Raw genomic sequence first — 57,671 nt, forward strand, 5'->3', positions numbered from 1 at the left:
CTATTGGTTCGTGGTTCGACAGGCTCACCATGAGGGAGATGGGTGGATGCAATGCTAATCACCAACATTGCAGAACTTGGCTCCCTTACATCACCCCTCTCCTCATCCTGAGCCTGTCGAAGGGCCTCATGGTGAGCTTGTCGAACCACGAACCCCATCATTGCAGATATAAATCTAAGACTAACTCCGATCCCTGAACCTGTTGGTAATCGGATAACGCCGGTCACGACCGAAATTCTTGCGTGTCACCTTCACACCCGGCGCGGACTGGCGACGCTTATATTCGGCGAGATAAAGCAGATGTTCGATCCGCTCGACCGTCTTGCGCTCATGTCCGCGCTCGACGATTTCATCCACGCCCATCTCGTTCTCAACCAGACATTCGAGAATATCATCGAGCACCGGATAGGGCGGCAGCGAATCCTGATCCGTCTGGTTTTCACGCAGTTCGGCTGAAGGGGCTTTGCTGATGATGTTTTCCGGGATCACCACGCCGGAAGGGCCAAGACCACCCGCCGGAACGTTTTTGTTGCGCCATTCTGACATGGCGTAGACCTGCATCTTGTAGATATCCTTGATCGGATTGTAGCCGCCGTTCATGTCGCCATAGAGGGTGGCATAGCCCACCGACATTTCCGACTTGTTGCCGGTGGTTACAACCATGGAGCCGAACTTGTTGGAGATGGCCATCAGGATCGTGCCACGCGCGCGGCTTTGCAGGTTTTCCTCGGTAATGCCTTGTTTGGTGCCCTCGAATGTTGGCCCAAGCGCTTTCAAAAAGCCCTCGACAGGCTCGAAAATCGGCACGATATCGTAGCGGCAGCCAAGCGCCTTGGCGCAATCTTCCGCATCCTTCAGCGAATCCTTCGACGTATAGGTGTAGGGCATCATGACGGCACGTAAGCGCTCTTCACCCAGCGCATCGACGGCCAGAGCCGCGCAGATCGCCGAGTCGATACCGCCGGAAAGGCCGAGCACCACATCCTTGAAGCCGTTCTTGTTGACATAATCGCGCAGCCCCAGCAGGCAGGCGCGATACTGCGCTTCCTCACCTTCAGGGATTTTCGACATGGGGCCTTCCGAGCAGGACCATCCGCCCTCGCCCCGCCGCCATGTGGTGACGATCAGCTGTTCCTCGAACTGCGACATCTGGAAAGCGATGCTCTTGTCCGCATTGAAGGCAAAGGATGCGCCATCGAAAATCAGATCGTCCTGACCGCCCAGCTGATTGGCGAAAATCAACGGCAGACCGGTCTCGATCACCTGACGCAGCACAACCTGATGGCGCACATCCACCTTGCCATTGTAATAGGGGGAGCCATTGGGAACGCACAGGATTTCCGCCCCGCTCTCGGCCAGCGTCTCGCAGACACCGAGATCGCCCCAGATATCCTCGCAGATCGGAATGCCGATGCGGATACCGCGGAAATTCACGGGTCCCGGCATTGGCCCCTGCTGAAACACGCGCTTTTCATCAAATTCGCCGTAATTTGGCAAATCAACCTTGAAGCGCTCCGCGATCACCTTGCCACCATCCAGCAGCAGAGCGGAATTGTGCAGCCCGCTTTCGCGCCGCAGCGGTGTGCCGATGATGACACCCGGCCCGCCATCTGATGTGTCAGCCGCGAATTCCTTGACGGCCTTTTCGCAGGCCTCGATGAATGCTGCCTTCAGCACGAGATCTTCAGGCGGATAGCCCGAAATGAACAGTTCTGTGAACAGGACAAGATCAGCACCCTGCCGCGCGGCATCTGCGCGGGCTTCGCGGGCTTTGGCCAGATTGCCCCTGATATCACCCAGAACAGGATTGAGCTGGGCGATGGCGATGCGGAGAATATCGGGAGTCACAGGATTTTTGCTCATACTGAACATATATCGTTTCGCTGGATGTTAAACAAGAGCCCGGAGCAAATTTGCCGCAGAGACAAAAGCTGCTCCGGCGACTCGGCTTCAGGCAATAAACACGGTCCACACCGTATAGAACCAGACGGTTGCCACAAGAACAACCGAGATCAATACGGCAAGTGAGCCGCAATCCTTGGCGATCTGGATGTCCCGCTGGAAATCCCGCGATACGGCGTTACAGGCGGCTTCAATGCCGGTATTGAGCACCTCAATCATGATCAGGAACAGCATCGAACCTGTCAGCGCCAGAAAGGAAAGCAGCGAGGGGGCAATGGCTGCGGCAACAGGAACTGAAAGGATAAAAAGGATCAGTTCCTGCTGAACTGCCTTTTCATGCACCGCCAGATGCCTGAGCGCGCGCATGGAATTGACGAATGCCAATAATAGCCGCTGCATGGTCCGCTCTCGTCCTTCCCGTAAACGGCAGCTATAAGGCCAGATCAGGCGGCGTCAATCCTTCAGATGTAATCGGGTAGTCATTCCCCAGCGACCACAACACCGCCGCCACTCGCCACATATTTCGGCAAGCCGTCATGAATGTCGTAATAGTCGCCCTTGTCACCAACGAAGATATGCACTTCGCCTTGCAGATTTGTCGGCTTGTCGAACGACCCTGCCATCACCGAGATGTAATCGAGATCATGATGTTTCCAGAACATCACCGAGCCGCAATTCTTGCAGAAACCGCGCGCCGCATATTCGCTGGCCGCGTACCATTTGATGTGTTCTTCACCTGTAATGGTAATGGCGTCATTTTGAACATTGGTTGCCGCGTAGAAATGGCCTGACTGTTTGCGGCACTGCGAGCAATGGCAATAAACAATCCCGCGCAGTTCACCGCGCGTCTTGAAGCGGATAGCGCCACACAGACATGATCCACTATGCAATTCCGACATCAGGACGGCCTCCCGTTCAACGCAGCAACATTGTAGGTCCGCGCCCGTGTCTCGCCTTTCGCGATCACGCCTTTGGCGACCGCGTCAACGACATGCGCAGAAGCGCAGCGCCAACAACGGCGGAAAGCAGCGACCCGAGCAGCACGCCCAGCTTTGTTTCATCCTGCAACAATGGCGAATTTGCGTATGCCAGAAGACCGATGAACAGGCTCATGGTGAAACCGATGCCGCAGAGGATCGAAACGCCATAAATCTGGAACCAGCTTGCCCCGGCGGGCCGTTCCGCCAGCTTGAGCTTGATGGCAAGGAACGCAAAGGCAAAAACGCCAATCTGCTTGCCGATGAAAAGACCGGCTGCCACGCCAAGCGGCACGGGATCAGCAAGATTGGACAGTGATACGCCGCTGAAGGAAACACCGGCATTGGCAAAACCGAAGATTGGCACGATGGCAAAGCCAACCCATGGCTGAATGGCATGCTCCAGCTTGAGAAGTGGCGATTCGACCGCCCCACTCTCATCTTTGGCGCCGCGCATTGGAATGGTCAGGGCGAGGAGCACACCGGCAATCGTCGCGTGAATGCCTGATTTGAACACCAGAATCCACAGAATGACGCCCAGAACGAGATAGGCCCAGAGCCGCACCATGCCCATACGATTCATCGCCATCAGAATGATGAACACAGCCGCCGCGCCTGCGACAGCGGCAATATTCAACCCACCCGAATAGAACAGCGCAATGATGATGACAGCACCGAGATCGTCGATAATGGCCAGCGCCGTCAGAAAAACCTTGAGCGACAGGGGAACGCGCGAGCCAAGCAGCGAGAGAACGCCAAGCGAAAAGGCGATATCGGTAGCCGAGGGAATGGCCCAGCCGCGTGCCGTTTCACCGCCACTGTTGAAGGCAAGAAAGATCAGTGCCGGAACAACCATGCCGCCGACCGCCGCAAAACCCGGCAATGCGCGGCGTGACCAGTTGGAAAGCTGGCCACTGATCATTTCACGTTTGATTTCGAGCCCCACCAGCAGGAAGAACACGGCCATTAGCGCATCATTCACCCAATGGAGAATGCTCAAACCGCCAATATAGGTCTTCAGAAGACCAAAATAGCCATCACTGAGGGGTGAGTTGGCAATGATCAGCGCCAATGCCGCCACCACCATCAGAATGATGCCACCAGAGGCCTCGCTCTCAATGAAGGAACGGAAAGACGATGTCAGGCGGATTCGGCGCGAAGGATTTGTGGTCATAAACCCTTGATAGAATCCATAGACACAAAATTCCAGCCAAAACGGGCGGATGTTCTGACAGATGTGTGATCTGCCCAAAGTTGTTACCCGCAAAACAAAGGGCGACCCGAAAGGCCGCCCTTTTATTTATCGATAGTGTCAGCGTATCAGCCGTTGACAGCGATCTTCTGTGGATGAGCGTTGCGTTCCTTCTTGAGAAGTTCTGCAACGAGGAATGCCAGTTCCAGTGCCTGATCGGCATTGAGACGTGGATCGCAATGGGTGTGGTAACGGTCCGACAGGTCTTCTGCCGAAATCGCCCGCGCACCGCCGGTGCATTCCGTGACGTTCTTGCCGGTCATTTCGATGTGGATGCCACCGGGATAGGTGCCTTCCGCGTGATGAACTGCAAAAAATCCTTCAACTTCCTTCAGGATACGGTCGAAAGGCCGTGTCTTGTAGCCATTGGCCGTGATCGTGTTGCCATGCATCGGATCACAGGACCAGACCACATCGCGGCCTTCCTTCTGTACCGCACGGATGAGCTTGGGCAGATGATCGCCAATCTTGTCATGGCCAAAACGGGCAATGAGGGTCAGACGGCCAGCTTCGTTCTCCGGATTAAGCACATCGATCAGCTTGATGAGATCATCAGGCTCCAGTGAAGGACCACACTTGAGGCCAAGCGGGTTCTTGATGCCACGGCAATATTCCACATGGGCATGATCAGCCTGACGTGTGCGGTCGCCGATCCAGATCATGTGGCCAGACGTGCCGTACCAGTCGCCAGAGGTTGAATCCACGCGGGTCAGCGCTTCTTCATAGCCAAGCAGCAAGCCTTCATGGCTGGTGTAGAAATCCGTCTCACGCAGCGTGTGGTTGGTTTCCGAAGTAATGCCAACGGCGCGCATGAAATCCATCGTGTCGGAAATCGTGCGGGCCAAGGATTCATAACGTTCGCCCTGCGGGCTATCCGAAACGAAGCCAAGCATCCACTGGTGCACGTTTTCAAGGTTGGCATAACCACCCTGAGCGAAAGCGCGCAACAGGTTCAGCGTTGCCGCTGACTGGCGGTAAACCATTTCCTGACGGCTTGGATCGGGGATGCGGGCAGCTTCGGTGAATTCCGTGCCATTGATGATGTCACCGCGATATACAGGCAACTCAATACCACCAATGGTTTCCGTATCCGCCGAGCGTGGCTTGGCGAACTGGCCAGCAATACGGCCAATCTTCACAACGGGCTGCGACGCACCAAAAGTCAGCACGACAGCCATTTGCAGAAACACGCGGAAAAAGTCGCGGATATTGTCCGCGCCATGCTCGGCAAAGCTCTCGGCGCAATCGCCGCCCTGCAGAAGAAAGCCCTGCCCTTTGGAGACGGCTGCGAGCTGGCGCTTCAGCTTTCGCGCCTCACCTGCAAAAACGAGTGGCGGATAAGTGCGAAGACGGGCCTCGACATCGCTCACAGCTTGAGCGTCCGGATAGAAAGGAGCCTGTTTGATCGGCTTGTTTCTCCAGGAAGTCGGTGTCCAGTTCTTCGTCATTATTGCACCTGTTTTCGATTGTCCGCACTGGTTAGTGATGGTTTGCGATTTCCGGTTGCTCCGGAAGGCGCTCATATAGTGGAAATATCCCCAATATACCAGTCCTATACCAATCCCGTTAAGGTTTGAGGCTGGAACGCGAAATCGAGATTGTCGCAAGCGCCATTTTGATTTACGTTAACGTTAAAGTCAAAGTTGGAGCGACCAATGCGCGATATCGCTTTTGAAGCCTCGGATGGCTTTCCTCTGCATGGCACCATGTTTGAAGGCAAGGGTGATGGTCCTGCGGTTCTGATCTCGTCTGCGGCGGCCGTTCCCAATACATTTTACCGCCACTTTGCCGGTGAATTGCTCGCCTCAGGTGCTTCAAAAGTGCTGACTTACGACTATCGCGGCGTGACAAAATCCAAGACGCCGAAGGGTTGGACGTCGCGCTTGGGTATGAAAGACTGGGGCGTGCTGGATTTCCCGGCGGCTATTGATGTGCTGAAGCAGGCTGCAAATGGCAAACCGCTTGTTGGCATAGGCCATTCCTATGGTGGTCTTGCCCTTGGTCTCAGCAATCGCTCTGCGGATTTTGTGCGCTATACGTCGATGGCATCGCTCAACGGCTATTACCGCAACACGGCCGTACCCTTTTCCGTCTTTGCCAAGATGAACCTTATTGCCCTGCCATTGGCGCTTTCGCTCGGACGCCTGCCGAAATGGAGCGGTATTGGCGAAGAACTTCCCGGTAGCGTGTTTCAGGACTGGGCGCGCTGGTGCCGCAGTCCGAACTTCCTCTTCGGCGATGCGAGAACGCCGGAGTCAAAGTACTTTCAGTCGGTCCGCATCCCCCTGCTCGCGGTCGGCATCACCGACGATCCTTGGGGAACGCCCAAAGCGGTTGACCACCTGCTGGCTCACTATGCCAATGCACCGACAACGCAGTTGTGGCTCTCGCCGGAACAATCCACGGGCGGCGCGGTGGGTCATCTCGGTTTCTTCCGCAAAAATCATGTGGCCACCCTATGGCCGCCGGTCATTGACTGGCTGTTGCATGAAACAATCCCGCAAGGGGCAATTCAGCGCGAAGAAAAGCGCGTCGCCTAGGTTAGTAGAACCTTTCAACTTCTCGCTCTGCCATTCAGGCGCCGGTCGCGGATTGTCCCTTCCGGATGGCCACCGTCAGCGTGGAGGCATTCGGCAATCAAAATAGAATCGACTTCAATGTGCAGGATGATACCCTCACGACAAAACAATCGATGATTAGCCAGATGACAGGAGGAAAAGATGACCAAGCCGACCGAATCGCTGGCAAAAAATCTTCAGACAATCGCCTCCTATGAGGACTATGCGGAACAGTACAATACAATTGTGGGAGAGCTTCCGAACGCCAATGGTATAGAAGGCCTAAGGCGCGTTGCCGCAATCGCCGGTGCAGGTGGCCATATACTTGAAATCGGATCCGGACCGGGCCGCGATGCGGACTTCCTTGAGACTCTCGGCGCTCAGATCAGGCGTACCGACGCGACGCAGCGGTTTCTCGACCTGCAGGCGGCGCGCGGCAAGAAGGGTGATCTTCTCAACGTCATCACCGACGATCTTGGCGGCCCCTATGATGCGGTTGTGGCCCTGTGTGTGCTCATTCATGTGGCGCGCGATCAGATCGATCCGGTTCTTGCAAAGATAATGCGGTCACTGCGGCCGGGAGGTGCCTTCCTTGTATCAATGCGCGATGGTCACGGCGAGAAGAATGGCAATTACCATACGGTGTACTGGACGAAAGACGATTTCGCGGCACGCATTGAAAGCGCCAGAATGAGCATTGTCTGGGACAAGTTCAATATTGGCGGTGATGGCGACGGGTGGAACACATTTCTGGCGGTGAAGCCATCATAACCGGCGCTGGGTGCTTGCACAGCCATAACCGACACAGGCGGCCATATCCGGCCGCCTGACAACTGTCCGGCATCAGTCGATCCGCGCGCCATCCACGACGCGGTATGTGGGTTTGTACATGGTCACCAGTTCCTCAGCCGCTGTCGGATGGACGGCCATGGTGCGGTCAAAGTCTTCCTTGGTACAGCCGGCTTTCATGGGAATAGCCAGAAGCTGCGCCATTTCACCCGCATCGGGTCCAAGAATATGTGCGCCAATGACTTTCCGGCTGGCCGCATCGACAATCAGCTTGATCAGCATCTTTTCTTTGCTACCGGAAAGCGTATTGCGCATCGGGCGGAACACCGCGCGATAAACCTCGATCTCCTTGAATTTCTGCGCCGCATCCTGCTCGGTCAGACCGACCGTGCCAATTTCAGGCTGCGAGAAAACAGCTGTGGCGATCAGTTCATGATCCGGCTTCGTCGGATTGTTCTTGAAGACAGTCTCAAGGAAACACATGGCTTCGTGGATCGCGACGGGAGTCAATTGTACCCGGTTGGTAACATCACCAACGGCCCAGATATTGTCCTTACTGGTACGCGAATATTCATCCACCTTGATTGCACCCTGCTCATCGACGGCGACACCGGCAGCTTCAAGACCAAGGGATTTTGTATTCGGCACACGCCCGATAGCCAGCATGACCTGATCGGCGGGGATGACGTCACCACCGGACAGGTGCACGCGCTTGCGTCCATCATCGCCGCGCTCGACCTTGGTAATGATCTCCGTGACGCGAATGTGGATGCCCTTCTCGACCATGGCCGCATGCAGCATATGGCGCAAATCCTGATCGAAGCGCGAGAGTATCTCCTTGCCGCGATAGACAAGTGTCGTCTCGACCCCGAGACCATGGAAAATATTGGCAAACTCCACCGCGATATAACCGCCACCCTCGATCACAATGGATTTGGGCAACAGGTCGAGATGAAACGTTTCATTGGAGCTGATGCAGAGTTCATTACCCGGCAATGAGGGATGCGGGCTTGGATGACCGCCGGTGGCAAGCAGGATGTGGTCGGCGGTTACCCGCTTGCCGGAGTTCAAAATCTCGACCGTGTGATCGTCGATCAACACAGCACGGCTTTCAAAAATCTCCACTTCGGAGTTCTCAAGCCCCTTGCGATAGAGCCCTTCCAGACGCGCAATTTCGCGGTCCTTGTTGGCGATCAGCGTTGGCCAATCGAACTTGGTTTCGCCGACAGTCCAGCCATAGCCTACAGCGGCATCGAAATGTTCCTGAAACTGCGACGCATAGACAAAGAGCTTCTTGGGCACGCAACCGCGGATAACACACGTACCGCCCATACGATACTCTTCGGCCAGCCCGACCCGTTTGCCCATGGCGCCCGCCAGACGTCCGGCACGTACCCCACCGGAGCCGCCGCCGATGACAAAGAGGTCATAGTCATAGGTCGCCATTCAAAACACTCCGAATCCGTTCAATTACTGATCACCATATATGGGTTCTATAGCGCGGCTTTAAAAGAACAAAGCCCGGCTGTTACACCGGGCTTTGCAATTCTTCAGAAAGGTAAAGTTTATGGCTTCGGCTTGGCCGGTGCAGCTGGCTTGGCAGGTGCCTTTGCCGGTGCCTTGGCGGGAGCCGCCGGGGCTTCCGGCGCTAGGGGCGTTTCTGCGGCAGCAGGTGCCGGTGTTACCGGAGCAGTCGCAGCGGCCGCGGCAACAATCTTCTCGGCGACCGCCTGTGCGAGATCCCGCGCGATGCCATTGCGCCAGATGCTGGCTGCCTTCATGACTTCGCGGGTTGCAATCGGGCCTTCCGACAAGAGCTTCTTGCCAGCAGGTGAATTGTAGAAGCCGGTAATGGCATTCAGCTCTTCTTCGCTAAACGAAACCGCATAGGCACGGGCCGCTTCGTTTTCAAGATCAACGCGGCGCGCAGCCAAGGCCAAAGCCTGTTCGTCAACAGCGGCACTGATGATGGATTCGAGATTCGGGTCCTTCTCGATCAACTGGGCCTTTAGAGCCTGCGCGGCATCCGGCAAGATCCCGTCGAATGCATCCGTTGCCTTGATCGCCGAAATTGCAGCGCGTGCGGCGGAAAGATGCGATGGGGTAATTTCCTGCGCCTGTGCGGTATAAAGACTGCCCAGCATGATTACGACAGACAGAGGTGCAATCAAACGGCGAAAGCCAGTTGCTCGGTTCATGGATTTATTGCTCCGTTTTCTCTCAAGACTTTGCCCTTTAGGGCTGTGTTCGTGTTCGTATACCGTCTGCACCGGCTAAAATAGCCACGCGCGCCAGCCCCAGAAATAGTCCGTGCTCCACAACACCAGGTATGGCGTGCAGAGCGTTTGATAACGCTCTTGTATCCGGAATGCGGCCAAAAGATGCATCCAGGATCAAATGCCCGCCGTCTGTAACAAATGCTTCGCCTCCCGTCATCCTCAATGTAAGGGAACCGGAAAGATCGAGGTCAGAAGCAGCCTTTTCTATCGCAATTTTCGTTGCGGCAAGTCCAAATCGATTGACTTCAATCGGCAACGGGAACTTGCCAAGCGTCTCGACATTCTTCGACTCGTCCGCAATCACCACCATCTGGGCCGATGCCGCAGCGACAATCTTCTCGCGCAACAACGCACCGCCGCCGCCTTTGATCAAGGCTAATTCGGGACCGATCTCGTCAGCGCCATCAATCGTCAAATCGAGGACAGGCGTTTCTTCCAGCGTCGTCAGCTTTACACCAAGCTCCAGGCAAAGAGCTGCCGTGCGCTCGGACGTCGGGACACCGATGATATCAAGGCCCGCAGCAACCTTTTCCGCCAGAAGCCTGACAAACTCCTCGGCGGTCGAGCCAGTGCCTATTCCCAGACGCATACCATCCTTGACATAGGTCAGCGCTTCGGCCGCTGCCTTGATCTTCAATGTCCTGGGGTCCATCCGGGTGCCTCTCCTCGCTTTGACTTGACACTTGGCTCCCTAACACGTCAGACACCCGGGTCAAGGCTCGATACTTGATTTCGTCAGATAGTTATGTGCGAGTGTCAGTTCCGGCGGAGGGCGCCACGCCGGAAACACATAAATCCCAAGTCTCAATCCTAACGTTAGATATAGGTCTGCAAATGTCCAAACCCATTGTTGTTTTCGACCTTGATGGCACCCTGGTCGATACCGCGCCTGACTTGCTTGATAGTTTGAATCACTGCCTGCATGAAGCCGGAATGAAAAAAATCGATCCCGTGGCGTTGCGTCGCTACGTCGGACAAGGCGGGCGCGTGATGATCGAACGCGCTTTTGAGGCGCAGCAGAAAATGCTCAGCCCCGAACAGCTTGATTGGCTGGTGGGTCTGTTTCTCGAACATTACAGCAAGAATATGCCCGGCCATTCGGCCCTTTATGAAGGCGTCGAAGCCGTCATGGACGATCTCTCGCAGGCCGGTTATCTCCTTGCAGTCTGCACGAACAAGTTCGAAGGACTTTCCGTCAGCCTGTTGACCGCACTTGGCCAGACATCCCGCTTTGCCGCCATTTGCGGTTCAGACACGTTTGCATTTCGCAAGCCTGACCCGCGCCACCTCTTTGAGACCATAGCAAAAGCCGGTGGAGATCGGGATCGCGCCTTGATGGTTGGCGACAGCCACACCGATATCGCCACGGCCAAGGCCGCTGGAATCCCCGTTATCGCCGTGGACTTCGGTTATTCAGACCTGCCCGTATCGACCTATGAACCAAGCAAGGTCATTTCACACTATCGTGAATTGAATATTCAACTTGCCGAACGCTTGATCAACGCCGTCAACGCCTGATTTTGCTGGTTCTACTGGCTTTCAGCTTCCTCCTGCATCCCCCTGTCGGGATGGGAATGGTGGAACAATTACTGCAATCATGCGTTGCAGTTTTTGATCGATACTATGCCGAGTGGTGTATTATCCGACATTTCTTCACTCTTATTTGAAAGCGGAGATTTCGAGCTTCGTGATTTCAGGAGGAAATATGAGAAAGCTTATTTCGTTCTTTACAGCGGCGGCCATGTCCATCGGTATGCTTTCTGCAAGCACCGTGGCCGGTTACTCCGCTCCCATTGTGCCGCAATCGATTGAAGGCAATTCGCAGGTTCTGCTAGTCAGAGATCACGGCAATTGGCGCATGCGCCCGCTTCGCGGCGGTGATCGTGGTTGGCGCGGTGATCGCGGCTGGCGCGGCGGTGATCATTGGCGCGGCGGCGGCTGGCGCGGTGATCGTGGCTGGCGTGGTGATCGCGGTTGGCGCGGTAACAGGGGCTGGCGCGGCGATCGCTGGTACAGAGGTCATCGCGGCTATTATGGCGATTATCGGCCCGGGTATCGCTATTATGACGGCGCGTGGTTCCCTCTGGCAGCATTTGCCGGTGCTGTGATTGTGGGCAATGCCATCAACAATGACCGTATTGTCAGCCGTGGGTCGAGCTATCACACCCGCGCGTGCTACAATCGCTACCGGTCTTATCGGGCCTATGACAATACCTATCAGCCCAATAACGGTCCTCGCCGTCAGTGCATTACCCGCTAAGGCATAATTGACGACACATGATTCCCGAACCTGGCCGCAGACGCGGCCGGGTTTCTTTTTGTCATTCATTTCAATGCTGTAAACAGCCTATGCTTTAACCGCAGGGCCCCTTTGACTTGCCTCAAACGTGGCAGGCCTGCTCATTTTTTGGGCGATTTTCAGCGTTGCAGCGCAAATAGCGGAATGTGCTTGCATTTTTTTCCCAACGCGCTTGAATGAACGTGTCTGAAGGGGATTATGAGTGAAGCCATTTGATGAGATGATCAAAACCGGCGGTCAGGTACGCCCGCCATATGAACAACTGCAATGCTGGCTTGATACCCAGAACCCGGAAAGGTTTGCGCAGAAAGCGCGCGATGCAGAAAATGTCTTTCGCAAGACCGGGATTACCTTCGCCGTCTATGGCGATGAGGAAGCGGCAGAGCGCCTGATACCATTCGATATCATCCCACGCATCATCACCGGCAATGAATGGCGACGACTGTCGCAGGGCATCGAACAGCGCGTAATGGCCCTCAATGCTTTCCTTGATGACATTTATCACCGTCAGGAAATTATTCGCGCAGGCCGTATCCCGCGGGAACTTTTCACCCACAACGATGCCTTCCTGCCCGAGATGGTGGGTTTCCGGCCACCCGGCAATGTTTACACCCATATTATTGGTGTCGACATCGTCCGAACCGAAGAAAATCAGTTCTACGTTCTCGAAGACAATGCCCGCACGCCGTCAGGTGTTTCCTATATGCTGGAAAACCGCGAAACGATGATGCAGCTGTTTCCGGAACTGTTCCAGCAGATCAAGGTCCGGCCTGTCGAAACCTACCCCAAATTGCTGCGGCAATCGCTGGCCGCCGTCGCGCCTCCCGGTTGTAACGGCACGCCGACAATCGCAGTTCTTACTCCCGGCATTTACAACTCAGCCTATTTCGAACATGCGTTTCTGGCCGATCAGATGGGTGTCGAGCTTGTCGAGGGCAGTGATCTCAAGATCGAGAACGGCAAGGTGGTCATGCGCACCACCGAGGGCAACCGCGCTATCGACGTGCTCTACCGGCGCGTGGACGATTCCTATCTCGATCCCCTCACCTTCCGCCGCGATTCAACGCTCGGCGTTGCCGGAATCATGGATGTCTACCGTTCGGGCAATATCACCATCGCCAATGCTCCCGGCACCGGTATTGCCGATGACAAGGCGCTTTATTCCTACATGCCAGAGATTGTCGAGTTCTATACGGGCCGCAAGGCGATCCTTGAAAATGTTCCGACACATCGCTGCTCCGAGCCGGATACATTGAAATATGTGCTGGAAAATCTGGCGGAGCTTGTCGTCAAGGAAGTGCATGGTTCGGGCGGTTACGGGATGCTTGTCGGCCCGGCGGCTACAAAGAAAGAGTGCGAAGATTTTGCGCTGAAACTCAAAGCCAATCCAAAGAACTATATCGCCCAGCCAACGCTTGCCCTGTCGACAACACCGATCATGACCGAAAAAGGCTTGGCGCCGCGTCACGTGGACCTGCGCCCCTTCGTTCTCGTATCAGACCGCATCCGCATCACGCCGGGCGGCCTGACGCGCGTGGCACTGAAAGAAGGCTCGCTCGTGGTCAATTCCAGTCAGGGAGGCGGAACAAAAGACACCTGGGTTCTCGACGACTGATCGCTTTGAATGGGGAATGAGGGCTGCCACAGACGGCCCCGTCAATAAATAAAAGAGGGATACAACCGAAACATGCTTCTTGGTCGCACCGCGAATGGTCTCTACTGGATGTTCCGCTATATCGAGCGGGCAGAGAATATGGCGCGTCTCATCGACGCCGGTTTGCGGATGGCTTTGACAAAAACCTCCGATGCACCGGAGGAATGGTCTTCCGTATTGATGAGTGCCGGCGTAAAAATCGGTTATGACGCAAAATACAGCGAGTACAATGCCAGCCTCGTCTCGGATTTTCTGTTGCGGGACCTCAGCAATCCATCGAGCGTGATGTCATGCGTTGAAACCGCCCGTTCCAACGCCCGCATGGTGCGCACGGCGCTGACCCGCGAGGCATGGGAAAGCGTCAATGAGACGTGGATGATCCTGAAATCCACCCTCGCCTCAGCCATTCCGGAAACCGATCTTCCGCGCGTTCTGGACCAGATCAAGCGCGAAACCGCCATCATCCGCGGCGCCTTCCATGGCACGATGCTGCGCAACGAGATTTTCAACTTTGCCCGGCTGGGCACCTTTATCGAGCGGGCCGATAATACCGCACGCATTCTCGACGTGAAATATTATGTGCTGCTGCCCTCGATTTCCTATGTCGGCACGACGCTCGATAATTTTCAGTGGGAGTCGATCCTGCGCTCGGTTTCAGCGCACCGCTCCTATCGCTGGGTCTATGATGTCGAATACAATCCGGTGAATATTGCGGATTATCTGATCCTCAACTCGCGCATGCCGCGTTCGCTGAATTTCTGCTATTCGAACATCGTCGATAATCTCAAATATCTTGCCAGTGATTATGGCAAGCGGCATGAATGCCACGATATGTCGGAAAACATCATGACTCGGCTCGAGAACAACGAAATTCGCAGCATTTTCGACAACGGCCTGCACGAATTTCTGAGTGACCTGATCTATCAAACCAATGGTCTCGGCAGCAAAATCGCCGAAGCCTATAACTTTGATTGAAAATCATGCTTCTGAACATCAAGCACACCTCCCGCTATCAATATGACTATCCGGTGCAATACGCTGTCCAGCGGTTGCGTCTGCAGCCGTCAAGCTCTCCGGGGCAGAAAGTCATTGATTGGAACGTGACCGTCAGCGGCGCCGAGCAGGAAGCGAGTTATCGCGACGGCTATGGCAACCGCACCCAGCTTGTGCGGCTTGATCGCGACGTCAAGGAACTCGTCATCGAGGCGACGGGACAGGTGGAAACCGAAGACCGCTCCGGCGTATTAGGCAAGGTCTACAATTTTATGCCCATCTGGCTTTATGAGCGTGAAACGGAGCTGACAAAGCCCGGAGATGCCATAAAACAGCTGGCGGCAAGCCTTAAAGTCACAAATGACAGGCTGGCGGTTATGCACGAGCTGATGACCACGCTGCACAAGGTTGTCGCCTATACGCCGGGAACGACCAACATCACCACCACGGCCGAGGAAGCCCTCACCCTTGGGACGGGCGTCTGTCAGGATCACACCCATGTTTTCCTCGCGGTTGCCCGCGTATTGAAAATCCCTGCCCGCTACGTTTCGGGGTATCTGATGATGCTGGATAGCATCGAGCAGACAGCCACCCATGCCTGGGCGGAAGCACATATTGACGGATTGGGCTGGGTGGGTTTCGACGCAGCCAATGATATCTGCCCGAACGAGCATTATATCCGTGTTGCCTGCGGCCTCGACTACAACGAAGCCTCGCCAATTTCCGGTATGCGCTTCGGTCCCGGCATGGAATCACTTGCCGTCGACCTCAATGTAGAGCAGTAATCGCCGAGATTTTTTAGAATTCGGGATTCGCTATGACCTATTGCGTCGGGCTTAAATTGGATCGTGGGCTTGTGTTCATGTCGGACACGAGAACCAATGCCGGCGTCGACAACATCTCCACGTTCAAGAAGATGTACACATGGGCAAAGCCCGGTGACCGCGTTATTACACTGCTGTCATCAGGCAATCTTGCCACCACCCAGACGGTCATCAGCATTCTCAACGAGCGGACAAAGATCCCTTCCGAGCGCGCACCATCGATCTTTGACATGCCATCCATGTTCCAGACGGCGAAGCTGGTGGGCGATACGATCAAAAGCGTCATTCACGATGTGGATTCCGATGGCCAGCGCGCCGATTCCTTCGGCGCATCGATTATTCTCGGCGGCCAGATAAAGGGCGGCGAACCACGCCTGTTCCTCATCTATCCCGAAGGCAATTTCATTGAATCATCCCCAGATACGCCGTTTTTCCAGATTGGCGAGCACAAATACGGCAAGCCGATTATTGTACGCTCCTACGATCCGGCAATGACATTTGAAGAAGCGACCAAGCTGCTGTTCGTGTCCTTCGATTCCACACTAAAATCCAATCTTTCGGTCGGATTGCCGCTGGATATGCAGTTCTATGAAGCCGACAGCCTCAAACTCGGCTTCGAAAAACGCATCGAGCGCAATGACCCCTATTACGAAGCCATTTCCGAAGGCTGGTCACAGGCCCTGAAACTGGCGTTCCAAAGCCTGCCTACGTTCAAGATTGAATAGAGCAGGCTCCACTCTCTACAACCCACCTATCTCCGTCATCCTCGGGCCTGACCCGAGGACCCACAGCTCAGGAGATCAGATGAATCCGGATATTCACCGCTTTAAGTTAGGGGTCCTCGGGTCAAGCCCGAGGATGACGGAGAGTTGGGTGCTTTCGGATGACAGAGATGGATGGGTTGCAGGAAGTTAAATTCTGCAACATGGGTGACTACCGTTGCAGCGCTCCACTCTCCCTCCCCATTCGTTGCACAACTATTGGTGCGTGGTTCGTGGTTCGACAAGCTCACCATGAGGGGCTTGGGTGGATGCAACGATAATCGCAAACATTCCATCGCTAATGTTGCAGAACTTAACTCCCTGCAACCCTCACTCTCCCTCATGGTTGTTATGTTGAACCACGCGCTATGCTCATGCCACTATTCTCATATTCAAATAAATCCAACCGAGGAATTGACCAGTTGCAGACCCCGTTATGTCGTGGTTCGACAGGCTCACCATGAGGGGGAGTAGAGGGTTGCAGGGAGTCAAGTTCTGCAACATTAGTGATGGAATGTTTGCGATTATCGTTGCATCCACCCAAGCCCCTCATGGTGAGCTTGTCGAACCACGAACCACGCACCGTAAACCACGCGTGACAGAACTTGCAGTCCATCAATAAAAAGGGGCGCATTGCGCCCCTCATCATATCAATATTCTGGCATCCCAAACCAACGCTCAGAGCTGTGCAGTCTGGTTGCTCACAGCCTGACGAACAGCCGTGGTCTTGACGATGGCTTTCTCCATATAGAGATCACGCTGGTAGACGTCATCGAAATACTGGATGGCGCCTGTTTTGGCATCCGGCCATGCGGTGAAGTACGAGACGTAAACCGGTAGCTGATCCTTGACCCGGACACTCTTCTCGTTCTTGCCGAAATACTGGTTCAGTTCCTCGACAGGCACACCAAGCACGGCAGCCGCCATATCGCGCGGGCGCTCCAGACGGATACAACCATGGCTCAGCGCGCGCATATCCTTCTTGAAGTAGGATTTCGCCGGTGTGTCATGCATGTAGATGTCATGGCTGTTCGGGAACAGGATTTTCAATTCACCCAGCGCATTGTCGAGACTCGGCTTCTGGCGGATGCCAACGCCGCCGCCACTTGATGCAACCTGCGACCAATCGACCGAACTTGACGGGATAACACGTCCCGATTTGTCATAGACCTCATAGCCGCTATTTTCGAGATAGGATGGGTTGGCAAGAATCTTCGGCATCATCTCGTTGAGAATGATCGAGCGCGGCACACCCCAGGATGGGTTGAACACAACGGTCTCAATCGTATCGTCGAAGAAATAGGTCTGGTTGGTTGGCGAGCCAACAACGATGTTCATCGCCAGCTTTTCGGTGCTGTCATCAAAATACTGTGCCCGGAAGGCGGGCTGGTTGATGAAGACGTAACGCTTGCCGAAATCATGCGGCAGCCAGCGCAGACGTTCCATGGAATAGAGAATGCGGTCGCGCTTGGAACTGTTTGTCTCGCCCTGCAGCGAACTGATGGTGCCACGGCCAATCACGCCATCAGGCTTCTTGCCCTGACTGGTCTGGAAATCCTTGATCGCCTCGACAAGGCTCTGATCGTAAACAGTCGCATTTTCATGCGCCTGCAACACGGCCTCGTGCTTGGCCAGAAAATCTTTCGGCGCCTTCGCCTTGATGAGCGCAACCACGTTGCGCAGCTCAGGATTGTCTTCGCCCGGACGGATCATGGTGCCGGTGGCAATACGCACCACTGGCTCCGACCCCACATCACCACCGAGCGCATGCAGATTCTGTTTTAGCTCCGTATACCACTTGCTCTGCGGCTCAAAACCCTTGAGCAGCGCCGCGGCGTCATTGCTGGACGCGAGTTGTTCGATGACGGCACGCGGCTTGACGCGGTCGACGGCAAGATCATGGAAGCCGCTCAGACGGTTTGGATTGATGCGGCCATCGCCCTGATCCATTGCGTAACGCAGCGCACGGGCCGACATTGTCAGTTCGAAATCGGCCAGTTCTTTCAGACGTGCCGGGATATCGGCCCGGTCATACGCGTCGCTTGGCAGCTTGACCGCGTAATCCTTAGGATCAAGGCCCTCTTCGCCCGCCGCGTTGAACAGGGCAGCCACAGCCTTGGCTTTGGCTGAAACATCATAAGACGACGTCCAGATGGGCTGCTGCTTGGTGGCGTAGTAGGAGACGACAGCATCCGCTATGTCTTTCTCCGCAAGAACATGGGCTTCCTTGATCTGCTCGATCTTCAGGCCAAACTGTTCAAGCGGTATCTGCGTCGCAGAATCCGAATTGTGATTGGCCGAGGCAGTCAACTGGGAATCGATCTTGGAAAAATCGATCCGAACCAGCGCATCTGGCTTGTAATCATAATTTTTAGGGGCCGTTACCGTCACACGCTTGATCGGTGTCGAGCGGGACACGCTTGGCTGGGCAGGCACAACTGGCCGGGGCGGATAGACAGGCTGCGCCTGTACCCGGCGGCTTCCGAACAGAAAATCCATCAGATTGTCGGCGGCCAGTGCCGGGGACATGGAAATGGCTGTTGCTGACAACATTGCAGCTACAAAAATCGCATGCTTTTTCGAATAGGAATTCATAATACTCGCCCAGATGGTACAGTCACGCCCGCAACGAATGCAGGCCACGAATGGTGATTCACAGCCAGTTTCGCCTCATCCTATTTACAATCTTTTAACAATAACCCGCCCCCCGATTTATATTCACGCGAGCTGCAAAAGAGCTGTGAATACGACTTTTGTCTCATTTAACCCGATTCATCACAGCTTTCATGACGATTCGCATACCTGGCCCTTGACCAAATGAATTCTTTTGCAAAACATGCAAGAATGTCACAGTTCAAGTGACAGGAAACATTGAATTGGGGGATTCGATGCATAGATGTCTCCAAGTAACTTTACTATTATTTACTATAGCAGGAATAAGTACTTTAAGCACGCCTGCAAGTGCAGGTGATAATCTTCTCAAGAAAATATTTCTTGCGGGGAAACCGGATCGACCCGCAGGGAAATACCAGTCAGACCGGTCACCGATCCCGCGCCAATATGTCTCTTTTTCAGAGGGCTATGAGCCGGGCACCATTGTCATCAATACGCGGCAACGCAGGCTCTATCACGTCACCGAGTTTGGGCGGGCTATGGCCTATGGGATTGGCGTCGGCCGCGAAGGGTTTACCTGGAGCGGAACGAAGCGCATTTCGCGCAAGGCCGAATGGCCGGGCTGGACACCGCCAACCATCATGCGGACGCGTGAAGCCAGAAAAGGCCGTATCCTGCCAGCCTATATGGCCGGTGGTCCAAGCAATCCGCTGGGTGCGCGAGCCATGTATCTTGGTTCAAGCATGTATCGCATTCACGGTACCAATCAGCCATGGACGATTGGCCATGCCATGTCGTCAGGCTGTATCCGTATGGCCAATGATGATGTGAAGGATCTCTATGATCAGGTTGGCATCGGTACGAAGGTTGTGGTCCTGCGATAAAATCAGTGGCGATGCCTGCTCACCACAGGCTCGCGGCTCAAGCCTTTTGCTGCCAGTTCGTCGAGATAAGCCTGCCAGCGTTCGTCCCGGTTACGGCCGAGATCAATGAGATAATCCCAGCTGAAAAGGCCGGTGTCGTGCATGTCATCGAAGGTGATGCGCACGGCATAATTGCCAATGGGCTCCATCTTGGCAATTTCAACATTCATCTTGCCCGGCACCGTCACGCGTTGCTCCGGCGAATGGCCCTGCACTTCTGCCGATGGTGAGGCCACACGCAACAGTTCCGCGCCCAGCGTATAGGTCTCGCCCGTATCAAATGCGATAGTCAGTGAGCGGCGATCTTTGCTCACACGCAATTCCTTGGGCCAGGCAGTGGTCATGGTAGATGCTCCTTTATGCACACCTGTCTAATCGCATGGTCATAGTGCCGCAAGCGGCCAATTATTGGTATACATAACACCAAATTGCCATACATAACCCGAAGGTGACTAGACAACCCGCAACCGCCACCCTATCTCTTGCAAAGGAGGTTTGCTTGGACCATATCGCATTATTCGACAAAACGATTGCACAGACACCGATGATTGATCCTTTTGGTAGGACAATCAGCTATTTACGCGTGTCTGTAACGGATCGTTGCGACTTCCGCTGCACCTATTGCATGTCCGAGCACATGACCTTTCTGCCCAAGAAAGATCTGTTGACCCTCGAAGAACTGGATCGTCTTTGCACAGCCTTCATCGAAAAGGGTGTCAGGAAGTTGCGTCTGACCGGTGGTGAGCCGCTGGTCCGCAAGAACATCATGCATTTGATTGGCGAACTTTCCCGCCACTTACGTTCAGGCGCTCTCGAAGAATTGACGCTGACCACCAATGGCTCGCAGCTTGCCCGCTATGCGGCAGAACTGGCCGACCATGGCGTCAAGCGCATCAATGTGTCGCTCGATACGCTCGATCCGGAAAAATTCCATGCCATCACCCGCTGGGGTGATTTGAACCGGGTCCTTGAAGGCATCGACGCCGCTCAGGCTGCCGGTATCCGGATCAAGCTCAATGCGGTCGCCCTCAAGGGGTTCAACGATCACGAGATTCCGGAGATGATCCGCTGGGCCCATGGCCGCGATATGGATTTGACGCTGATCGAAACCATGCCGATGGGCGAGATTGATCTGGACCGTACCGACCAATATCTGCCGCTTTCCATGGTTCGCAGCGATCTTGCCAAACAGTTCACGCTTGAGGACATCCCTTACAAAACCGGTGGCCCGGCGCGCTATTCGTACATTCGCGAAACCGGCGGCCGCATTGGCTTCATCACGCCGATGACGCATAATTTCTGTGAAAGCTGTAATCGTGTTCGCCTCACCTGCACCGGTACGCTTTATATGTGCCTTGGACAGGAAGATGCCGCTGATCTGCGTGCGCCATTACGCGCTTCCGAGGGCAACGAACTTTTGAACGACGCTATTGACGAAGCCATTGGCCGCAAGCCCAAGGGGCATGATTTCATCATTGATCGCAGGCACAATCGCCCTGCCGTTTCCCGCCATATGAGTGTGACAGGCGGCTAGAGCTTTTCCCAATATTCCGGATGCAAGAAGCCGTCAGGCTTGATATATCAATCTTGGCGATTCCGGGGGAGAATCGCGTGCTCTCATTCGGATGAATGCCTTGGCGCTTACGCCCAATCTTCGCGGCAGCCTGTATATGGCCATTGGTATGGCCAGCTTCACTTTCAATGACGCTACGGTAAAACTCGTTGGCGAGCATATGAATATGGGTCAGGTGATGCTGGTGCGCGGTTTGATGGCAACCACGCTCATCCTGCTCCTCGCCTGGCATCAAGGCATGCTCATACCACTGCGCCATGCCCTGCACCGCATGACCATCCTGCGCGTTGTCGGTGAAGTGGTGGGAACGGTCAGTTTTCTTATCGCTCTTGTTCATGTTCCGCTCGCCCTCACCTCGGCAATTCTGCAAGCTTTGCCTCTCGCAGTCACGCTGGGTGCCGCCATGTTTCTTGGCGAGCCAGTGGGCTGGCGGCGCTGGATCGCCATCGCCATTGGGTTTTGCGGCGTGCTCATTATCGTTCGCCCCGGTTATGAAGGCGTCAGCCATTATGTCCTGCTGATTGTTGTAACCGTGATCTTTGCTGCGATGCGCGATCTTGCGACGCGAAAAGTTCCGAAAACCATTCCTGTCCTGATGATATCGGCACTGACTTCAGTTGGCGTATCGCTCGCAGGCATTGGCCTGATTATCCCATTGGGCGGCTGGACACCCATGACACTCACCCACACAGGCCTGCTGTTCTTCGCCTCGTGCTGCGTGATTGTGGCCTATCATTTCATCATTCTCGCCATGCGCGAGGGCGAGATTTCCTTCGTCGCCCCGTTCCGTTACACCAGCCTTGTCTGGGCCATTCTTTTGGGCTTTCTGTTCTTCGGCGATCTGCCTGACCTCCCCATGATCATCGGTGCGCTGATCGTTATTGGCAGCGGCCTTTATACGCTCTACCGTGAACGCGTGGTCGGACGGATAGTCCCGGTCGCAACGATAGCGGCGGCAAGTTCATCGCCCGACGGAGTGTAAACAGTGCGCATTGCAGGGATTATTCTGGCGGGTGGCCGGTCGAGCCGCATGGACGGGCATGACAAAGCATTGCTACCCTTTGGCAAAGCGCGCCTGATTGATTTCATAACTGAACGCCTGTCGCGGCAGCTCGAAACTGTGGTGGTCAACAGCAATGGCGACCCCGCTGCCTTCGCTGATCTCACTCTCCCAATCATCACTGATAGTGTTTCGGGCTTTGCCGGCCCCCTTGCGGGCATTCTGGCGGGCATGGAATGGGCAGCAGGCCAACCCGATCCATTCACCCACATACTGACTGTTGCGACGGATACCCCGCTCTTTCCGCACGATCTCAGCGCAAAGCTTGGCAAGGCAATCGCCGACTCAGCTGATCATATCGCTGTCGCTGTTTCCGGTAATATGTGGCACCCGGTCTTCGGACTTTGGCCGGTGACGCAGAAAGATGAGCTGAAACAATGGCTGCGCGATCCGCAAAACCGCCGTGTGCGCGTCTGGATTGAAGAGCACGCTCATCATCAGGTGGATTTTCCCCTTGTAACGACGCATTCGGGCGAGAGGTTCGATCCGTTCTTCAATATCAATCGCCCCAATGACCTTGACCATGCCCGCGCGATGATTGCAGAATCGCATGACTGGAAAACACATTCATGATTCACCGCATATTTGGCATTACMGGCTGGAAGAACTCAGGCAAGACCACCCTCACCGTCAAATTGGTGATCGAACTGACACGGCGTGGCTGGAAGGTCTCGACCATCAAACATGCCCATCACGATTTCGACATCGATCATGAGGGCACGGACTCCTATCGCCATCGCAAGGCGGGCGCCGGAGAAGTGGCCATCGTTTCGGATCGCCGCTGGGCATTGATGCACGAATTAACCGACGAAAATGAGCCATCTCTTGCCGATATTGTCGCGCGGTTCGCCCCATGTGACCTTGTTCTTGTGGAAGGTTATAAACGCGAAGGCCATAAAAAGATTGAAGCAAGGCGTCGCGACGGCCGTTCAGGCGAAAGTCTGGCGCAGAATGATCCGAGCATCATCGCAATCGCCAGCGATTTCCCCGTTGATGGCGAGCAGATTCCCGTCTTTGACCTTGATGACACGACGGGATTGGCGGACTTTATCGAACGTGAGATGGGTCTTACCCGCTAGACGGGTCACGAAATGACGTTTCGCGCGGAAGCTGCGCAACAAAAATATAATCCCAAAACAATTATGTGGTTTTGCCTTGCAGATTCGCCGGGTAGCAAAAGATTCCCGGTTGCTTTTATCAGAAAACTAGTGGGAATATCGCCGTCAGGAGCAGTAAAAAACTGCGACCTTGCCCGGAAGGCTGTCCAAAAGAACAGGGGAACAGCCGGGCCACAAAAGAGAGGTTGAATAATGCGTATCACCAAGCGTCTCGCACTCGGCGTTGCTGCCGTTGCCTTTGCATTGTCCATGGGAGCGGCCCATGCAGAGGACGCCCTGAAGCTGACCATCGCTTCAGAGGGAGCCTACCCACCCTTCAACAATCTGACGCCGGATGGCAAGCTTGAGGGCTTTGACATCGATATTGGCAAGGCGCTTTGCGAAGAGATGAAAGCACAGTGTACCTTCGTATCACAGGATTGGGACGGTATGATTCCGGCCCTGCAGGCGGGCAAGTTCGATGCCATCATCGCATCCATGTCCATCACCGATGAACGCCTGAAGAAGGTCGACTTCTCCAAGAAGTACTACAACACACCTCCAGGCATTGCCGTACCAAAGGATTCCAAGCTCAAGGACGTCACGCCAGAGTCGCTCAAGGGCAAGACACTGGGTGTTCAGGCTTCAACCAGCCACTCCAACTTTGCCGAAGCCAAATATGCCGGCTCCGACATCAAGATGTACCCGACAGCTGACGAATATAAGCTCGACCTGTCGAACGGTCGTATCGATGCCGCCATGGACGACTCCGTTGTGCTCGGTCAGTGGCTCGACAGCGATGCGGGCAAGTGCTGCAAGCTTCTCGGCACAATCACACCTGATCCAGTCATCCATGGCCCGGGTGCAGGCGTGACCGTCAAGAAGGGCAATACCGCCCTGGCTGACAAGTTCTCCGCTGCGATCCTGGCAATCCGCAAGAACGGAAAGTACAAGGAAATCAACGACAAGTACTTCAAGCTTGACGTTTATGGTGCCGAATAACTAAGACTTAAGTCTAGAATTGACCAATGATGGTTGGCGGAGATATTCCGCCAACCATTTCTGATCTTTGAATTCAAAAATGACAGGTCTGCTCGAAAATCGAGCACTGGGGAATGACCTGCAAAAGAATGAAAGAAGCCTATGGGCTCAATTGCGTTGTTGGGATTCGGTGAAGGCGGCTGGGGCACCAGCATTGCAGGCGGCATTCTCGTGACTGTCAGCCTTGCGCTTGCGACATTGCCCGTGGGTCTGCTCATCGGATTTTTCGTGGCCTTGGGTAAACAGGCCGAAGAACCATCCATCAGGCTTGCGGCCAATATGTACACCACGATTTTCCGTGGCCTGCCCGAGCTTCTCACTCTGTTTCTGGTTTATTTCGGTGCTCAGATCGGTATTCAGAAGCTCGGTGCAATGCTGGGTTATTCCGGAGCCATCGAAATCAATTCGTTTCTAGCCGGCATGTTCGCCATGGGTGCAGTCTTTTCATCCTATGCAAGCGAGGTCTTTCTATCGGCGTTTCGCGCCATCCCGCGCGGCCAGTATGAGGGTGGCTATGCCATCGGCCTTTCCTATGGCCAAACCATGTGGAAAGTGATCCTGCCACAACTGATCCGGGTTGCCCTCCCCGGTCTTTCCAATCTGTGGATGATCCTGCTCAAGGACACCGCACTTGTTTCCGCCATCGGCCTTGCTGACATCCTGCGCCAGACCGGCGTTGCAGCACGCGTCACCAAACATACATTTCTGTTTTACGGCACGGCCTGCCTGATCTATCTCGTGCTCGCCATCCTCTCATCCTTCGTGATCGGCGCAATTGAAAAGCGCACCAAAGCCAGTGGAGTGAGGCGATGACCGAAAGCTTCCTCAACGCCCGCACCGCTGTGGTGGCTCGTCCGCCCGCGCCACCTAAACGCTGGACCAAGGCGCGGATCATCGGTCACCTGCTTGTCGCTGTCTGGGCGGCGCTGATCATCGGGATCATCCTCGATCTCTATTTTGCCTGGGATATCGTTCTCATCCAGACCTATGGCCCCAAATACTGGCAGGGTCTCGTCACCACTTTGACAATCGTATTCTCGGGTATTCTTTTCGGGGCAGTTCTTTCCATACCCGTCGCCTTTGGCCGAATGAGCAAGAACAGGATCGCTTCTGGGATAGCCTATGCCTATGTCTATTTCTTCCGCGGCACGCCTCTGATCGCGCAGGTATTCCTGATGTATTACGGTATCAGTGAATTCAGGACAGAAGTCGAAGCGATCGGCCTGTGGTGGTTCTTCCGCGAAGCCTGGTATTGCGGCTTTCTGGCCTTTGCCCTGAACACAGCAGCCTATCAGGCAGAAATATTGCGCGGCGCAATCCAGAGTGTGCCGCTCGGGCAATGGGAAGGCGCGGCGTCGCTTGGCATCTCGAAATTCGTGACATTCCGCAAGGTTATCCTGCCACAGGCATTGATTGTTGCGCTCCGCCCCTATGGCAATGAGGTCATCCTGATGATCAAGGGCTCGGCCATCGTGGCTCTGATCACAGTCTACGATCTCATGGGCTACACAAAGCTTGCCTATTCACGCACTTTCGATTTCCAGGCCTATCTGTGGGCCGCTATCATCTATCTCCTGCTCGTAGAAGTGCTACGCCACATCTGGGACTGGATGGAACGCCGTATCACCCGGCATCTGATACGCTAAACTGAAAAGAAGTGAGCCATGCTGAAAATCTGGGGTCGAGCCAACTCGACCAACGTCAAGAAGGCACTCTGGGCTGCCGAAGAGCTTGCGATCCCCTATGAGAACATTCCGGCTGGCGGTGCCCATGGCATCGTCACCGACCCGGCGTATCGCGCCATAAACCCCAACAGCCGCGTCCCAACGATTGAAGACAATGGCCTTGCGCTATGGGAAAGCAACACGATTGTCCGCTATCTCGCCGCTCAATACGGAAAATCCAGCCTGTATATCGAGGACCCCGCAGCCCGCGCCAGCGCTGAAAAGTGGATGGATTGGACAACGGCGAGCATTGCCGGTCCGTTCCGTGATGTGTTCTGGAACACGGTGCGCCTTGCACCCGATCAGCAGGACCATGCGGCCAAGGAAAAGGGCCTTGCAGCTTGCGGCGAGATGTTTGCCATTGCTGACGCAGCGCTTGCATCCCAGCCTTATCTCTCCGGCAAGACCTTCGGCATTGGCGACATTCCGCTTGGCTGCTTCGTCTATGCGTGGTTTGAAATGCCGATCAAGCGCCCCGATCATCCGCATTTGCTGGCATGGTATGAACGTCTCAAAACCCGTCCTGCCTATCAAAAAGCGGTTATGACACCTCTCACCTAGGCCTATTGCGGCTTCAACCGCCAGATGCCGAGCAGACCATCCTGATACACTTTCTCGTCCGTCGAGATCGTAATCGCCTGTGTATCGGCCCATTTCTGCGCAAAGTCGCGGTAATTGGCCGAAAACACATTGCCGGATTGTCCTGTTGTCTGGATATAGGTCGACCGGTTGAGATCAGCCAGATCGAACAATCCGCGATAGCTGCTGCCATGCACCGCGCGGTATGGATTGCTTTCATCCGTAAACAGCGACTTTGCCCGGTCAAGCGTGAATGCCCCGCCCGATGCCGGAACGTCCACGTTGAAAATCCGGTCAAGCGGGCTGACCTGCGCAAAAGGCCGGTGTGCGCCATAGGCATAGTGCACGGCGCCCCAGTTCCATTTCGAACGGTCTGTGCCAAGGCGTCCATCCAGATCCTTCAGCGCATCGCCGAGTGCCAGAGCAAGCACGTCGCCGCAGCTTTCCTTTTCTGGCGTGCGCCCGTCATCACACCAGTTGCGTGCCGGATTGGGTCCGACCCAGCGTAGCATGGCTGATACCCGGCCCTGCCAAAAGGCCGGGAAAGCCTCGCCAAGGTCATCCTCGACAATGCGCTTGGTCGCCAAGCGCAGCCATGCATTGAACAGCAACGGCTCGATCTTGCTGCGGTCTTCCACATAGTCCCATTGGCTCAGTTGCTTGAAAGCTGCCTGATCCACATCCTTGCGCCCCTCGATGAGTTTCAGCATAACCGGACCAAGCGCCGCATAGGCATTGGAATAGGCATCGCCCTGTGCCTTCCGGTTGGTTTCCATTGATTGCTGGTTTGCGCCATAAACAAGCGATTTGATCCGGTCCATCCGCCATGTCTCGTCCCAATCAAATGTCAGGAAATGCGGATAGGTCGCATCAACCATCTTGGTGTTGGCAGTGCCTATGACATTGCCAGCAGGATTATAAGCACGCGGCAGTTCCTCATAGGGGATATACCCCTTCCAGTCATAGGTTGCGTCCCAACCGGGGGATGGTGCGCGGCCCATGATCTGGTTGGCCGGATCGCGGACGGGCACCCGGCCCGGGGCAATCAGACCAATATTGCCATCAACATCCGCAATAACCATCGACTGCATCGGCGTCACGAAATCGCGCATTCCGTTCTGGAAATCGGTGACATTGGCAAAATCCCAGAGTTTCAAACCGGCAGATATGGTTTTGTCATCGGATGCAAGTGCGGTCCACGACAGTGCGGCAACCGTATTCTCGGGCAGATAGTGATCGAGACCACGATAATCGGCGGGCAGCACCGGACCATGCCGCGTGACCTTCCGGTCGAAAGTCACATCACTGGCGCCTTTGACCTTGATCGTCACCGGCTGCTTCTGGAAAGGCGCAAAACCCTCAGGTGCCTGATATTCATCCGGATTGGCCGGATTGATGCGCTCGATAAAAATGTCCTGAACGTCGGAACCCGTGTTGGTGAACCCCCATGCTACCCGGTCATTACGTCCAAGCAGCACCAGCGGCGCACCGGGAAGTGTCACGCCGACGAGATTCCGGCTCGTGCCATCAGCATTTTTCACTTCAAGATGTGCCAGATACCACACGGCAGGTGCGCCCAACCCCAGATGCGGATCATTGGCAAGGATTGGCTTGCCCGTTTCCGTTCTCGCACCGCCTACGACCCAGTTGTTCGAAGCACCCGTCGACATGATTGCATTGAGCGAGGCAAATTGCTCTTCGGCTTCCAGCGCGCCGGTCTTGATGGTGCCGCTGGGCAAACCAAGCAGTTGCTTCAGATCAGGCATGGGCGGCGGTGCATCATCAGTAACCGGCGGCAACAGGTCTGATATTTCCGCATCCGTCATACCAAGCCGGGCGAATTTCAGACGATTTACTTCCTGATCGATATTCGCCGCCAGCGTCACCGACATCATCTTCAATGTCACGATGACATCTGCTGCGGTCCATTCATCCGGCTTGTAGCCAAGAACGACAAACTCCGGCGAATATTTAGACGCGAAGGAACGCCCGCTGCTGTTGATGAACGCGTTGATGCCGCGCACATAGGCGTCAACATGCTTGCGATCCTCCGGGGCAAGTGCTGCAGCTGATGCAACAGCAGATTCATAAACGCCGAGCGAACGCAAAAAACGGTCCGTAGAGACAGTTTTGTCACCGAACATTTCCGACAAGCGGCCCTGCCCGGCCATGCGTGTGACTTCCATCTGCCACAGGCGCTCCTGCGCATGGACAAAGCCGAGCGCCGTCAGGACATCATCGACATTGTTGCCGACAATATGCGGAACAGCATTCTTGTCGCGCGTCACGGTCACAGGTGCGGAAAGGTCGGCCAGCACCATTTCGCCCGTCGCCGGTGTTACTGAACGTGCGAGCCAGACATAACCAACCCCCGCTGCGATGAGAGCGATAGGGATGAGCGAGAAAACTATCCACAATAGGCCTTTGATGATCCGCCGCATTGTCCTAACCTCTCCCGCAAATCTTCGAACACATAGCCTATCTGACAGAGGAAATTACGGAATGGCAACAGTCACATTTATTGGTCTTGGTATTATGGGTTACCCGATGGCGGGTCATCTGAAGACCCGCGGGGGCCATGACGTCACCGTCTTCAACCGCAATGGCGAAAAGGCAAAGAAGTGGGCTGAACAGTTTCAGGGCAAACACGCACCAACCCCCGCAGAAGCCGCTGCGGACAAGGATTTCGTCTTCTCCTGCGTCGGTAATGATGATGATTTGCGCGCTGTTACCATTGGCGAAAATGGTGCTTTTCATGCGATGAAAAAGGGCTCGATTTTCATCGATCACACCACCGCATCGGCAGAAGTGGCACGTGAACTCGGTGCAGAAGCAAGCAAGCGCGGCTTTCATTTTCTTGATGCGCCAGTCTCAGGTGGTCAGGCCGGTGCCGAAAATGGCGTTCTCACAGTCATGGTTGGCGGCGAATCGGAAGCCTTCGACAAGGCAAAACCTGTTATCGAATCCTTCGCCAAGATGGTCGGCCTGATGGGGCCCGTTGGCGCCGGTCAGTTGACCAAAATGATCAACCAGATCTGCATTGCCGGACTGGTGCAGGGGCTTGCCGAAGGCATTCATTTCGGCAAGAAGGCTGGCCTTGATATTGAGAAGGTCATTGAAGTCATTTCCAAGGGCGCTGCGGGCTCCTGGCAGATGGAAAACCGCCACAAGACCATGAATGCCGGAAAGTATGATTTCGGCTTTGCCGTGGACTGGATGCGCAAGGATCTCGGTATCTGCCTCGATGAGGCTGACCGCAACGGCGCACAGCTGCCGGTCACTGCCCTTGTCGACCAGTTTTACAAACAGGTGCAGAACATGGGTGGAAAACGCTGGGACACATCATCCCTGTTGGCACGGCTGGAGAAATAACCCAGCCGTGAAGGGTCGGGCTGATGATATCAGCCCGATTCCTTTTCAATGCTCATATAATCAAGCGGCAGCTCAGTCGTGTATTTGATCTGCTCCATGGCGAAGGCCGATGACACATCGCGAATGTCGATCTTGGCGATCAGGCGCTTGTAGACCGCATCGTAAGCGGCAATATCAGGCACAACAACGCGCAGGAGATAGTCAACATCGCCGCTCATGCGGTAGAACTCGACCACTTCCGGGAACTCCTGAACCACTTCGGAAAAGCGCTTCAGCCATTCATTGTTATGCGCACCGGTGCGGATCGATACGAACACCGTCACCCGCGTATTCACGCGCACCGGATCAAGAATGGCAACACGGCGCTGGATTACGCCATCTTCCTCCAGTTTCTGGATGCGGCGCCAGCAAGGCGTCGTCGACAGCCCCACTTTCTTGGCGACATCAGCCACCGCGAGCGTTGCATCCTCCTGCAGGAGGCGAAGAATTTTTCGGTCGAGTCTGTCCATGACATTCAATCCCCTTGGAATGGGATACTTTATGGTCCGTTATTCGACCATCGTACAAGAAAATTATTCTAAACTTTATAAACTTCGAAAAAATTTCGTCCGGAAAGCGATCAAATTAGAATCTTGACCTTCTCCCGCAGCACAGGAAGAACGTTCTCTCCGAACCATGGATTCTTCCGCAACCACCCGCTATTGCGCCAGGACGGATGCGGCAGCGCTAAAATGGAAGGCCCCGACGCAGGGTTGAAATAATCCTGCCAGTGAAAAACCGTTTCCGTCACGCTGGCCCGGCGATGCTTGCCGAGGTGATAGGCCTGCGCATATTGGCCGATTGTCAGGATCAACTCGACCTGCGGCATGGCGGCAAAAACCTGATCATGCCACGTCTCGCGGCACTCTTTACGCGGCGGCAAATCCCCGCCATGCGCATCATAGCCGGGAAAGCAGAATCCCATCGGCACAATGGCGAATTTATGCGGATCGTAGAACTGATCCCTGTTAACCCCGAGCCACTCGCGCAGCCGGTCCCCCGACGGATCGTTGAACGGCAGGCCGGTATTGTGAACACGAATGCCCGGTGCCTGTCCGCAAATGACGATACGCGCGCTCTGCGACATCACGCAGACAGGATTGGGCTCATGCGGCAAAGGCGGCAGATAGCGCGGCGCATCACGGCACAGGCGACACGCCTTGATCTGCGATGACAGGGGKGCGATCTCTGGCACGTTCACGCCTTGGCGCTTGGCCGGTTTGATACCGCCTCGTACCAGCGCCTCACATGCGTGACATAATCGGGCAGCTGAATCCGGGCGGGCTTGAAGAAATCGATCGCCACGAGCGCTGTAATATCCGCGATGGAATATTCATCGCCCGCGATGAACGCATTGGTCTCAAGCTGCTTGTCCAGAACATCCAGAAAGGCGATGGCCTTTGGCTTGTTTGCCTCGCCCCATTCAGGAATTTGCGGCACCTCCCACTCGACCATGGCCGGATGAATGTGCCGGAAGGCGGAAGCAACCGTAGCAAGGAGGTTAAACTCCACCCGTCGCTGCCACATCTCCACCAAAGCCTTGCCAAGCGCACCCCGACCGAACAAAGCAGGCTCCGGATAAAGTTCCTCAAAATAGCGGGAGATAGCCACCGACTCCGCAATCACAGTGCCATCATCAAGTTCCAGCACAGGCAGACGCTGCAAGGGATTGAGTGCAGTGATTTCGGCACAGCGATGTCCCATCGCCCCCATATCAACAGGCACAAGCGGCACCTCAATGCCCTTTTCTGCCAGAAAAATCCTCGCACGGCGCGGATTTGGCGCGCGTCCTCCATCATATAGTTTCACCAAAACTCTCCCAATTTCTGATACACCCAATCATAGGCGCTATTGATAGCATCGAACAACCAGTCCAATAGCGAGGGCGATGTTTCCACGCTGCCTTCATGCACTTTTCGCCAATCCTGCGGCCTGTCAAAGGAACCCGCCCACAGGCCTTTTCGTTCCACCTTCGCCCGCATTTCCTCGTCATAATAGGCGCCATAGGATGTCGCCTGCCCCGCCTCGACCATCATGCTGTTGAGATTGGTTTCACTGGCAAAACAGGTGCCAAGCTCGCGCTTATACTTGTCCTGTCCTGTTATCTCGCACCGCACGGCCCTGCCGCTGATCAGCTTGTCCAGCGCCCGCCGTGCCACCTGCCCGCAGGGGTAATCCGCAGGCACCTCGCCGCAACGCTGCGCAAGCTCAGGCGCGTCGATGCCCTTGAGGCGGATATGTTTGCCCGTCAAGACAATCGTATCACCATCGATGACATAGGCCTTGCCGGTTATCTCCTGCTCATCGCGCGGAATGGACAACCGCGCCGCCAGAAGCGCAACCAGAGCAAAGAAAACCAGCATCAGGATAAAATCCACGAGTTTCCGCGCGAAAGAACGCGGTGGCCGTGCCTGACGTTGCTGATGGTATCCCCGGAAGCGTCCACTCATCGCAAGAATACGTCCATCAAGATTGATTCTCCCGGCAGGTTTGAAGTCTTTTAATCATTTATCCATAGGCTTGCGATGCAATGCTGCCAAATGAGCAGACAAACGACGATCTGGAACAAGGCGCATGGCATTACTCGACGCGGCAAATGCAGACAAAAACATTGTTGACCGGCGCAAACCGCCGCGCAACAAGGATTTGTCTGTTGTCGTGCGCCGCGCCCGTGATCGCCTGATGGAACATGCGGGCGTCAAGCATTTCGAGCGCGAATTGCTGTTCATGCACACCCGCGCCTTGATCGTGAACGCAGCCACGCTTCCGCTTTTCATTGCGATGATTGCAGTGGCCGGTGTTTTCGCAGGGTTTGGCCGGGAGATGGTCGTCTGGGCAACCATCACAATCGGCCTTTATGCTGTTCTCGGCCTTCTCGCCCGCCATCTGGATAAAATCGGCATCAACGATGAACAGGTCAAGAACTGGCAGGTCATCTATCTCGGTGGTCATTTCCTCACCAGCATGGGCTGGGCCTATTTCTCCTTTTTGGGCTGTTCCACCTGTGGCATCAGCCTTTTCCCGGTCATTCAGGCGGTTGTGCTGATCCTCGCCATGGCCATCACCGCCATCATCTGCTCGGCCTTGCGCGCTGCCATCCTTGCTGCGTTCACCCTGCCTGTAATCACCTATACAATTCTTGCCACGAGCCATCTGCAAAGTCCGATACAGGCAACGATGGTGATCATGCTTTTTGCCGGGCTGGCGTTCTTCTATCTCGTCGCCACGCGTCTCAATCGCTCAGTTTCCGTGTCCCTCGCCCTGCAGGCGGAGAAAGACGCGCTGATTGCCGAGCTTGAAACCGCCAATGCCATGTCCGACGAAGGCCGCCGCCGCGCCGAGGAAGCCAATCTCGCCAAATCACGCTTCCTCGCCTCCATGAGCCACGAACTGCGTACGCCACTCAACGCCATCCTTGGCTTTTCCGAAGTCATGGCCAAGGAAGTGCTCGGGCCCATGCAAAACGCCACCTACCGCGAATACGCAGGTGATATCCATGCATCCGGCGATCATCTGCTCAATCTGATCAATGAAATTCTCGATCTGAGCCGTATCGAAGCCGGGCGTTATTCCATCAATGAGGAGCCCCTGCTTCTCAGCGATATTGCCGATGAATGCATCCACATGATGGATTTGAAAGCCCGCAACAAGAGTATCCGGGTCGTTCCCCAATTCGAAACCGGCTTGTGGCGGCTGCGCGCCGATGAGCGGTCAATCCGCCAGATCATTCTTAATCTCCTCGCCAATGCGGTGAAATTCACCCCGCAGAACGGCCGCATCGACGTCAAGGTCGGCTGGACAGCGGGCGGCGGGCAATATGTCTCCGTGCGCGACAATGGCCCCGGTATTCCGCCGGAGGAAATCCCCATTGTGCTCTCCACCTTCGGCCAAGGCTCGATCGCCATCAAAAATGCCGAACAGGGCACCGGCCTTGGTCTTCCCATCGTGCAGGCCCTCGTCCACATGCATGATGGTGAGTTTCACCTGTTCTCAAAACTGCGCGAAGGCACGGAAGCACTGGCCACCTTCCCCCGCGCCCGTATCCTGCCATCAGCTGAATCGGCAGTAAAAGTCGCAAAACGTCAAAAAGTTGCCTGAAAAACTCAACTTCAATTTATTGTTATTTGCTCGTTATTTAGCACCTGTCCATTGCTGCCATGTGCAACACGTTCACATGGGGAAATTTTATGAACGCAAATGGCAACAACCGTCCGCTTATCATTCCTGCTCTTGGCGGCATCTACACTGCTCTGGCACAATTTTCTGAAACACTGCTGCGGGTCATCGCCGGGGGCGCGCTGGTCCTGCACGGCTCCGGCAAGATCGCCAATCCGTTCGGCGCCATCGAAATGGTCGAGGGGCTGGGCTTTTATCCCGGCGTGTTCTGGTCGCCGCTTCTCGCCGCGACAGAATTCTTCGGCGGCATTCTGCTGGTCCTTGGGCTCCTGACCCGCCCGGCCGCCTTCGCCACCACCATCGTCCTTCTCGTCACCGTCTATTTCCACTGGGTCGCAAAGGGTCAGGGCTGGGATGGCTCGGAAAAATCCATCCTCTGGGCGGCAATCCTGTTCTTCTTCGTCATCCGCGGCGCCAGCAATTATTCGGTTGATGCCAAGATCGGCAAGGAATTCTAACTGGCTATGGCTTTGCCGGCCCTTATCAAAAGTGCCGGCAAATCCACCGATCCGTTCAAAAATCGCCTCACACTTATTTAGCGCTTGACTATCGCGCACATTTGCAAATTTATTAGCCGATATTCATTGTTTTTTCTGATTTTACATTTTTAAAAAAATTTATAACGGGAACCATATTTCATGTCTTTTCACGCCACAGATGCGGGCTTTTCCGCACGGACTATTCGCCTTTCCACCTTCCGCAAGCATTTGATGAGCGGCGTTTGTGCCGGGTTGATCATCACCGCTGCCGGTTCGAGTGCGCATGCGCAGCAGGTCCCGAGCAAGTATTTCAACGCCGATGGCAGCAAGACCAGCGATGCCAATGCAGCGAGGGCAAGTTGGCGAACTCCAGAATTTCTCGCCAATTGGGGTCTAAAAACCAATGGATTTGATGCCGCCTATGCGGCGGGAGCTACTGGACAGGGAGTGAAAGTCGGTGTGCTTGATAGCGGCACGTGGGCGAAACATTTTGAGTTTGCCAAGCGTCAGAATGTTGTCAAATTCGGCGCACCATTTCTCGATGGTGATATTCCGGGTGTGGATCGCGATGAGAACAAAATTGACGATCACGGGACGCATGTTGGTGGAATCATCGCCGCAAACCGCGRCGGTATCGGTATGCATGGCGGTGCTTTTGATGCAACGCTTTATGTTGGTAATAATAAGAGACCAGATCTTGGGGAACCGGGAGCCAAGGACGCCATCGTTAACTCCGGTGTTGTCGCGCTAAGCAATAGCTGGGGATGGGATTTCCGAAAAGGCGATTACCGGCAGATTATTAACGTCGACATTGATGGGCAAAAACGTCAAGCCGGACATGGGCCTGATATTTTTAATGTCATTGATGATAATGAATACTCAGCTCGAAAGCTCGATTCTGCTGTTAGTCGGAAACGCATGAAGACAATGGCAGAAATTGCGGGGGCTGGAACCACCGTTGTTTTTTCTGCTGGCAATGATCGATATTATTCAGCCTCATACGAATATAATCACAACAATGCGAGGCCGCGCCTCTTTCGGGGAAGTCACACGACCTATGGATACAGCATGCTTCCATCGATCATGGCGGCAAGGGCAGCTAATTCCCAGTATGCCATTGAGGATGTGCAACGCTTTCATGCGGTTGAAAAGAATTTCCTCAATATTGTCATGCTGAACAGCGATGAAAAGATATCGCACTATTCAGCCATTTGCGGAACATCCAAATATTACTGTGTGGGTGCGGCAGGCGGCACATATGAAGCATCGCCCAATTCCTACACGATGGCGACTCCATCTGTACCGGAGGGCGTGGACATAGAAACCTATCTGCCCGGACCAGGGAAAAAATATCTCTACAGCAATGTTGAAAATCGTCAGATACTGTCCGATTACTACAGGATATTCAGCACAGGCGTTAAGACGACTGCTCCTGATGACGCCAGCGACGAGGCCAAACGTCAAAACCTGAAAGCCAATTATGTCATGATGTTCGGCACATCCATGGCAACTCCAACCGCAAATGCTGCCGAGGCGGTTATCAAATCTCGTTTTCCTTATCTGACCAATACTCAAGTGCGTGATACGCTGCTTTCGACGGCCAAAGATGTAGGCGCCCCCGGTATTGATCGTGTGTACGGGTGGGGGTCAATTGATCTTGCCAAAGCAATGAGCGGCCCGGCAAAATTCTGGCAACTCAAGGCATCTTACGATCCCACCCTCACGGAAATCGAAAAGCGGGCAGCGGAAAAATACAACCCGATTGTCGCTAAAGCCGATTATTGGGCGGATCTTTCCTACGAGACCAAAAATACAGCAAACGCGCTGAGAAATGCGGGTAAGTCTGATGAGGCGCAACACAAGGACGCCGAGGCCAAGAGTTATTCTGAAAAGGCATTTTCTCTGCAACTGACAGATCTCCATCCAAATGAAGAGCAAGACACCGAAGATGCGGCCTTCGAATATTATGATTTCCGGGTGAACATTCCTGGAGTTACCAGCGAGTCATGTCCAAATACATGGTGTGTCGCCGACGCTTGGACCAACGATATTAACGGCCCCGGCGGACTGACCAAACTCGGCAAAGGCGCGTTGGCATTAGCGGGAACCAATAGCTATCGAGGCGGAACCACGATTGACGAGGGTGTCGTGCAGCTGGGTCTTGGCGGGACGACGGGAAGTGTAGCAGGCAATATCGTCAATAATGGTACCCTCGCCTATTATCGTTCAAACGAATGGGTGATGCGTAAGCAGATCAGCGGAAGCGGTAAGCTTGAAGTCTTTGGCGGGACTCTGCGCCTCGCCGGAACAAATACCTATACCGGCGAAACATCGATTAATGGCGGCTTGCTCGCTGTGGATGGCAGCATTGCTTCCATTGTGTCAGTCAATGCGGGCGGTGAGCTTGGCGGCATTGGCACGGTGGGCGGCTTGGCGGTGCATGCGGGCGGTATGGTGTCTCCGGGCAATTCCATCGGCACATTGCATGTGGCTGGGCCTGCAACCTTTGATAAAGCGACGGGCCTGACCATTCAGGTTGCTGCCGATGGGCGCAGCGACCGTCTCGAGGTGAAAGGCAAGGCAACCCTGCTCGGCGGTGTGCTCATCGTTGCACCGGAGAACAGCAAGGCACCGCTTTCTCCCGCTGAAACACTGGCTCTGCTCGGCAAGACCTATACGGTTCTGACCGCAGAAAAGGGTGTAACCGGCAGGTTCGAGGCAGCCACGCCGGATTATTACTTCATCGGCGCTTCGCTTGCCTATGCACCCGGTGATGTCAAAGTCAGCCTTGCCCGCAATGGTGTTGCCTTTGCCGATGCTGGCCAGACAAGAAACCAGAAGGCAGCAGCAACAGGCGTTGAAAGCCTTGGGGCGAGCAATCCGCTTTATGACACCATTGCCGTTACAACCCTCGCCGAGAACCTGCCGGAGCATTTTGACGCCCTGTCAGGCGAAGTGCATGCCTCGCTGCAAGCTGTGCTTGTTGAGGATAGCCGCTTCGTGCGCGATGCGGCTGCCAATCGCATCCGTGCCGCCTTTGGCAATATGGCAGGTGGCAAAACATCAGCGCCGGCTCTGGCCTATGGTCCTGATRCRAAGAAGGGCAGCAAAGCCGCAGGCGAAGCCTTTGTCCCGCTGCTGCCAGCTGTTCCCACCACKGCCTTTTGGGGTGAAGCCTAYGGCTCACGCAGCCATGCGGATGGGACAAGCAATGCATCCGCCTATAGCCGCAATACTGGCGGSTTCGTSACCGGGTTTGACGGGGTGATTGCCGATACRTGGCGCTTTGGTCTCTTGGCCGGTTATGGCAAYACGTCTGTCAACACGGCGCGTGGTCATGCCTCAGCCGACAGCTATCAGGTCGGTGTCTATGGCGGCACCAGATTTGATGCACTGACTTTRAGCCTTGGCACCAGCCTTGCYCATCATCAGATTGATACGCGCCGTAAAGCCCTCGGCGACAGCAACACCGCAGACTATTCGGCCAACACAGTGCAGCTGTTCGGTGAAGCCGCCTACCGGATCGATACGRCCTATGCCGCCCTCGAACCCTTTGCCGCAGCMGCCTATACGCATCTGAAAACCGATGGCTTTACCGAGACAGGTGGCAAGACTGCCCTGTCAGGTCAATCTGATACAACTGACCTGACCACCACAACCCTTGGTCTCAGGGCCTCACATCGCTTCGTCTTGAGCGAGGCGACCGCACTCACCGCGCGCGGCATGGCGGGCTGGCGGCATGCCTTTGGCGATACCACACCGGAAGCCTCATTGGCCTTTGCCAGTGGCGGTCAGGCTTTTCCGGTCCATGGATTGCCCATCGCATCAGATACAGCCCTCGTCGAGGCCGGGCTGGACTTTGGTATCGGCAAGGCAACCACGCTTGGCCTCAGCTATACCGGCCAGTTCTCGCAACAAACCCGCGACAATGCCGTCAAGGCTGATCTAACGGTACGGTTCTAAGGGGGAAACGCAAAATCAACAGGCTGGCGGGGATAGACCTCGCCAGCCCCGGAAACGATGGGTTTTGGTCATGCCACATCAGATCGCCACACAACTAGTCGAATGCAGCCATTGCGGTACCCTGCATATGGTCACATTCCGCACGTCATGCTTCACTTACCAAGGACAAATCCCCGAGGAGTTCGACTGTCTTCACTGTCAAAAACTCCTCGTCAGGGCAAAATGCCTGTCTATTTCAGCCGTCCTGCACCGGGTTCATTCCGATGCAGGGTCAAGGCTGCAAGTTCCAGCGCACCCCTGAAAGCTGACCAGCAAGAAGCTGAATGGTCAGATCAGATGCCAGCCGCTAATCGCGGTTGCTGACACCGGCCTGATCGAATGTTGCCATGCCGCTGTGGCAAAGCGCAGCCGCCTTGACGATACCGGCGGCAAGCGCTGCACCGGTGCCCTCGCCGAGCCGCATGCCAAGATCAAGCAATGGCTTTTTACCAAGCTTTTCCAGTGCCTTGCGATGGCCGGGCTCAGCTGACACATGGCCGAACAGGCAATGGTCGATGGCTTCAGGATTGGCCGCATGCAGGATTGCAGCAGCTGAAGTTGCCACATAGCCGTCGATAATAACCGGGATTTTTTCCACACGGGTGGCTAGAATGGCGCCGACCATGGCAGCAATCTCGCGCCCGCCCAGACGGCGCAGCAGCTCCAGCGGGTCTTTCAAATGCGAAGCGTGCAATGCCACGGCGGTGCGCACGGCATCGGCCTTGCGCGTCAAGCCATCGCCGGTTGCGCCGGTGCCGGGACCGACCCACTCCTCGGCTGTTCCGCCATAAAGGCCATGGAAAATCGCCGCAGCAATGGTCGTATTACCAATCCCCATCTCGCCAATGCACAAAAGATCCGTGCCACCGGCAATGGATTCCATACCAAACGCCATGGTGGCAGCGCAGGTCTTTTCATCCATCGCCGCTTCTTCGGTGATATCAGCGGTCGGATATTCCAGTGCGAGATCAAAAATTTTCAGGCCAAGATCATTGGCGATGCAAATCTGGTTGATGGCTGCGCCGCCAGCGGCAAAATTCTCCACCATCTGTGCCGTGACCGATGACGGATAGGGCGAAACGCCCTTGGCGGTCACGCCATGATTACCGGCAAAGACGGCAACCAGTGGCCGCGTTATCTGCGGACGCGAACGACCGGTCCATGCGGCCAGCCATTCGACAATCTCTTCCATACGCCCCAAGGCGCCTGGTGGCTTGGTCAAGGTCGAATCGCGCTTGCGCACGGCAGCAACAGCGGCTTCATCCGGTCCGGGCAGGGTTTCAATCAGAGTGCGGAAATCGTCAAATGGCAGGCCAGTGGTCATGATATTCCTTGCAACCAGGTCTTCATGGCAAATTATCAATGCACGTCCTATAAGCTTTGGCGAAGAAAAGGCAAAGGCCATCGGACGGCATTGAATGTCGCGCCCTTCGCCCAATGGGAACATGTCATGGATCTGGTCAAGGAAACGATACGTGCGCTGGCCTTTTTGTCGCGCTGGCCGGTTTCGCCGCAATGGTTCGACGGATATGAGGGGGCGCTGCACGACACGGTGCGCGGCTTTCCGCTGGCTGGTATTCTGATCGCCCTGCCCTCGGCGATTGTGATCCTTGCGGGCTCAGTGCTCGATTTGCCTGAATTCGTCACGGCATTGCTTGTGGTGACCACGTCGATCATCGTCACCGGTGCGCTGCATGAGGATGGCCTTGCCGACGTGGCCGATGGCTTTTATGGCGGCAAAACCAGCGAGCGGCGGCTTGAAATCATGAAGGATTCGGCCATCGGCTCCTATGGAACACTTGCCCTGATCATCTCGGTTCTCATGCGCATCGCCTTCTATATGGATATTCTTTCCGAGCTCAGCCCCGCTGCTTCCATCGCCATTCTCGCCGGAACCGAAGCGGCAAGCCGCGCGGTTCTGGTCAAATTCTGGCAGACACTCCCTTCCGCGCGTGAAGGCGGCGTCGCCGACCGGGCGGGCACGCCAACGGCGAATGCCGCCAATTTTGCCCTCATCATCGGCGCGGTTGTGTTTGCTATCGCCTATGGCGCAGCCGGAGGACCTTTTGCCGTGATTGTTCCCGCATGTCTGACCGCATTGGTCTTTTATGGGTTTTCAGCCCTATGCCGCGAGAAAATAGGTGGGCAAACCGGGGATACATTGGGCGCTATGCAGCAACTGGCGACGAATTCCCTTTTGCTCGGGCTTGTCATAACACTCTAACCGCACCAAATTTGGGATATGAGCACCATCGAGTCACCCTGCATTCTCGTCTGCGCCATCGATATGAAAACCGGCTACTGCTTCGGTTGCGGGCGCACGCGTGAGGAAATCGGTGCCTGGTCGGTGATGACGCCTGAAACACGCCGCACCGTCATGGCTGGCCTCCCCGCCCGCATGGAAGCCATTGAACGCCGCCCGCGCCGTGAAACGCGCAGAGGCCGTATGGCGCGCGAGAAAGAACAGGGTATCTGATGCCACGGCTGTTCTGGATAATCATTGCACTCATGGCCGGAACAGTATTGCTCCTTATTGCCAACAATGGCAGCGGCACGACGCTTGGCCTTGCCAATGATCAATTTGCGCGCTTTGCCTATATGAGCATCTGGGGCATCGTGCTCGCCGCTGGTCTTCTCGGTTCCGGCATTCCGCTCAGCCACTTCCTGCGCAACATGGCCGTGTGGCTGATCATTTTGCTCGCACTGGTTGCGGGGTATCAATATCGCTACGAATTGCAGGATGTTGGTCACCGCATCACGGCTGGCCTCATTCCCGGCAGTCCGATTTCCGCCCGCGATGGCGATGGCGCTGTAACCGTTACCCTGGCCAAGGCTGAAAGCGGTCATTTCGAGGTCAATGGCTCGGTAAACAACACGTCGATAGGCTTCATGGTTGATACGGGAGCCTCATCCATTGTGCTGTCCTATGATGACGCAAAGCGCGCCGGGCTCGATCCGGATAAGCTGTCCTACCGAACGCCGATCATGACAGCCAACGGCTCAACCACAGCGGCGATTGTCACATTGGATGAGATCAGGATCGGTGCCATTACGCGGCGCAATATCCGGGCCATGGTGGCGCAGGATGGGCGCATGGATGGCAGCCTTCTCGGCATGAATTTCCTCAACACCTTGAACGGATTTTCCGTGCGCGGCGACCGGCTGATCCTGTCGGATTAGCCAAAACCTCAGGCAGCCTGATCGGCCATCCCCGTTTGCACGGCCTCATAGGCGCGGCGGATAACACTGCTATCCGCATCCGGCTTGTTTGCTTCGGTGGAGAGTATCTGGCGCCAGCGCCGCGCTCCGGCAGCACCATGGAACATCCCGACCATATGACGTGCAACATGGGAGACGCGGCCACCCCGACGGATATGATTATCCGCATAGGCACACATATGATCGATGATCGCATCAATCGACACGGCTTGCGGCGCATCGCCATAAATCGCCGCATCCACATCAAGCAGTATCATCGGATTATTATAGGCGGCACGGCCAAGCATCACCCCATCCACATGATTCAGATGATGAAGCGCTTCATCGAGCGTCTGAATACCACCATTGATCCCAATGAATTGACTCGGGTTTTGCCGCTTGAGGCGGTAGACGCGATCATAGTCCAGCGGCGGAATATCCCGGTTCTCTTTGGGTGACAGTCCCTTGAGCCAGGCTTTGCGGGCATGGACCCACAGCGCATCCGCTCCAGCGGCGAAGACGCCACCCGCAAGATCATCAAGCGCGGGTTCAACATCCTGATCGTCAACGCCGATCCGGCATTTCACCGTCACGGGAATGGAGACCGACTGTTTCATGGCAGCTACGCAGTCCGCCACCAGACCCGGCGTTTTCATCAAACAGGCACCGAACGTGCCGGATTGCACGCGGTCAGACGGGCAGCCGACGTTCAGATTGATCTCGCGATAGCCAAAAGCTTCCCCCACTCGCGCGGCTTCCGCCAGCTTCGCCGGGTCGGACCCGCCGAGCTGAAGCGCGACAGGATGCTCATCACTGGAAAAGCCCAGAAGCCGGTCGCGATTGCCATGGATCGCGGCGTCGGCAACGATCATTTCCGTATAGAGCAAGGCGTGGCGTGTGAACTGCCGGTGCAGTGTCCGGCAGTGGCGATCGGTCCAGTCGATCATCGGCGCAACCGCAAAGCGGTTGTGCCCATATCCCTTGTCCTGTTCAGCCGTTTCAGCCACGTCTCAGTTCTTTCGATTGGTTATCTGACACCCATCGGCGCCAGTCATGATTGATAAAAACGAACATGGGGCAGCCAAACGGCCCTGCCCGCCTCTTGCACATCACGCCGCCCCTCATAATCCGCCATGCCGATTTTGTCTACCAAACCGAGGATTTGGCTTGTTAAACCCGATGCATAAAAGCTGCATGCGGTAGCGTGATAAAACCGCAACAAGCTTTATCGAACCGGTGGTTCGACATTATTTCAGTCTTACGTCATCATAAAAACCGGCCTAGAAATGATTCACTGATTTGAATGGAGGCTTCCAAATGAACATCAAAGGTTTTCTTTTCGGTTCAGCTGCAGCACTTGTTGCCGTTACTGGCGCGCGTGCGGCAGATGCTATCGTTGTCGCAGAACCGGAACCGGTTGAGTATGTTCGCGTTTGCGATGCTTACGGCAAAGGCTTCTTCTACATTCCCGGCACCGAAACCTGCCTGAAGATTGGCGGCTATCTGCGTTACGATGCATCAGCGGGCGATGATGTTTATAATGGCGGCGACCGCGACACATGGAACAAGCATCTGCGTACGGAAATTCGCTTTGATGCCCGTTCCGAAACCGAGCTTGGCACCCTGCGCTCTTACATCCAGACCCGTTTCGAATATACCGACGGCGTCAACAGTGGCGGCTCCATTCCGCAGGCATTTATTGAGCTTGGTGGTTTCCGCATCGGTGTTGCCGATGAAATCTTCGGATCATGGACCAATTATGCGGGCGATATCGTCAATGACGACGTGATCAACTACAACAGTTGGGCGAGCAATCAGGTCAGCTATACCTATGCTGCCGGCAATGGCATCTCTGCAATCATTGCTGCCGAACAGGGCTCGGTCAATGAAGGTTACTCCGATTATGTTATCGATGACTACCTGCCGCATCTTATGGCAGGTGTGAAGTTCGAACAGGGCTGGGGCGGCGTCAGCGCAATTGGTGGCTATGACTCAAACGTCGAAGAATTCGCAGGCAAGTTGCGCTTCGATCTCAAATTTACCGATACGTTCTCTGCCTTCCTCATGGGCGGCTATCAGTCCGGTTATGACGACAGCCGCGTCAAGCGCAACTTCCTTGCGCCTTGGCATGGTGATTGGGCTGCCTGGGGCGGACTTGCCGCCAAGGTTTCTGACAAGGCAACGATCAATGGTCTTATCGGCTACGAGTCGGAGGGCACCATTGCTGCGGCTCTGAATGTTGGCTACGAAATCGTTCCAGGCTTTGTGATCACACCGGAACTGAACTACACCAAGTTTGATGGCGACCGTAAGGCGGATTCAATTGCTCATGGTGGTAGTGACGATGCATTCGGTGGTACACTGCGCTTCCAGCGCAATTTCTGAACAAATCGCAAAAGCATAATAAAACCGGGGGCTTGCTCCCGGTTTCTGCATATATGAATTGAATTCAGTTCAGATTTGTTCCGAAACAGCCGCAAACGCAGCGGATTTCTTCAGAACTGCAACAAAAGCAGCACCGGCGTTGGCGACAACACCAGAATTATCGATCATCACGGCATCCAATGGATCGCAAGGGTTGGGTGCCGCCCGCATCAGGCGACGCTTGATTTCCTCAGCGTCTTCCCGCCCGCGCGCGGCAAGGCGCTGCGCCAGAACCTCATGCGAGGCCGTAATGTGCACCACGATGAAATTGGCATAGGACTCCCGCAACGCAGGCAGAATTCCCCGCGAGACATTGGCAATGGCAACGGTACCCTGTTCCACCTGCAGGTTTACCGAAACAGGCAGCCCATAACGCAGGCCATGCGCTTCCCAGCAGTGGCAGAACGCCCCTTCCCGCTGCGCGGTCAGAAACGCCTCTTCGCTCAAGCTGTCATGGTCTTCTGCATCAACCGTTGACGGCCGTGTCACCACGCGGCGCACGAAATGGAAATCCGGTTGGCCGCGCAGCGCCTCCCGCGCGAAATCCATGATTGTGTCCTTGCCCGCACCGCTTGGGCCGACCACGGCGACAAACACGCCGTTGCGCAAAGGGGCTGAGGCAGGATTGAGCGCGCGTTCGATTGTTGCCGCCGCCATCAGACTACCCGGCGGCCTTCGCGCCAAACGGTGCGCACAACGGGAATGTGCTCATCAACACGAACCCGGACCAGATCGGCACGCTTGCCAATGTCGATAACACCACGATCATCAAAACCAACAGCTTCGGCTGGATTTTTCGTCACCAGCCGCACCGCGTCGGGCAGGCTGATGCCATCGACAACTTCACTGAGGAAGAAGGTCGACTGGATCAGGCTGAACGGAATGTAGTCGGATGACAGAATATCGAGGTGGCCGTGTTCGACCAGTTCGCGCGCCGAAACATTGCCCGAATGCGAGCCGCCCCGAACAACGTTTGGTGCTCCCATCAGCACAGCAAGCCCCGCCGCTTTTGAAGCCGCTGCCGCTTCCAGTGTCGTTGGAAATTCAGCCACATGAATGCCCTGCTCAATCGCTTCATCCACATGGGCTGATGTCGCGTCATCATGGCTGGCCAGCACAATGCCGCGCTCGCGGCACATATCAGAAATCGCTTTGCGCTGCGGTGCAGAATTGCGCGCAGATTCTTCCATGCGCTTTTCGCAGAACACAGCGAATTCCGCATCGGAAAGCTTCAGCTTGCGCTGATAGTAGTAGGCATAGGTTTCGAGATTGACGAACTGGCGCTGGCCGGGAGCGTGATCCATCAGCGATGCCAGCCGCACGCGGCTGTCATTATCGAAAAAGTGAAAGCCATTGAGGCAATCGGCTTCCGATACTTCGCAGCGCAAGTGAAAATAATGGTCGGCGCGCAAGCGGTCCTGCTGCACGCTGTCCTCAATCGCATCGGCCAGCTTGCGGATTTCCTCGGCCGACATATCCGCATCGCGGTCAAGACCGATGCGCAGCGCATCGAGAACCGTGGTGATGCCTGACGTGGCAATCTGCGCATCATGGGCAAGCACGGCGGCAATCGGGTTCCAGCGCACGCGCGGACGCGGTGCATAATGCCCCTCCAGATGATCCGTATGCAATTCCACGAGACCGGGAATGAGATAATCGCCGTCAAAATCCTCGCCGCCCGCAATTGTGCCGGTTGAGATATCGGCAATCTTGCCATCACGGATCAGGACCGATCCGGTGATAACCTCGTTTTCGAGAACGATTTGCGCATTGTTCAGGCTCAATTCGGCGGACATGATCAGGCAGTCTTTCTACGGTTGGTTCCGGCCAGCGGATGCAGCGAGTGAATTTCAAAGGGAAAGCCCGGCTCGGCTTCCGTAAACAAAGCGAGATTGTTGATTTCAACTGGTTCTTCGAGGACTGGTTCCAAGAATTCACCCAAAATGCGTTCGATTTTGGGCCTGTCGCGCTCGGGAACCGGGCCTGTTAACGTCATATGGAAGCGGAATTCCTCAAACACATAGGGATAGCCCCATTGTTCGAGATTGCGCCGCTGGGCCAGAGACAGTTTTTCCGGGTTGCGGCGCTTAACTTCGGCTTCGCTCGGCGGCGCACGAAAACGGTCAAAGGCAACGGTGACATCGTTCGCCAGTTGGTTCAGCCGCTCAACGGGTTCTTCAGGAACCAGCGCAAAAAACCCTTCGAGATTGGCAATCACCAGCTTTGGAATTTCCACGGGCTCAATCGACGAGGCAAAATGCATCATGGCCGACAAAAGCTCGCGCTCTTCAATGCCTTCAGCCAGATGAAACGGCGCCTTCAGGGTCGCGTGAAAACCGTAGCGGCGCGCAGACTCCGTGAGTTGCGCAAAATGCTCATGCGCCAGATCGCGGATCTGCGGCGGCCTGACCGGTTGCCCGGTAAAGGCGTTGCGGCCAAGCCAGTTCGCCGCCACTTTCAATAGCGGGTCGGCCGATGGCGGCGTGAAATAGATTGCATAGCGCATGGGTGATTCCTCTGGAACAGTCTCGCGTTACGCCCCGAATATGACAAGCCTTTGAAGGTCACGAATTAATGGTGCGACTTTCCGGCCAGACGGGATCGCAGCGCGTTCGATATGCCGTCGAAAATGAATATCACAGCAAGGATGAGGACGACCATATAGGCGACATTGTGCCAGTTCGTATTGGTGCGCATGGCCTCCCACAGTTTGAGACCGATACCACCCGCCCCCATTGCACCGATGATGGTGGCCGAGCGCGTATTGGACTCCCAGAAATACAGCGCTTGGCTCGCAAAAACCGGCAACACCTGCGGCATGACACCATAGCGCTGCACATTGGCTGGCGACGCGCCAACAGATTTGACGCCCTCGCGCTGCTTGTCATCGATATTTTCAAGCGTTTCCGAATAGACCTTGCCGAGTGTGCCCGTATCGGTGAAGAAAATCGCGGAAATACCGGCGAGCGGTCCGGGACCGAAAGCACGGGTGAAGAACAGCGCCCAGATCAGCATATCCACCGAGCGCAGGAAATCGAAGAAGCGCTTGGTGATCTGGTTGGCAAAGAAATTCGGCGTGATGTTGCGTGCCGCCATGAATGCCAGCGGGAATGCCACCAGTGACGCCATGAGCGTGCCCATAAAGGCCATGACGATGGTCTGCAAAAGCTTCGTCCAGACATCGCCATGCTGCCATGACGAGTTGAACCAGATATTATCAAAGGCCAGCGCCGCATTCGACATTTCTGGCTTGATCCGGTCGCCACTGGCGATCAACGAAGTCACTTCGCCAAAGGATTTGCCCCAGAACGGCGACGCCGTATCGAAGACAAAATTCGCCCAGCCGAAGAACCGGCGGCTCACCACAACGCGCTGGGGAATAATATCCGCCTGCCCGGCAAAGCCGAAGGTCACAGTGACCTGATCTTCCTTGAGTGTTGCCCAATCCGGCAATGGTCCTTGCGGCTTGGCCCCATCGGTTGCCAGCAAAACCGTCAGGCTCTCGGAACCACGCGTCGCGATCACCCGCTGATCGTTGATATCGAGCTTTTTGTCTGGACCGAATGCAATGGTGACATTGTTGCCGTCCTTGACAACCCAGCTTGGGTTGGGGTTATCGCCAAGTTCAGAAAAGCGGGGATAGCTGACAGTTGTTCCCGTTGGCGTCGGGCGAACTGTGGTGCGGATCGCATAAGACACCCAATCGCGCGCATAAAGCTCGGCACGCTGCCATTGGCCGCTCGCCAGTACTGTCCCTATGGAAAAAAACCACCAGCAGTAGAAAACGTAGAGCACAATGCCCGCTGCAATCACCAGCGGCATGAAACGGCGCCAGAATGGCGGATTGAACACGGCGGGATGCCGCAACTCAAAATCGGCAATGGCATCGGCTGTCATGGCGTTCATAAGAATTTCCTAACCGCCGAAGGCAAAGGCTTGCTCGCCAACAAGGCGGCGGCGCAGCCATGCGGAAAACTGGTCCACGGCAATAATGGTGACGAACAGAAGCAGGATGATCGCGAGCGTCTTGGCCTGATGCCCGCGGCCGATGGACAGGCGCAGCTCCTCACCAATACCGCCGCCGCCGACAGCGCCGATGATGGTCGATGCCCGCACATTGATCTCAAGCCGCAGCAGCGCATAGGACATGAAATTCGGCATGACCTGCGGCACAATGCCGAAGCCAACGCGCTCGATCCAGTTGGCACCGACGGCGCGCAGGCCCTCATCTGCCTTCATGTCAGCATTCTCGACCACTTCGAAAAAGAGTTTACCGAGAGCACCGATGGTGTGAATACCCACGGCAAACATGGCCGGGATCGGCCCGAGTGACAGGATAGCGGCAAAGAAACCCGCAATGACGATCTCGGGAAAGGCGCGCAAAATCTCCATGTAGCGGCGCGCGGCAAACCGGATGAACCGGTTTTTGACGAGGTTCTTGGCCGCCAGAAAGCAGATCATGAAACCGAAGATGAAACCCACCAGCGTCGCCAGGATCGCGATATTCAGCGTCTCCAGCATCTTGTAGAAATATTCGGGCATATAGAAGCCGCCGAACAGATAGACCCGTCCTTCCGGATAATCATATTTCAGGCTTCCATCGAAATAGGGCGACGGCAGATCGAACATGGCGCGCCAGACTTCCCAGCCGTCGCGCGGGATCAGATCCCCGGCAAAATCGAAAAGATGCGGCAAACGATCAAAGAACTTACCGGCATTGGATTCATTGGCAAACCACAGGGACCCGGCAATGGTCACGAGCAGCCCGATAGCGATAATCCAGCTATAGGCGCGGCGGCGTCCGGCAAGCTCCTGMCAGTGCCGTTCGATCTGGATGCCGTCGGGTGACAACTCAACGGAAGCGGTTTTGCTCATTGCACAAATCCTTCAAGGTGCCAGCAAACAAAATCACGGCCAGTCGCAAGGACCGGCCGTGACGATGCGTGTCTGGCTTATCCGCCGATCTGCGCTTTGCGGGCGTCGATGATGGGCTGATAGAACTGAGTGTTCACCTCAGTGTAGCTCTTGAAATCGCCGCCCATGGTGGCAGCAAAGCAGGCTGGATCGCTCTTTGGCAGGTCGAGCATGAATGCCTTGAACTTGGACTTCAGGCCCGAATCCAGCGAGGTGCGGATAACGATCGGACCGTTCGGGATCAGCGGCGACTTCCAGAGTTCGACGAAATCCTTCATGTCGATCAGGCCCTTGTCGACCATCTTGCGCAGATTGCCTGATGTATAGCCTTCATCGAACTTGCCAACGCCGGAGCCGAATGTCGTGCCAGCATCGAACTTGCCATCCTTGACGGCCAGAACGAGGTTTTCATGACCACCACCGAAACCGGTTTCGGAGAAATAGTCCTTAACCGACGTCTTGATGTCTTTTGGCAGCGAGGTGACTGGAATGAGATAGCCGGAAGTGGAATCCGGATCGGCAAAGCCGAGCTTCTTGCCCTTCATGTCGGCAAGCGTCTTGATGCCGCTGTCCTTGCGGGCAACCATGATGGAGTAATAACCGGTCGCGCCATCGGTCTGAACGGTGGTCAGGATTGGTTCAACAGCGTTCGGGTTGGTCAGGTAGATCTTGGCAAAGCCAGAAGCGCCCAATTCCGCATAATCGAGGGTGCCGCCGAGCAGGCCCTGGATGACGCCATCATAATCCGTCGCCGGGAACAGCTTGACGTCCTTGACGCCGAGAACTTTCGGCAGCTTGTCGACGATGCACTGGTAGTTGCGCAGACGGTCGGCTTCGTTTTCGCCGCCAATGATACCAACACGAAACGTTTCAAGGTTTTCAGCGCGGGCCATTGTGCCGGTAAATATGGCGCTGATCGCAATCGCACCCATAAGGGCTTTCCTAAGCAACATGACTATCTCTCCTGTCAAAGCTTCAAAGTTTTTTATGTGACTTGAGCCCGTAACGTGGGCAAGCCGATCCGTTTGCGCTCAACGCGCGGCCAATATGGCCTCCAATTCGGGGATTGGTGTCGGCGCTTGACGCGCAATGCTTGTCGATGTGATGGCTTCCGAGAAGGCATCTTTCAGGCCATCAGCACCATAGATGCGGCGGGCCGCAGCTTCCGTCAGGTCATCGGGGGTTCCATCGAAAACCACCTTTCCACCCTGCATACCGATGATGCGCTCGCAGAAATGCCGCGCCGTATCGAGCGTGTGCAGGTTGGTGATAACGGTCAGCCCCTCTTTCTCATTGATGTCGCGCAAGGACTCCATCACCACCTGCGCATTGCGCGGGTCGAGCGAAGCAATGGGTTCATCGGCAAGAATGACTTTGGGGTTCTGCATAAGCGCCCGGGCGATGGCGACGCGCTGCTGTTGTCCGCCGGAGAGTGTTCCGGCCCGCTGCAATGCGGTCTTGGCAATATCGAGCCGCTCCAGCGCGGCGATTGCCATGGCACGTTCTTCCCGTGAGAAAATGCCAAGAATACTTTTGATAGTGGATCGGTGGTTCAGGCGTCCGAGGAGGACATTGGTCAGCACATCAAGGCGGGGAACAAGATTAAACTGCTGAAAGATCATCGCGCAATCGCGTTGCCAATTTCGCAGCGCGGAGCCGTTCAACTTCGCCACGTCCTTGCCGTCAAAGATGATCGACCCTTCCGACGGGTCGATCAAGCGATTGATCATGCGCAGCAATGTCGACTTGCCCGCGCCCGAACGACCGATGACGCCAACCATCTGCCCCTGCGGGATTTCAACATTGACATTGTCGATGGCAATATTATTGCCAAAACGACGTGTCACGTTTTCAATCTTCAGCATAGGCCAATCCTTGTTGGTATTGCCCTGTCCTAAAGTGGTTGTGTGAAGTTGCGATGGCACTTTTGTTGCACTTACGTGACAACTGTGGGTAGTGAAACTCAACCCGAATGTTTTTCGAGAAATGCCTCAATATCCAGAGCGCGAAAATCATCGAGAGCACCACGCAGGCGTGCATGGTCCCAGTCCCACCACGCCAGTGTTTGCAGGCGTTCTGCGATCTTCCGGTCGAAACGATCGCGGATTTTGCGGGCGGGAACGCCGCCGACAATCGTATAGGGATCAACATCGCGTGAGACGACCGCCCCTGCCCCGATCACCGCACCATCGCCGACCGTAACACCCGGCAAAACGGTCGCGCCATGGCCAATCCAGACATCATGGCCGATGCGCACCTGATTGGTGCGGCGCCATTCGAAAAAGGCCTCTTCCGGCCCTGCATCATCCCAGTAATCGCCAGCGCGATAGGTGAAGTGGTGCAGCGTTGCCCGCCAGGTCGGATGGTTGGTCGCGTTGATGCGAACACTGGCGGCAATATTGGCAAATTTGCCTATCGTGGCACACCAGACCGCGCCGTCCTGCATGATGTAGGAATAATCATCGAGCCTCGTTTCGCTGATCCGGCAACGCTCGGAAATTTCCGTATAGCGGCCAAGTTCGCAATCCTCGACCTGGGCAGTGGCGTGAATAAGCGGTGTTTCGGAAAGCCGGGTCATGCTGCCTCGCTGGTCACGGCGAATGCCATAACGTCGATAATCCTGTCGGCCACTGCCGTGCGGACATCCTCATCATGGAAAATGCCGAGCATGGCGGTCCCCGCCTCTTTCTTGGCTCGGATCATCGAGACGACCACTTCACGGTTTTTCGCATCGAGCGATGCCGTCGGTTCGTCCAGAAGCAGGATCGGGTGATCAGTGATAAAACCGCGCGCAATATTAACGCGCTGCTGTTCACCGCCGGAAAAGGTTGCTGGTGGCAATGACCAGAGCCGTTCCGGCAGGTTCAAACCTGCAAGCAGAACAGCTGCCCTGTCGCGCGCTTGCGTGCGGTCAACGCTACGCGCAACCAGAGGTTCAGCCACCACATCAAGCGCCGACACGCGTGGCACGGTGCGCAGAAACTGGCTGACATAACCGATCATATCGCGGCGAACACCCAGAACTGTGCGCGGATCGGCGGACGCAAGATCAACAAGGCGGTCGCCATAGGGCACGATGATCTGGCCCTGATCCACGGCATAATTGCCATAGACCATTTTCAGGATCGAGCTTTTGCCCGCCCCGGATGGACCGCCGAGAACGGCGCATTCGCCCGCCTTGATGGAAAACGAGACATTCGCCACCACGGGCAGACGAATACCGTCACGCAGGTGCATGGTGAAACTTTTGGCGACATCGGAAACAACAAGAGGTGTTGGCATGATGTTAAACCTGCAGAATGGAGGAAACGAGAAGCTGGGTGTATGGCGCCTGTGGGTCATCAAGCACCCGATCAGTCAGACCTGTCTCGACAATATGGCCATCCTTCATCACCATCATTCGGTGTGAAAGCAGCCGTGCCACGGCGAGATCGTGGGTGACCACAATTGCCGCGAGCCCAAGATCGCTCACCAGCCCGCGCAAAAGATCGAGCAGACGCGCCTGCACGGAAACATCGAGGCCACCCGTTGGTTCATCCATGAAAACAAGCCGGGGGTTGGTCACGAGATTGCGGGCAATCTGCAGACGCTGGCGCATGCCGCCGGAAAAGGCGCGCGGCTGGTCATCAATACGGTCGGAGGCAATTTCCACCCGGCCAAGCCAATCGGTCGCCGTGGCGCGGATATTACCATAGTGCCGGTCGCCGATAGCCATCAGTCGTTCACCAACGTTTGCGCCAGCCGAAACCGTCATGCGCAATCCATCAGCCGGGTTCTGGTGCACAAAACCCCAATCGGTGCGCATGAGGAACCGGCGCTCTGCTTCACTCAAACGGTAAAGATCGCGGAACTGTCCGTCCCGCATACGGTATTCCACCGAGCCTGCCGATGGCGCGAGCCGTGTTGCAAGGCAATTGAGCAATGTCGTTTTACCGGAGCCGGATTCACCGACAATCGCCAGCACTTCGCCCGGCCATAGCTCGAACGAGACATTCTGGCAGCCAATGCGGCTTCCGTAGAATTTTGACAGGTCCTTGACCTTCAAAAGGGGTGTATCGCTCATATTCATTCTGCTGCCTCCGCAGTCCCGGCCTCTGGCGCAAGTGCACCGCGATGCCCCTTGGCCTGCCGATCTTCACAAAAATCCGTATCCGAACAGACGAACATGCTGCCGCCCTTGTCATCGAGAATGACCTCGTCCAGATAGCTGCCCTTGGCGCCGCACAAGGCACAGGGCTGGGAAAAAGTCTGGATTTCAAAGGGATGATCCTCGAAATCAAGGCTGACCACTTCCGTGTAGGGCGGGATGGCATAGATGCGCTTCTCGCGCCCTGCCCCGAAAAGCTGCAATGCCGGAGACATATGCATCTTGGGGTTGTCGAATTTTGGCGTTGGCGACGGGTCCATCACATAACGCCCCTCAACCTTCACCGGATAGGCATAGGTGGTGGCGATATGGCCATGCCGGGCAATGTCCTCGTAAAGCTTGACATGCATCAGGCCGTATTCTTCGAGCGCATGCATCTTGCGCGTTTCGGTCTCGCGCGGCTCCAGAAACCTCAGAGGTTCGGGGATCGGCACCTGATAGACAAGCGTCTGTCCCGCCTGCAATTGCATTTCCGGGATACGGTGGCGCGTCTGGATGATCGTCGCTTCTGAGGTCTTGGTGGTCACGCGGACATTGGCGACCTTCTGGAAGAACGCCCGGATCGACACGGCATTGGTGGTGTCATCAGCGCCCTGATCGATCACTTTCAACGTGTCGTCGGGGCCAAGAACCGCCGCCGTCACCTGCACACCGCCAGTGCCCCAGCCATAGGGCATGGGCATTTCGCGCGACGCAAAAGGAACCTGATAGCCGGGAATGGCAATGGCCTTGAGGATAGCGCGGCGGATCATCCGCTTGGTCTGCTCGTCCAGATAGGCAAAATTGTAGGTCGCTAGATCGGTCATTCTGCTGCCTCTTTGGTTTCTTCGCCCGTCTGATGCTTGCGTTCATGTTCGGCGCGCATGCGGCGGATGAGATCAAGCTCCGCCTGAAAATCCACGTAGTGCGGCAGTTTCAGATGCTCGACGAAACCGGTTGATTGCACATTGTCGCTGTGGGAAATGACGAATTCCTCGTCCTGCGCCGTGGCGGTGATATCTTCGCCAAGTTCCCTTGCCCGCAAAGCGCGATCACACAGAGCCATGGACATGGCTTTGCGCTCACTCTGGCCGAAAACAAGACCATAGCCGCGCGTAAACTGTGGCGGCTGCTTTGCTGATCCCTTGAACTGGTTGACCATCTGGCATTCGGTGACGCGGATGGTGCCGAGCGTCAGCGGGAAATCGAGTTCCGCCACTTCAAGCTCGATTTCCACTTCGCCAATGCGGATTTCACCGGCAAAAGGGTGGCTGCGGGCATAACCGCGCTGGGTCGAATAAGCCAATCCGAGCAGAAAACCCTCATCGCCGCGCGCCAGTGCCTGCAAGCGCAAATCCCGTTCCAGCGGAAAAGTCAGCGGCTCACGGGTAAGATCGCCAGCAACGGAACCTTCAGGCATCTCACCATCTGCCTCGATCATGCCGTCATGGCCGAGAATGTCAGTCACACGCGGGGTAAATGCTTCCGGCTCGTCGCGCTGTTCAGGCGCGTCAACGGGGCCATTCTCAGCCAATTCAGGATCGAGCAGACGATGGGTGTAGTCGAACGTCGGTCCCAGCAACTGGCCACCCGGCAAATCCTTGAACGCTGCTGAAATGCGCCGTTCAATCTGCATCTTTGATGTTTCCAGCGCTGTCGAATATCCGAAACGCTGTAGGGTCGTCCGGTAGGCGCGCACCAGAAAGATCGCCTCGATCAGATCGCCCCGCGCCTGCTTGATGGCAAGAGCGGCGAGTTCCGGATCATAGAGCGAGCCTTCGGCCATCACCCGGTCAACGGCCAGCGACATCTGCTCGACAATCTGGTTCAGTTCAATCGCAGGAACATCCCGGTCGCCGCGACGGCGGTCAGCCAGAAGCTTGTGCGCATTGCGGATGGCGGCTTCACCGCCCTTGACTGCAACATACATGGCTCAAGCCTCCGTTTTCGTAATGCGGGTGGTGCGGGGCAAGGCTGCAAGCGCGCCTTTGGTGGCAAACACCAGATCAACACCGCGCGGGAAAGCGGCACGATTGGCAGCCCATTGATCCCGGAACATTCTCGGCAGATGGCTTGGAGAGAAGGACTGTGTTTCCTTGATCCCCGGCCCTTCGAGCGTCAGGACATCCGCCCCATCGAAACTGTCGATCTGCAGGATCAGCGTGGTCGAACGATCAGGATACTCAGCCGTTCCCCGGCAGAAGGATTCCAGCGACGGCATCGCGTTGACATCGCTGATCAGCGCAAAATCCGCTTCTGCCGTATCGCCGGTCAATTGGAGGCCCGTATGGAATTTGAGCCAACCGACAGCGGCGGCAGAACCCGATATGGCGCGATCACACCACACCGTTGCATCATGATCGAACAGCGTCGCGGCTATCGATGCGGCAAGTGGCGTCAATGGCGCTGGCGGCGTGGTGAGATCGCTCACCTCAACGATCCGACCGGGATTGGCCATCGCATCCATCAGCGCCCGGAAAACATTTTGGGCATTCAGCACGCTATCGCTGAAACCACCTTCAAAGACCTGTGTTTCAACACGCATCAGTCGTCACCCCGTACCATCGTGAAAAAGTCGACTTTCGTCGCAGCTGTCTGCGCATGCTTCAGCGCGCGCTGCTGCTCAAGGCGTTCGGCGATGGGTGCAAGCACCACCTTCTCCACCGCATCACGGCAATCCGGCTGCTGCCAGAGCGCGTCAAACACGGCGGCCAGACGCACCTTTTCCCGGTGGCGGCCAAGTGCATAAGCATGCCCGACGGCACCATTGCCAAGCCGCACCGTGGCGCGGGTTACGGTCGCCTCACCCAGATTGAACGGAGCGCCGCCGCCGCCAATACGGCCGCGCAGCATGACGAGGCCCGTTTCCGGGCCGCGCAAAGTTTCGACATCGGGCTTGTCACCCCATCCAGCCCAGAAGGCTGCGATTTCGGGCGCTGTCGCCTGCGCCAGCAAGGCCATGGCGGCCTTGCGCTCCAGATCCGGCACATCGCCGGTTTCCGTGGACTGGTTATTTTCTTTGATCATTGACATCTCGCTCAGATTTGTCTATTCATCTATACAACTAGACAATAAACCTACCTATAAATCCCGTCAATGACAGGAGCATGACAAAGCGTGAAATCCGCACGATTCATTACCCGCAATAGTGGTGTTGCCATCTGGCGCCAGATCGCCGATCAAATCCGTGGTGATATTACAGCGGGTAAAATGCCAAGCGGCGCCAAACTGCCGCCGGAGGTGACGCTGGCCGAACGCTTCTCGGTCAACCGCCACACGATTCGCAGCGCCATTGCCGCCCTGACCAAGGAGGGCGTTCTGCGCGCCGAACAGGGTCGCGGCACATTCGTTGCCAACAGCAAGAAGCTAACTTACCGCATCGGTGAGCGGACGCGGTTTTCCGAGATACTATCGACTCAGGTGCGCGAGACAAAGGGCATATTGCTCGGTCATCGCATCGAAGACCCGACGGAGGATGTGGCCGCGGCACTTGGCATAGTGGCTGGTCAGGTGATCAGGATGGATGCCATGCATACGGCAGACGGCAACCCCGTTTCCTGCGGCACCACCTGGTTTGATGCGGCACGCTTTCCCGATATTGTTGAGGATTATCAGGCCTCCGGTTCAATTACCGCCGCCCTGCGGGCCGCCGGCATCGACGATTACCTGCGCAAATCAACCGTCATCGCCGCCCGTCACGCCGACGCAGAAGATTTGCGCCATCTGCGCCTGTCGCCCGGCGCCATTGTGCTGATATCAACCGCGATCAATGTGGATATGGAGGGCAACCCGATTGAATATACCGTGAGCCGTTTCGCCGCTGATCGTATGGAGATAGCGATTGCCGGGAAATCTGCGGGTTAGGGTCCGTGTTGCAGTAATATTGTGTGTGGTTCGTGGTTTGTGGTTCGACAAGCTCACCATGAGGGAGAGAGGTGCTGTAACGCTAATCACCAACGTTGCAGAACTTGACTCCCTGCAACCCCCACTCTCCCTCATGGTGAGCCCGTCGAACCACGAACCACGCGAATGCAATCCCATTG

At 55.7% G+C, this 57,671-nt stretch carries 57 protein-coding genes; 26 read left to right on the forward strand and 31 right to left on the reverse strand.

All coding sequences use genetic code 11. From position 1 onward, the window contains the following. Positions 1–180: 180 nt before the first annotated feature. The 5 genes from AB4Y96_RS18940 to AB4Y96_RS18960 form a co-directional block, all read right to left on the reverse strand. On the reverse strand, positions 181–1,872 hold the full coding sequence (locus AB4Y96_RS18940; RefSeq protein ID WP_441919098.1) for an NAD+ synthase: 1,692 nt from the start codon (positions 1,870–1,872) through the stop codon (positions 181–183). 78 nt (positions 1,873–1,950) lie between these two features. Continuing rightward, positions 1,951–2,301 carry a diacylglycerol kinase gene (locus AB4Y96_RS18945; protein ID WP_091877622.1) on the reverse strand — a complete coding sequence of 117 codons (351 nt, stop codon included), beginning with the start codon at positions 2,299–2,301 and terminating at the stop codon, positions 1,951–1,953. A gap of 80 nt (positions 2,302–2,381) precedes the next feature. Continuing rightward, the gene (locus tag AB4Y96_RS18950; RefSeq protein WP_441919100.1) at positions 2,382–2,801 is read right to left on the reverse strand and encodes a GFA family protein; all 420 of its coding nucleotides are present in this window, start codon (positions 2,799–2,801) and stop codon (positions 2,382–2,384) included. Between the two features lie 64 nt (positions 2,802–2,865). Continuing rightward, a complete protein-coding gene (nhaA, locus tag AB4Y96_RS18955; RefSeq protein WP_441919102.1) occupies positions 2,866–4,053 on the reverse strand; it encodes a Na+/H+ antiporter NhaA in 1,188 nt (395 codons plus the stop codon). A 146-nt stretch (positions 4,054–4,199) separates the two neighbouring features. Next, positions 4,200–5,579 (reverse strand): class II 3-deoxy-7-phosphoheptulonate synthase, encoded by a 1,380-nt coding sequence (locus tag AB4Y96_RS18960; RefSeq protein WP_441919104.1) that lies wholly within the window; start codon positions 5,577–5,579, stop codon positions 4,200–4,202. Between the two features lie 207 nt (positions 5,580–5,786). Between AB4Y96_RS18960 and AB4Y96_RS18965 the strand changes: the two genes are divergently transcribed. Together AB4Y96_RS18965 and AB4Y96_RS18970 are read left to right on the forward strand one after the other, a co-directional pair. Continuing rightward, positions 5,787–6,671 carry an alpha/beta hydrolase family protein gene (locus AB4Y96_RS18965; protein ID WP_441919106.1) on the forward strand — a complete coding sequence of 295 codons (885 nt, stop codon included), beginning with the start codon at positions 5,787–5,789 and terminating at the stop codon, positions 6,669–6,671. 180 nt (positions 6,672–6,851) lie between these two features. After that, positions 6,852–7,460: a class I SAM-dependent DNA methyltransferase gene (locus AB4Y96_RS18970; RefSeq protein WP_441919108.1), complete on the forward strand. Its 609-nt coding sequence runs from the start codon at positions 6,852–6,854 to the stop codon at positions 7,458–7,460. Positions 7,461–7,532: 72 nt separating this feature from the next. On the opposite strand, the gene gor is transcribed toward AB4Y96_RS18970, so the two are convergent. From gor to rpiA, 3 genes are all read right to left on the reverse strand, one after another. Continuing rightward, a complete protein-coding gene (gor, locus tag AB4Y96_RS18975) occupies positions 7,533–8,924 on the reverse strand; it encodes a glutathione-disulfide reductase (protein ID WP_441919110.1) in 1,392 nt (463 codons plus the stop codon). 119 nt (positions 8,925–9,043) lie between these two features. Next, on the reverse strand, positions 9,044–9,676 hold the full coding sequence (locus AB4Y96_RS18980) for a DUF2059 domain-containing protein (protein WP_441919112.1): 633 nt from the start codon (positions 9,674–9,676) through the stop codon (positions 9,044–9,046). Between the two features lie 37 nt (positions 9,677–9,713). Next, positions 9,714–10,409: a ribose-5-phosphate isomerase RpiA gene (rpiA, locus tag AB4Y96_RS18985; RefSeq protein ID WP_441919114.1), complete on the reverse strand. Its 696-nt coding sequence runs from the start codon at positions 10,407–10,409 to the stop codon at positions 9,714–9,716. A 182-nt stretch (positions 10,410–10,591) separates the two neighbouring features. On the opposite strand from rpiA, the gene AB4Y96_RS18990 reads away from it, so the two are divergent. The 6 genes from AB4Y96_RS18990 (at position 10,592) to AB4Y96_RS19015 (ending at position 16,252) form a co-directional block, all read left to right on the forward strand. After that, on the forward strand, positions 10,592–11,275 hold the full coding sequence (locus tag AB4Y96_RS18990) for a phosphoglycolate phosphatase (protein ID WP_441919116.1): 684 nt from the start codon (positions 10,592–10,594) through the stop codon (positions 11,273–11,275). Between the two features lie 187 nt (positions 11,276–11,462). Next, positions 11,463–12,017, forward strand: a complete 555-nt coding sequence (locus tag AB4Y96_RS18995; RefSeq protein WP_441919118.1) for a BA14K family protein — start codon at positions 11,463–11,465, stop codon at positions 12,015–12,017. Between the two features lie 241 nt (positions 12,018–12,258). Continuing rightward, complete coding sequence (locus tag AB4Y96_RS19000) at positions 12,259–13,671, forward strand: circularly permuted type 2 ATP-grasp protein (RefSeq protein ID WP_091877639.1); 1,413 nt, start codon at positions 12,259–12,261, stop codon at positions 13,669–13,671. A 72-nt stretch (positions 13,672–13,743) separates the two neighbouring features. After that, positions 13,744–14,685: an alpha-E domain-containing protein gene (locus AB4Y96_RS19005; RefSeq protein ID WP_113095685.1), complete on the forward strand. Its 942-nt coding sequence runs from the start codon at positions 13,744–13,746 to the stop codon at positions 14,683–14,685. 5 nt (positions 14,686–14,690) lie between these two features. Beyond that, complete coding sequence (locus tag AB4Y96_RS19010; protein ID WP_091877641.1) at positions 14,691–15,488, forward strand: transglutaminase family protein; 798 nt, start codon at positions 14,691–14,693, stop codon at positions 15,486–15,488. A 32-nt stretch (positions 15,489–15,520) separates the two neighbouring features. Continuing rightward, the gene (locus AB4Y96_RS19015) at positions 15,521–16,252 is read left to right on the forward strand and encodes a proteasome-type protease (protein ID WP_091877642.1); all 732 of its coding nucleotides are present in this window, start codon (positions 15,521–15,523) and stop codon (positions 16,250–16,252) included. A gap of 714 nt (positions 16,253–16,966) precedes the next feature. Here AB4Y96_RS19015 and AB4Y96_RS19020 read toward each other — a convergent pair. Beyond that, the gene (locus AB4Y96_RS19020; protein ID WP_441919121.1) at positions 16,967–18,883 is read right to left on the reverse strand and encodes a L,D-transpeptidase family protein; all 1,917 of its coding nucleotides are present in this window, start codon (positions 18,881–18,883) and stop codon (positions 16,967–16,969) included. A gap of 293 nt (positions 18,884–19,176) precedes the next feature. Between AB4Y96_RS19020 and AB4Y96_RS19025 the strand changes: the two genes are divergently transcribed. Then, positions 19,177–19,785 carry a L,D-transpeptidase gene (locus tag AB4Y96_RS19025; RefSeq protein WP_441919123.1) on the forward strand — a complete coding sequence of 203 codons (609 nt, stop codon included), beginning with the start codon at positions 19,177–19,179 and terminating at the stop codon, positions 19,783–19,785. Between the two features lie 2 nt (positions 19,786–19,787). On the opposite strand, the gene AB4Y96_RS19030 is transcribed toward AB4Y96_RS19025, so the two are convergent. Next, positions 19,788–20,168: a gamma-butyrobetaine hydroxylase-like domain-containing protein gene (locus AB4Y96_RS19030; protein ID WP_091877646.1), complete on the reverse strand. Its 381-nt coding sequence runs from the start codon at positions 20,166–20,168 to the stop codon at positions 19,788–19,790. Positions 20,169–20,368: 200 nt separating this feature from the next. Between AB4Y96_RS19030 and moaA the strand changes: the two genes are divergently transcribed. From moaA to AB4Y96_RS19070, 8 genes are all read left to right on the forward strand, one after another. Next, the gene (moaA, locus tag AB4Y96_RS19035) at positions 20,369–21,358 is read left to right on the forward strand and encodes a GTP 3',8-cyclase MoaA (RefSeq protein ID WP_441919204.1); all 990 of its coding nucleotides are present in this window, start codon (positions 20,369–20,371) and stop codon (positions 21,356–21,358) included. 100 nt (positions 21,359–21,458) lie between these two features. Further along, complete coding sequence (locus AB4Y96_RS19040) at positions 21,459–22,379, forward strand: DMT family transporter (RefSeq protein WP_441919126.1); 921 nt, start codon at positions 21,459–21,461, stop codon at positions 22,377–22,379. A 3-nt stretch (positions 22,380–22,382) separates the two neighbouring features. Beyond that, positions 22,383–23,030: a molybdenum cofactor guanylyltransferase MobA gene (gene mobA, locus AB4Y96_RS19045; RefSeq protein WP_441919128.1), complete on the forward strand. Its 648-nt coding sequence runs from the start codon at positions 22,383–22,385 to the stop codon at positions 23,028–23,030. After that, a complete protein-coding gene (gene mobB, locus AB4Y96_RS19050; protein WP_441919130.1) occupies positions 23,027–23,536 on the forward strand; it encodes a molybdopterin-guanine dinucleotide biosynthesis protein B in 510 nt (169 codons plus the stop codon). Before mobA ends, mobB begins: the two co-directional genes overlap by 4 nt. A 231-nt stretch (positions 23,537–23,767) precedes the next feature. Continuing rightward, positions 23,768–24,556 (forward strand): ABC transporter substrate-binding protein, encoded by a 789-nt coding sequence (locus AB4Y96_RS19055; protein ID WP_091877650.1) that lies wholly within the window; start codon positions 23,768–23,770, stop codon positions 24,554–24,556. 141 nt (positions 24,557–24,697) lie between these two features. Beyond that, positions 24,698–25,408 carry an ABC transporter permease gene (locus AB4Y96_RS19060; protein ID WP_441919132.1) on the forward strand — a complete coding sequence of 237 codons (711 nt, stop codon included), beginning with the start codon at positions 24,698–24,700 and terminating at the stop codon, positions 25,406–25,408. Continuing rightward, the gene (locus AB4Y96_RS19065; protein WP_091877652.1) at positions 25,405–26,241 is read left to right on the forward strand and encodes an ABC transporter permease; all 837 of its coding nucleotides are present in this window, start codon (positions 25,405–25,407) and stop codon (positions 26,239–26,241) included. The genes AB4Y96_RS19060 and AB4Y96_RS19065 overlap by 4 nt, the downstream gene beginning before the upstream one ends. 18 nt (positions 26,242–26,259) lie before the next feature. Continuing rightward, entirely contained in the window at positions 26,260–26,880 is a 621-nt protein-coding gene (locus tag AB4Y96_RS19070) for a glutathione S-transferase family protein (RefSeq protein WP_441919134.1), read from the forward strand. Positions 26,881–26,882: 2 nt separating this feature from the next. Here AB4Y96_RS19070 and AB4Y96_RS19075 read toward each other — a convergent pair whose 3' ends face one another. Then, positions 26,883–29,339, reverse strand: a complete 2,457-nt coding sequence (locus AB4Y96_RS19075; RefSeq protein ID WP_441919136.1) for a penicillin acylase family protein — start codon at positions 29,337–29,339, stop codon at positions 26,883–26,885. A gap of 61 nt (positions 29,340–29,400) precedes the next feature. On the opposite strand from AB4Y96_RS19075, the gene AB4Y96_RS19080 reads away from it, so the two are divergent. Further along, a complete protein-coding gene (locus AB4Y96_RS19080; protein WP_441919138.1) occupies positions 29,401–30,270 on the forward strand; it encodes an NAD(P)-dependent oxidoreductase in 870 nt (289 codons plus the stop codon). A gap of 29 nt (positions 30,271–30,299) precedes the next feature. Here the strand turns inward: AB4Y96_RS19080 and AB4Y96_RS19085 are convergent, their stop codons facing one another. From AB4Y96_RS19085 to AB4Y96_RS19100, 4 genes are all read right to left on the reverse strand, one after another. Then, the gene (locus AB4Y96_RS19085) at positions 30,300–30,779 is read right to left on the reverse strand and encodes an Lrp/AsnC family transcriptional regulator (RefSeq protein ID WP_091877656.1); all 480 of its coding nucleotides are present in this window, start codon (positions 30,777–30,779) and stop codon (positions 30,300–30,302) included. Between the two features lie 110 nt (positions 30,780–30,889). Next, a complete protein-coding gene (locus AB4Y96_RS19090; RefSeq protein ID WP_441919140.1) occupies positions 30,890–31,504 on the reverse strand; it encodes a uracil-DNA glycosylase family protein in 615 nt (204 codons plus the stop codon). Between the two features lie 2 nt (positions 31,505–31,506). Then, positions 31,507–32,118, reverse strand: coding sequence for a glutathione S-transferase (locus AB4Y96_RS19095; RefSeq protein WP_091877657.1), 612 nt, complete (start codon positions 32,116–32,118; stop codon positions 31,507–31,509). Continuing rightward, a complete protein-coding gene (locus AB4Y96_RS19100) occupies positions 32,115–32,759 on the reverse strand; it encodes a thermonuclease family protein (RefSeq protein ID WP_441919142.1) in 645 nt (214 codons plus the stop codon). The genes AB4Y96_RS19095 and AB4Y96_RS19100 overlap by 4 nt, the downstream gene beginning before the upstream one ends. Positions 32,760–32,883: 124 nt before the next feature. On the opposite strand from AB4Y96_RS19100, the gene AB4Y96_RS19105 reads away from it, so the two are divergent. The 3 genes from AB4Y96_RS19105 to AB4Y96_RS19115 all read left to right on the forward strand — a co-directional run bounded on the left by AB4Y96_RS19105 (position 32,884) and on the right by AB4Y96_RS19115 (position 38,927). Beyond that, positions 32,884–34,407 (forward strand): sensor histidine kinase, encoded by a 1,524-nt coding sequence (locus AB4Y96_RS19105; RefSeq protein WP_441919144.1) that lies wholly within the window; start codon positions 32,884–32,886, stop codon positions 34,405–34,407. An 89-nt stretch (positions 34,408–34,496) separates the two neighbouring features. Then, entirely contained in the window at positions 34,497–34,943 is a 447-nt protein-coding gene (locus AB4Y96_RS19110) for a DoxX family protein (RefSeq protein WP_441919146.1), read from the forward strand. 180 nt (positions 34,944–35,123) lie between these two features. Beyond that, a complete protein-coding gene (locus tag AB4Y96_RS19115; RefSeq protein ID WP_441919148.1) occupies positions 35,124–38,927 on the forward strand; it encodes an autotransporter domain-containing protein in 3,804 nt (1,267 codons plus the stop codon). Positions 38,928–39,273: 346 nt separating this feature from the next. On the opposite strand, the gene cobT is transcribed toward AB4Y96_RS19115, so the two are convergent. After that, entirely contained in the window at positions 39,274–40,293 is a 1,020-nt protein-coding gene (gene cobT / locus AB4Y96_RS19120; protein WP_091878441.1) for a nicotinate-nucleotide--dimethylbenzimidazole phosphoribosyltransferase, read from the reverse strand. Between the two features lie 123 nt (positions 40,294–40,416). Here cobT and cobS point away from each other — a divergent pair, with 123 nt between their 5' ends. The 3 genes from cobS to AB4Y96_RS19135 are packed head-to-tail and all read left to right on the forward strand — an operon-like array spanning position 40,417 to position 42,146. After that, positions 40,417–41,190, forward strand: coding sequence for an adenosylcobinamide-GDP ribazoletransferase (gene cobS, locus AB4Y96_RS19125; RefSeq protein ID WP_441919150.1), 774 nt, complete (start codon positions 40,417–40,419; stop codon positions 41,188–41,190). An 18-nt stretch (positions 41,191–41,208) separates the two neighbouring features. Continuing rightward, the gene (locus tag AB4Y96_RS19130; RefSeq protein WP_091877663.1) at positions 41,209–41,442 is read left to right on the forward strand and encodes a DUF1289 domain-containing protein; all 234 of its coding nucleotides are present in this window, start codon (positions 41,209–41,211) and stop codon (positions 41,440–41,442) included. Next, positions 41,442–42,146, forward strand: coding sequence for a retropepsin-like aspartic protease family protein (locus AB4Y96_RS19135; protein WP_091877664.1), 705 nt, complete (start codon positions 41,442–41,444; stop codon positions 42,144–42,146). The genes AB4Y96_RS19130 and AB4Y96_RS19135 overlap by 1 nt, the downstream gene beginning before the upstream one ends. A gap of 8 nt (positions 42,147–42,154) precedes the next feature. Here AB4Y96_RS19135 and dusA read toward each other — a convergent pair whose 3' ends face one another. Then, a complete protein-coding gene (gene dusA / locus AB4Y96_RS19140) occupies positions 42,155–43,171 on the reverse strand; it encodes a tRNA dihydrouridine(20/20a) synthase DusA (protein WP_441919153.1) in 1,017 nt (338 codons plus the stop codon). A 310-nt stretch (positions 43,172–43,481) separates the two neighbouring features. Here dusA and AB4Y96_RS19145 point away from each other — a divergent pair, with 310 nt between their 5' ends. Then, positions 43,482–44,549 (forward strand): porin, encoded by a 1,068-nt coding sequence (locus tag AB4Y96_RS19145; RefSeq protein ID WP_091877666.1) that lies wholly within the window; start codon positions 43,482–43,484, stop codon positions 44,547–44,549. A 69-nt stretch (positions 44,550–44,618) separates the two neighbouring features. On the opposite strand, the gene phnN is transcribed toward AB4Y96_RS19145, so the two are convergent. The 14 genes from phnN to phnG all read right to left on the reverse strand — a co-directional run bounded on the left by phnN (position 44,619) and on the right by phnG (position 56,661). Then, complete coding sequence (phnN, locus tag AB4Y96_RS19150) at positions 44,619–45,248, reverse strand: phosphonate metabolism protein/1,5-bisphosphokinase (PRPP-forming) PhnN (protein ID WP_441919206.1); 630 nt, start codon at positions 45,246–45,248, stop codon at positions 44,619–44,621. After that, entirely contained in the window at positions 45,245–46,384 is a 1,140-nt protein-coding gene (locus tag AB4Y96_RS19155; protein WP_441919155.1) for an alpha-D-ribose 1-methylphosphonate 5-triphosphate diphosphatase, read from the reverse strand. The genes phnN and AB4Y96_RS19155 overlap by 4 nt, the downstream gene beginning before the upstream one ends. Before the next feature lie 2 nt (positions 46,385–46,386). Then, positions 46,387–47,094, reverse strand: coding sequence for a DUF1045 domain-containing protein (locus AB4Y96_RS19160; protein ID WP_091877668.1), 708 nt, complete (start codon positions 47,092–47,094; stop codon positions 46,387–46,389). Between the two features lie 65 nt (positions 47,095–47,159). Then, positions 47,160–48,494, reverse strand: coding sequence for a phosphonate ABC transporter, permease protein PhnE (gene phnE / locus AB4Y96_RS19165; protein WP_441919157.1), 1,335 nt, complete (start codon positions 48,492–48,494; stop codon positions 47,160–47,162). 9 nt (positions 48,495–48,503) lie between these two features. After that, complete coding sequence (gene phnE, locus AB4Y96_RS19170; protein ID WP_441919159.1) at positions 48,504–49,463, reverse strand: phosphonate ABC transporter, permease protein PhnE; 960 nt, start codon at positions 49,461–49,463, stop codon at positions 48,504–48,506. 77 nt (positions 49,464–49,540) lie between these two features. After that, positions 49,541–50,452: a phosphonate ABC transporter substrate-binding protein gene (phnD, locus tag AB4Y96_RS19175; RefSeq protein WP_091878445.1), complete on the reverse strand. Its 912-nt coding sequence runs from the start codon at positions 50,450–50,452 to the stop codon at positions 49,541–49,543. 81 nt (positions 50,453–50,533) lie between these two features. Beyond that, positions 50,534–51,367: a phosphonate ABC transporter ATP-binding protein gene (gene phnC, locus AB4Y96_RS19180; protein ID WP_091877671.1), complete on the reverse strand. Its 834-nt coding sequence runs from the start codon at positions 51,365–51,367 to the stop codon at positions 50,534–50,536. 98 nt (positions 51,368–51,465) lie between these two features. Then, the gene (locus tag AB4Y96_RS19185; RefSeq protein ID WP_441919161.1) at positions 51,466–52,080 is read right to left on the reverse strand and encodes a DapH/DapD/GlmU-related protein; all 615 of its coding nucleotides are present in this window, start codon (positions 52,078–52,080) and stop codon (positions 51,466–51,468) included. Then, positions 52,077–52,784: a phosphonate C-P lyase system protein PhnL gene (gene phnL / locus AB4Y96_RS19190; RefSeq protein WP_441919163.1), complete on the reverse strand. Its 708-nt coding sequence runs from the start codon at positions 52,782–52,784 to the stop codon at positions 52,077–52,079. The genes AB4Y96_RS19185 and phnL overlap by 4 nt, the downstream gene beginning before the upstream one ends. A gap of 4 nt (positions 52,785–52,788) precedes the next feature. Continuing rightward, positions 52,789–53,565, reverse strand: coding sequence for a phosphonate C-P lyase system protein PhnK (phnK, locus tag AB4Y96_RS19195; RefSeq protein WP_091877674.1), 777 nt, complete (start codon positions 53,563–53,565; stop codon positions 52,789–52,791). Positions 53,566–53,567: 2 nt separating this feature from the next. Beyond that, positions 53,568–54,455 carry an alpha-D-ribose 1-methylphosphonate 5-phosphate C-P-lyase PhnJ gene (locus AB4Y96_RS19200; RefSeq protein WP_091877675.1) on the reverse strand — a complete coding sequence of 296 codons (888 nt, stop codon included), beginning with the start codon at positions 54,453–54,455 and terminating at the stop codon, positions 53,568–53,570. Beyond that, positions 54,452–55,558 carry a carbon-phosphorus lyase complex subunit PhnI gene (locus tag AB4Y96_RS19205; protein ID WP_441919166.1) on the reverse strand — a complete coding sequence of 369 codons (1,107 nt, stop codon included), beginning with the start codon at positions 55,556–55,558 and terminating at the stop codon, positions 54,452–54,454. The genes AB4Y96_RS19200 and AB4Y96_RS19205 overlap by 4 nt, the downstream gene beginning before the upstream one ends. Before the next feature lie 3 nt (positions 55,559–55,561). Then, positions 55,562–56,173 carry a phosphonate C-P lyase system protein PhnH gene (phnH, locus tag AB4Y96_RS19210; protein WP_441919168.1) on the reverse strand — a complete coding sequence of 204 codons (612 nt, stop codon included), beginning with the start codon at positions 56,171–56,173 and terminating at the stop codon, positions 55,562–55,564. After that, on the reverse strand, positions 56,173–56,661 hold the full coding sequence (phnG, locus tag AB4Y96_RS19215) for a phosphonate C-P lyase system protein PhnG (RefSeq protein WP_441919170.1): 489 nt from the start codon (positions 56,659–56,661) through the stop codon (positions 56,173–56,175). Before phnG ends, phnH begins: the two co-directional genes overlap by 1 nt. A gap of 84 nt (positions 56,662–56,745) precedes the next feature. Here phnG and phnF point away from each other — a divergent pair, with 84 nt between their 5' ends. Beyond that, positions 56,746–57,492, forward strand: a complete 747-nt coding sequence (gene phnF / locus AB4Y96_RS19220; RefSeq protein ID WP_441919172.1) for a phosphonate metabolism transcriptional regulator PhnF — start codon at positions 56,746–56,748, stop codon at positions 57,490–57,492. The last annotated feature ends 179 nt before the right edge of the window (positions 57,493–57,671 follow it).

Source organism: Phyllobacterium sp. TAF24 (assembly GCF_052113785.1).
Classification (GTDB): Bacteria; Pseudomonadota; Alphaproteobacteria; order Rhizobiales; family Rhizobiaceae; genus Phyllobacterium.

Bases quoted from the DNA above. Each gene is read 5' to 3' on its own strand.
- AB4Y96_RS19055 (WP_091877650.1), top strand. From the start codon at position 23,768: ATGCGTATCACCAAGCGTCTCGCACTCGGCGTTGCTGCCGTTGCCTTT.
- AB4Y96_RS19080 (WP_441919138.1), top strand. From the start codon at position 29,401: ATGGCAACAGTCACATTTATTGGTCTTGGTATTATGGGTTACCCGATG.
- rpiA (WP_441919114.1), bottom strand. From the start codon at position 10,409: ATGGACCCCAGGACATTGAAGATCAAGGCAGCGGCCGAAGCGCTGACC.
- phnH (WP_441919168.1), bottom strand. From the start codon at position 56,173: ATGCGTGTTGAAACACAGGTCTTTGAAGGTGGTTTCAGCGATAGCGTG.
- phnG (WP_441919170.1), bottom strand. From the start codon at position 56,661: ATGTCAATGATCAAAGAAAATAACCAGTCCACGGAAACCGGCGATGTG.
- AB4Y96_RS19025 (WP_441919123.1), top strand. From the start codon at position 19,177: ATGCATAGATGTCTCCAAGTAACTTTACTATTATTTACTATAGCAGGA.
- AB4Y96_RS19015 (WP_091877642.1), top strand. From the start codon at position 15,521: ATGACCTATTGCGTCGGGCTTAAATTGGATCGTGGGCTTGTGTTCATG.
- AB4Y96_RS19065 (WP_091877652.1), top strand. From the start codon at position 25,405: ATGACCGAAAGCTTCCTCAACGCCCGCACCGCTGTGGTGGCTCGTCCG.
- AB4Y96_RS18940 (WP_441919098.1), bottom strand. From the start codon at position 1,872: ATGTTCAGTATGAGCAAAAATCCTGTGACTCCCGATATTCTCCGCATC.
- AB4Y96_RS18965 (WP_441919106.1), top strand. From the start codon at position 5,787: ATGCGCGATATCGCTTTTGAAGCCTCGGATGGCTTTCCTCTGCATGGC.
- AB4Y96_RS19070 (WP_441919134.1), top strand. From the start codon at position 26,260: ATGCTGAAAATCTGGGGTCGAGCCAACTCGACCAACGTCAAGAAGGCA.
- AB4Y96_RS19135 (WP_091877664.1), top strand. From the start codon at position 41,442: ATGCCACGGCTGTTCTGGATAATCATTGCACTCATGGCCGGAACAGTA.
- AB4Y96_RS19060 (WP_441919132.1), top strand. From the start codon at position 24,698: ATGGGCTCAATTGCGTTGTTGGGATTCGGTGAAGGCGGCTGGGGCACC.
- AB4Y96_RS19200 (WP_091877675.1), bottom strand. From the start codon at position 54,455: ATGACCGATCTAGCGACCTACAATTTTGCCTATCTGGACGAGCAGACC.
- AB4Y96_RS19130 (WP_091877663.1), top strand. From the start codon at position 41,209: ATGAGCACCATCGAGTCACCCTGCATTCTCGTCTGCGCCATCGATATG.
- cobS (WP_441919150.1), top strand. From the start codon at position 40,417: ATGGATCTGGTCAAGGAAACGATACGTGCGCTGGCCTTTTTGTCGCGC.
- AB4Y96_RS19075 (WP_441919136.1), bottom strand. From the start codon at position 29,339: ATGCGGCGGATCATCAAAGGCCTATTGTGGATAGTTTTCTCGCTCATC.
- AB4Y96_RS19105 (WP_441919144.1), top strand. From the start codon at position 32,884: ATGGCATTACTCGACGCGGCAAATGCAGACAAAAACATTGTTGACCGG.
- AB4Y96_RS19020 (WP_441919121.1), bottom strand. From the start codon at position 18,883: ATGAATTCCTATTCGAAAAAGCATGCGATTTTTGTAGCTGCAATGTTG.
- AB4Y96_RS19030 (WP_091877646.1), bottom strand. From the start codon at position 20,168: ATGACCACTGCCTGGCCCAAGGAATTGCGTGTGAGCAAAGATCGCCGC.
- AB4Y96_RS18995 (WP_441919118.1), top strand. From the start codon at position 11,463: ATGAGAAAGCTTATTTCGTTCTTTACAGCGGCGGCCATGTCCATCGGT.
- AB4Y96_RS18990 (WP_441919116.1), top strand. From the start codon at position 10,592: ATGTCCAAACCCATTGTTGTTTTCGACCTTGATGGCACCCTGGTCGAT.
- AB4Y96_RS18960 (WP_441919104.1), bottom strand. From the start codon at position 5,579: ATGACGAAGAACTGGACACCGACTTCCTGGAGAAACAAGCCGATCAAA.
- AB4Y96_RS19155 (WP_441919155.1), bottom strand. From the start codon at position 46,384: ATGTCCGCCGAATTGAGCCTGAACAATGCGCAAATCGTTCTCGAAAAC.
- AB4Y96_RS19005 (WP_113095685.1), top strand. From the start codon at position 13,744: ATGCTTCTTGGTCGCACCGCGAATGGTCTCTACTGGATGTTCCGCTAT.
- phnK (WP_091877674.1), bottom strand. From the start codon at position 53,565: ATGAGCGATACACCCCTTTTGAAGGTCAAGGACCTGTCAAAATTCTAC.
- AB4Y96_RS19185 (WP_441919161.1), bottom strand. From the start codon at position 52,080: ATGACCCGGCTTTCCGAAACACCGCTTATTCACGCCACTGCCCAGGTC.
- AB4Y96_RS18950 (WP_441919100.1), bottom strand. From the start codon at position 2,801: ATGTCGGAATTGCATAGTGGATCATGTCTGTGTGGCGCTATCCGCTTC.
- AB4Y96_RS19100 (WP_441919142.1), bottom strand. From the start codon at position 32,759: ATGAGTGGACGCTTCCGGGGATACCATCAGCAACGTCAGGCACGGCCA.
- AB4Y96_RS18980 (WP_441919112.1), bottom strand. From the start codon at position 9,676: ATGAACCGAGCAACTGGCTTTCGCCGTTTGATTGCACCTCTGTCTGTC.
- AB4Y96_RS19160 (WP_091877668.1), bottom strand. From the start codon at position 47,094: ATGCGCTATGCAATCTATTTCACGCCGCCATCGGCCGACCCGCTATTG.
- AB4Y96_RS18945 (WP_091877622.1), bottom strand. From the start codon at position 2,301: ATGCAGCGGCTATTATTGGCATTCGTCAATTCCATGCGCGCGCTCAGG.
- AB4Y96_RS18970 (WP_441919108.1), top strand. From the start codon at position 6,852: ATGACCAAGCCGACCGAATCGCTGGCAAAAAATCTTCAGACAATCGCC.
- gor (WP_441919110.1), bottom strand. From the start codon at position 8,924: ATGGCGACCTATGACTATGACCTCTTTGTCATCGGCGGCGGCTCCGGT.
- AB4Y96_RS19145 (WP_091877666.1), top strand. From the start codon at position 43,482: ATGAACATCAAAGGTTTTCTTTTCGGTTCAGCTGCAGCACTTGTTGCC.
- phnL (WP_441919163.1), bottom strand. From the start codon at position 52,784: ATGCCAACACCTCTTGTTGTTTCCGATGTCGCCAAAAGTTTCACCATG.
- AB4Y96_RS19205 (WP_441919166.1), bottom strand. From the start codon at position 55,558: ATGTATGTTGCAGTCAAGGGCGGTGAAGCCGCCATCCGCAATGCGCAC.
- phnC (WP_091877671.1), bottom strand. From the start codon at position 51,367: ATGCTGAAGATTGAAAACGTGACACGTCGTTTTGGCAATAATATTGCC.
- AB4Y96_RS19085 (WP_091877656.1), bottom strand. From the start codon at position 30,779: ATGGACAGACTCGACCGAAAAATTCTTCGCCTCCTGCAGGAGGATGCA.
- AB4Y96_RS19010 (WP_091877641.1), top strand. From the start codon at position 14,691: ATGCTTCTGAACATCAAGCACACCTCCCGCTATCAATATGACTATCCG.
- phnE (WP_441919157.1), bottom strand. From the start codon at position 48,494: ATGAACGCCATGACAGCCGATGCCATTGCCGATTTTGAGTTGCGGCAT.
- AB4Y96_RS19110 (WP_441919146.1), top strand. From the start codon at position 34,497: ATGAACGCAAATGGCAACAACCGTCCGCTTATCATTCCTGCTCTTGGC.
- nhaA (WP_441919102.1), bottom strand. From the start codon at position 4,053: ATGACCACAAATCCTTCGCGCCGAATCCGCCTGACATCGTCTTTCCGT.
- moaA (WP_441919204.1), top strand. From the start codon at position 20,369: ATGATTGATCCTTTTGGTAGGACAATCAGCTATTTACGCGTGTCTGTA.